Genomic DNA, 57445 nt, shown 5'->3' on the forward strand with positions numbered 1-57445 from the left:
ACGAGCGCGTCGCGCAGCATCGCGGTGATCGAGGCACCCGCCCGCCGCACGACCGCCTCGTCCTCGTCCGGGCGGGCCTGACTCGTGGCCACCAGCCCCAGCCCCAGGTCGGCGGTGCCGGACACGTGCAGCGCCCGGCCGTCCAGGTGCGCACCGCCGCCGACGCGCGCCGTGCAGGTCCGGCCGGTCAGCGGCAGGTGCACCGCGGTGAGCACCGGCCGGTTGTCGCGCACCAGCGTCGCGGTCACCGCCCACTCCGGCAGAGCGTGCAGGTGGTTGACGTTGCCCTCGACCGGATCCACCACCCACCACTCCCCCGGCGGCAACTCCCCGCCCTCCAGCTCCTCCCGCACCCAGCCCGCGCCCGGACGCACACCCGTGAGGCCGGGGCGCAGCACCGCCAGGGCCGCGTCGTCGTTGACCGCCAGCGCGCTCATCAGCTCCTCGCGGGTCTCGTGGCGCACCACCTCGCCGAAGCGCTCGCGCAGCACCGCACCGGCCGCGCGCACCACGACCGCGGTGCGCGCCAGCAGGTCGGCATCGGAGACGACGGTGTTCTGAGCGGTTCCGGACATGGCGGCACTCCATCTGAACAGGGGGAACGAGGTCTTGCGGGCTTCTGTCTCGTGCTCGCGTCTCGACGGTATTTCCACCGTGGATTAACTGCAAGTGCATGTGAAGCACGGTTAGAATTACTGTCATGCAATTGGATTTGAACCTGCTCGCCGCCCTCGACGCCCTGCTCGAAGAGGGCAGCGTGACCGCGGCGGCCGACCGGCTGCACGTCACCGCCCCGGCGATGAGCCGCAGCCTCGGCCGGATCCGGCGCACCACCGGAGATCAGATCCTGGTGCGCACCGGGCGCACGATGACACCGACGCCGTACGCGATCGCCGTCCGGGAACAGGTGCACGAACTGCTGCATCAGGTGCAGGGCGTGCTGGCGCCGAGTCGTGAGCTCGACCTCACCACGCTCGAACGCACCTTCACGTTGCGCTGGCACGACTCGCTCCTCGCCCTCGCGGGCCCCGCACTGCTGACGGCCGTGCGCGAGCAGGCGCCGGGCGTGCGGTTGCGCTTCGTCGCCGAGTCGAGCGTCGACACGCCGGAACTGCGCCGCGGCCAGGTCGACCTGGAGGCGAACGCGAGCCGCCCGACCGCACCCGACGTCCGCACCGAGCAGGTCGCCCAGACGCGTCTCGTCGCCGTCGTGCGGCGGGAGCACCCGCTCGCCCGCGGCGAGACCGTCACCGCCGAGCGGTACGCCGCGGCCGAGCACATCACCGTCTCGCGGCGCGGAAAGCTCGACAACGCCCTGGACGAGGTTCTCGCACGGCTGGGACTCGCCCGGCGCGTGGTGGCGACCGTGCCCACCGAAGCAGCCGCGTTCGCGTTCGCGCGCGACGCCGACCTCCTCCTCACGGCGCCGGAGGTCACCGCGCGCTCAGCTGCCGCGGACCTCGGCCTGACGCTGCTCCCGCTGCCCCTCGACCTGCCCCCCGCTCCGGTCCTCCTGTCGTGGCACCAGCGCTACGACACCGATCGCGCCCACGTCTGGTTGCGCGATCTCGCACGGGCCGCGCTGGTCGACTCGGCCGCAGATAACTCGATTGTCTAATTACTAGACGACGAGATAGATTTGTCGGGTCGGGCACTCCAGCGGGTGCGTCCACTCGCGGTGGCCGGTCGGAGCAACCACGTCTCGGAGGACCTCGCCCGTGTCCGCACCCAGCGTCCTGATCTCCGGGGCCAGCATCTCCGGTCCCGCTCTCGCCCACTGGCTCAACGCCGCCGGCTGGGACACCACCGTGGTCGAACGCTTCGACGGACTGCGCGAGGCGGGTCAGAACGTCGACGTGCGCGGGGCGGCGCGCGAGGTCGTGCGCCGCATGGGCCTGCGGGACGCCGTCCTGGCCGCGCGGACCGGGGAGAGGGGCACCGCGCTCGTCGACGGCAGCGGTCGGACCGTCGCGGCCTTCCCCGGCGACGCCACGGCCGTCGACGGCGCCACGGCGGAGCTGGAGATCCTGCGCGGCGAGCTCTCGCGGGTGATCGTCGACAGCACCCGGCCGGACACGGAGTACGTCTTCGGCGACCAGATCACCGGCCTGAACGACACGGGCGACCGGGTCGAGGTGTCCTTCCTGCACTCGGCGCCCCGCTCGTTCGACGTGGTCGTGATCGCGGAGGGGCTCACCTCCCGCACCCGGTCGCTGGTCCTGCCGCAGGCCCGCATCCACCACCTCGGCCTGTACATGGCCTACCTGACCGTTCCCCGGACGGCCGAGGACGACGACTGGTGGCGCTGGTACCACGCACCGGACCAGCGCCAGGTGACCCTGCGCCCGGACAACCTGGGGACCGTCCGGGCGACCCTGGCGTTCATGACCAACGTCCGCGGGCTGGAGAACCTCGACCAGCGCGACCAGACCGCGCTGCTGCGCGAGACGTTCGCCGACGCCGGCTGGGTCACCCCGCGCGTCCTCGACGCTCTGGACGCCGCCCCCTACTACTTCGACGCGATCGGTCAGGTCCGCCTGCCCTCCTGGAGCCGGGGGCGGGTCGGGCTGGTCGGCGACGCCGCGTACTGCGCGGCACCGCTCAGCGGCACGGGAACCAGCCTCGCCCTGGTCGGCGCCTACGTGCTGGCCTCGGAGCTGGCCACCCGCCCCGATCACGCCGACGCCTTCGCCGCCTTCGAACGGAAGATGCGGCCCTACGTGGCCGGTGCGCAGGCCCTCCCGCCGGGAGCACCGGGCTTCGCCTACCCCAGGACCCGCGCCGGGATCACCGCCCTGCGCACCGCCGGACGGCTTCTGGGCAGCAGGCCCGCACAGCGTCTGGCCCTGGCCGACCGGCTCGCGAAGACCTCGGCCGACGACGTCGACCTGCCCGACTTCTTCCCGCGCGGCGGGAGCACGGGGGTCGACACCCGGCAGGAGGGGGCATGACCCGCGCGACCGCCATCGCCCGAGACCCGAGGTGGACGCCCACCTCGGTCAGCAACGCCCACCTGTGGCGCGACGACCTCGGAGTCGTGGTCGTGGACCCCGGACTGCCCGGTGACGAGATCGCGGTGCTGGAGGCGCTCGACCAGATCGGCGCCTCGGCCCGTGACGTCCGCACCATCGTGCTCACGCACTTCCGCAGCGACCACTCCGGTGCCGCCGCGGCCCTGGCCGACCTGACGGGAGCCGCGTCGCGACCGGCGACCGCGACGCGGCCGTGCTGCGCGGCGAGGAGCCCGCGCCCGACCCCGTGCTCACCGCGCTGGAGCGGCCGATCCACGAGGAGATCGCGCGGGCGCACCCGGAGAACCTCGCCCCGCCCCGCTGCCCCGTCGACCTGGACCTGAACGACGGCGACCACGTCGGCGGGCACGAGGCGCTGGTCGTGCACGCCGTCTCGGGCCACACGCCGGGCAGCACCGCCCTGCACCTGCCCGCACGGGCCGCGGTGCTGACCGGTGACCTCGCTGTCAGGACGCCTCGCGGAGACACGTCGCTCGGGCCGTTCGACGTCGACCGCCAGCAGGCCGGGGCAGCGCTGCGCCGCCTGGCCGCGCTCCGTCCCGGGGTCGCCGGTCTCGGGCACGGCACGCCACTGCTCGGCGACGCCACCGCCGCTCTGGCCGGGACACTCGACGCCGTCGCCGACGAACCCTGACCGGGGTGCCGACGAACGCGGCGGTCACCCCTCCGGTCGGGACGGGTCGCGCGTGCTCATGGTGCGGGTCACCGCGTCCAGGAACCGCCGCACCACCTGCTGGTCGTGTTCGTCGAGCCCGCGACTGATCTCGTCGATCGCCCGGATCGTGGGGACCACGGCGCCGAGAGTGGCCCGGTGGGCCGACGGGGTCGTCATCACCGCGACACGGCGGCGGTCGCTGCTGCTGCGGACCCGCTCGACGTGCCCGGCCTGTTCCAGGCGGTCGATCAGCACGGTCACCGACGCGGAACGGATGCCCAGCGACGCCGCCAGCTCGGACGGTCCCATCGGACCGTGCTGCTCCAGCAGGGACAGCGCGGCCATGTCCGTGCCGTTGACCCCCAGTTCCCGCGACAGACGCGCCGAGAGCTCCCGCGACGCGTTGATCAGGTGACGCACCGCCACCGTCAGCTCCGTGAGCTCGGGCAGCTCCAGCTGGTCCGTCACGCCGTGATCACCCCTCGTCGACAGCCGGTCGACGAATGATACGACCGGGTCCGCGCTCCTCCCGCCGATGCGCTGTCGGCCTCCGGGGCGGCGCGGTCACCCCGGCGTCCGGCGTGATCCGCGGAGGGCACGGCCGAACGGCGCCCCGCCGGGCGGTCGGGAGCGGTTCGACGGCCCGGCGCGGCGAGCCGGGATCGGCCGTCGGACGCGGACTCAGCCGCGGATCTCCCGGCGGATCCAGTCGGCGATCACGTCGACGCGCGCGGTGGTCTCCTCCTCGGCGTGCGGGCACGCCGGGCCGTCGCTCTCCACGGACACGATCGTGGCGCGGCCGTGCGCGCCCGGCCGGACGTACGGAGCGCCGGAGTCGTACGGGCAGGCGCTGGTGTCGGGCCGCGGCCACACGCCGTGCACGCCCGCCGTGGTGTCGTCGACGCTGCTGACCTCGACCTCGCCGAAGTGCAGGATCTTCGAGGGGCCGGTGGTGGTCTCGGTGGCGCCCCAGCCGGCGAGCGTCAGCTCCTCGCCCGCGACCGGTGGCCGGCTCGGCAGCGCGACGGGCCGCACGCCGGTCACCGGGGTGGCCAGCTTCGCGATCGAGACGTCGTTGACCGGCGACTGCCGCACCTCGACGACCTCGACCCTCGTGCCCCGGCCGTCGTCCAGGTCGACCGTGCCGATCGTCGCGGTCACCGGGTAGGGCACGGGGCCGCTCACCGGGACGCCGTCGACGTCGCGGAAGCAGTGACCGGCGGTGACCACCCACCGCGGAGCGATCAGCGAGGCCGAGCAGGCGCTGCCGCGCGTCGTGCCGTCCGGGTTCGGGACGGCCGGTGCGGTTAGCTGCACGGCGTACGGGAACTGGCCCGCCGCCGCCGGGACGCCGTGGGCGACCGCCTCGGCGGTGCCGGCTCCGAGCGTCGTCGCGGTGGTCACCAGTGCAGCGCTCATCAGGGCAGCGCTCATCGGGCTCGCCGTCGTGGACCTGCGCACCGAGGCTCGTCCTTCCCCGGCGGGCGTTCGAGACCGGCCCGCCACCAGTGGGGACGGCGGCAGTGGTCCTCCGCGCGTCCGCCGGATCGGATCACGGCCAGTAGACCGACGCGCCGCGTCGTCCGTCAACACCGGAAGGGGTGAAGGGACGACCTCGTGCCCGAACGGCCGAACGGCCGGGACCTCGCGCGGTGCCGGGGAGAGGAGCGCCGGGCCGGGCGCCGCTTTCGCGCCTTTCCCGGGAAAGGCGGACGGAGACGTACGTCACGGACGTCCCTACTGCGGTCGGAGCAATCGGGCTGCCGATGTCACGAATGTGTCACCCCCCCCGCCCGAATGTTCACCATTTCGTTGTCCGCGCGACCGGCTCGCGGTTTCCGGACACGCGAAAGCCCCCGGCCCGCAGGGGGCCGGGGGCTCGTCGAGTCGGTCAGTGGTGGGCGTGAGCCCGCTTGCCGGTGACGAGACGGTAGACGCCGAGCACGATCAGGGCGCCGAGGATGGCCAGCAGCCAGGTGCTCAGGTCGAAGAAGGTGCCCAGGTCGGTGCCGAAGATGGCACGCCCGACGAAACCGCCGATCACGGCGCCGACGATGCCCAGGAGCATCGTGACGATGATGCCGCCGGGGTCCTTGCCGGGCATGACGGCCTTCGCGATGGCACCGGCGATGAGACCCAGGACAATCCAACCCAGAATGCCCATCAGGGCGCTCCCTCCTCTGTGTCGAACCTCTTTCGGTTCAACTCGTTTCCTGCTCGGTGGGGGGATGCCCAGGGCCACTCGTTTTTACACACCCAATTTTTCGAGCATTGTTCCGAGCGGCGCTCGCATCGGCGTTCCAGCAGGTGACGGGAGGGTTCTCCGCTGGCCGGGACAGCTCAGAAGGCGGTGTCCCGGAGCACGTGGTCGTCGAGCAGGTCGAGCAGCGCCGCGACGGCACGGCTCGGTCGGCGACCCGCGAGGGTGGCGGCGTGCAGCGTCCAGACCAGCGGGGAACCCGCCAGCGGACGGCTGACCAGCCCCCGCTCCTGCGACGCGGCGATCCTCGGGACGACCGCCACCCCCAGCCCCGCCCGCACGTGGCCGGGGACGGTGGTCAGGTCGGACACCTCCACGACCACCCGGCGCGGCGCGGCGAGCGCTTCGAACACCCGGTCCACGGCGAGCCGGTTGCCGAAGCCGCGCAGGGTGTCCACGAAGCGCTCCCCCACGAGGTCGGCCGGGTCGATCTCGGCCCTCTCGGCGAGCGGGTGCGACTCGGGCAGCAGCGCGACGAACGGGATGCGCACGACCGGCCGGACGTCGAGCCCGGCCAGCTCGGAGTCCGGCAGGCCGATCAGCGCCACGTCGAGCCGGCTGCGCCGCAGGTCCCGCGCGAGACCCGTCGACCCCTCCGGCGACGCCGTCACGTGCAGGTCCACAAGCGGGTGCCGCTGGTGGAACGCGCCGAGCAGTGCGGGCAGGTCGATGACGGCGATGCTGGTCAGCGACCCGATGCGGACGCTGCCGCGCAGCCCGGTCGTCGTCTCCTGCACGGCCGCACGGGCGCGGTCGAGCGTCTCCAGCACCGTCTTCGCCTCGGGCAGCAGCGCGGCGCCGGCCGGGGACAGCGCGACGCTGCGGGTGGAGCGCTCGAACAGCACGGCGCCGAGATCGGCCTCCAGGGCGCGGATCGCGGCGGACACCGTGGACTGCACGGCGAACACCCGCTGCGCGGCGCGGGTGAAGTTCAGCTCCTCGGCGACGGCGACGAAGTACTCCAGTTGTCGGATGTCCACGGGGGAATCATCGCCTGTCCCGATGACTGGTACCAGTGCTGTTCGTTGGACTCGATGGACCGGGCGGACGAGGGTGAAACCGTGAGCACATCGAGAAGCGGGATCGGGCACGGCGGCGGGTTCTGGGTCGTCGCGGCCGCGTTCCTCACGACCATGGCGTTCTCCACCCTCCCGACCCCGCTGTACGCGCTGTACCAGCAGCGCGACGGGTTCAGCACGGTCACGGTCACGGTCGTCTTCGCCGCCTACGCCGTCGGCGTGATGGCGAGCCTGTACCTCGCCGGGCACGTCAGCGACGGGCTCGGCCGCCGCCGGGTCGTGCTCGCGGCCGTCGCGCTGGAGCTGCTGTCGGCCGGGATCTTCCTGCTCTGGCCGGAGGTGCCGGGCCTCCTCGCCGCCCGGCTCGTCTCCGGGCTCGGCGTCGGCGCGATCACCGCGACCGCCACCGCGCACCTGGCCGAACTGCGCGGCGCGGCCCGCCCGCAGGAGCACCCCGGCCGGGCCGCGCTCGTCTCCACCGCCGTGAACACGGGCGGTCTCGCGCTCGGCCCGCTGGTCGCCGGCGCGCTGGCCGAGTGGGGCTCGTCGCCGCTGACCACGCCGTACGCGATCTTCGTCGTGCTGCTCGCGGTGAGCGCGGTCGCCGTGGCGCTCGTGCCGGAGACCGTGGACCGCGGTGCCGAGCGGTACGTCTACCGGCCGCAGCGGGTGTCGCTGCCGGGAGAGGCGCGCAGCACGTTCGCCGCCGCGGCGGCCGGGGCCGCGGCGGCGTTCGCGATCTTCGGCCTGTTCACCTCGCTCGCGCCCACGTTCCTCTCCGGCACCCTGCACGAGACCTCGCGGCTGCTCGCGGGGGCGGTGACGTTCGCCGTGTTCGCCGCCAGCGCGGTCAGCCAGATCGCGCTGGCCGGTCTCGCGGCCCGGACGCAGCTCCTGCTGGGCCTGGCACTGGTGTCGGCCGGACTGATCGGCGTCGGGACCGCCGTGCCGCTGTCGAGCCTCGCGCTGTTCGTCGCGGGCGGCACCGCCGCGGGCGCGGGCGGCGGGCTGGTGTTCCGCCGCTCGGTGGCCACGGCCAGCGCGCTCGCCGCGCCGGGGTCCCGCGGCGAGGTCCTGGCGGCGATCTTCCTCATCGCCTACGTCGGGCTGGCCCTGCCTGCGCTCGCGCTGGGCGCGGCTCTGACGGTCGCGCCGAGCACGCTCGTGCTGCCGGTGTTCGCGCTGGCGGTGCTGGTCGTGTCGCTGTGGTCCGGGGCGAGGATGCTCACCGCCCCGCCGGCGGAACGAACGCCGGTGGTCACCGCAGCGGCGCGCTGAGCCCCCGGTCACCGCGCCGGGGAGCCGGGCGGCACCCGCTCCGCGACGTCCGGGACGGTCCACCGATCACCGATCACCGATCACCGGTCGCCCGCTCGGCCCCCGGCCTGCTTGGCCCGCCTCCTGCGGTCGCGCTCCGCGGCTCCGCGCGACGCGGCCAGCGGACCGTGGACGGCCTCGCTGATGTCCCGGAGCTGCACCACCTGCTCGGGGGTGAGCCGGTCGAACAGGTGTCGCCGGACGGACTCCACGTGCCGGGGAGCCGTCGCGCGCAGCGTGCTGAGCCCGGCCTCGGTGAGCACGGCGAGCTGTCCGCGCTGGTCGGTGGAGCACGCGGTGCGCCGCACCCAGCCGCGCTCCTCCAGCCGGCTCACCGCGTGGGAGAGGCGGCTGCGGGAGGAGAAGATCCGCTCGGCGAGGTCGGTCATGCGCATCGACCCCTCCGGCGCCTCGGACAGCATCGCGAGGACGAGGTAGTAGGTGTGCGGGATGCCCGCGTCGCGCTGGAGGTCCTCGTCGAGCTGGTCGAACAGCAGCGCCATGGAACCCACGTGAGCCCGCCACGCCCGCTGCTCGTCGTCGTCGAGCCACCTGGTGTCCGCCATCCCGCCATGGTACGTCCTGCTTGAACGCTCAGGCAGTGTGCGCGCCTGCACCCCTGCCCGAACGGGCGGCGGCGGTGCCCCGCTGGGCCGTTCGCCCGCCGCCGCTCGGCGGGACGGACGCATCTCGATCGGCCTCTTGGTCACGACCGCCCGCACCTATACCCTCCGCTTCGAGCGACCGGGCCGACGGTCGCGGGGAGCGTTGATGACCAGGTCGTGGTGGGGTTGGGGACAGGCGGAGAACGCCGTGCCCGACGACCAGTGCGTGCAGCTCGCGTCGCTGCTGCCGGGCCTGCCCGAGCGCCCGGTCCCCGTGCCCGGCGCGTACCTGCCCCCGGTGCGGGTCGTGCCCCCCGACGCGCTGGCGCCGATCTGCACGAGCCTGCCGGGGGAGCGCGCCTCCCACACCTACGGCAAGGCGTACCGGGACGTCGTGCGCGCGCTGCGCGGCGACCTGCAGAACGCGCCGGACATCGTGGCCTACCCGCGCAGCGAGGCCGACGTCGTCGACGTGCTCGACTGGGCCGGGTACGCGAACGTCGCGGTGATCCCCTACGGCGGCGGCACGTCCGTCGTCGGCGGGGTCGAGCACCGCGGGGAGAACCCGTCGCTCTCGCTCGACCTGTCCAACCTGGACAACGTGCTCGACATCGACCCCATCAGCCGCTCGGCTCGCATCCAGGCGGGGGTGCTCGGCCCGGACCTGGAGGACCAGCTCCGGCCGCACGGCTACACGCTGCGGCACTTCCCGCAGAGCTTCGAGTTCTCCACGCTGGGCGGCTGGCTCGCGACCCGCTCCTCCGGTCACTACGCCACGATGCACACGCACATCGACGACTTCGTGGAGTCCATGCGGGTCGTCACGCCCATCGGCATCAACGAGTCGTGGCGGCTGCCGGGTTCCGGCGCGGGTCCGTCTCCCGACCGGTTGTTCCTCGGCTCGGAGGGCACGCTCGGCGTGATCACCGAGGCGTGGATGCGGGTGCAGGAGCGGCCGAACTACCGCGCGTCCACCGCGATCATGTTCCACTCCTTCCGCGACGGCGTGCGCGCCACGAGGGCGATCGTGCAGTCCGGCCTCACCCCGGCGAACCTGCGGCTGCTCGACGCGGGGGAGGCCCGGTTCAGCGGCACGGCCCAGAACGGCGAGACGGTGCTGGTGCTCGGGTTCGAGTCGGCGCACATCCCGGTGGAGGTGGAGCTGGCCGACGCGGTGGAGATCGCGCGCTCGCACGGCGGCCGGGAACAGGACCGCGACCGCGGCGACTCGGTCGAGCGGTGGCGCACCACGTTCCTGCGGATGCCGTACCTGCGCGACGCCCTGGCCAGGATGAGCGTGATCATCGAGACCTTCGAGACGGCGACGACCTGGGACCGGGTCGACGACCTCGTGGCGACGCTGCACGAGGAGCTGAACAAGGCGGTGCGCGAGGTGTGCGACTCCCCCGGCATCGTCAACTGCCGCTTCACCCACGTCTACCCCGACGGCGCGGCCCCCTACTTCACGGTGATCGCGCCCGGCAGGCGCGGCTCCGAGGTCGAGATGTGGGACGAGATCAAGGCCGCGGCCGCAGAGGTGCTGCACCGCCACCGGGCGACGATCACCCACCACCACGCCGTCGGCCGCGACCACATGCCCTGGTACGACGAGCAGCGTCCCGAGCCGTTCGCCGCCGCCCTCGTCGCGACCAAGCGGGCGCTCGACCCCTACGGCATCCTCAACCCCGGCGTCCTGCTCTGGGACTGACCACCCGAACGCCCCGCTCAGCAGCCCTTTTTGTCGGTGGTCGCCGATAAAATGGGCGAAGGACGCGAGCGCGGAGACGGGGGCAGCATGTCGGACCGGATCAACGTCACGGCGATGTCTTTCACGGAATACGTGATGAGCGGTCAGCGGGGCCGCATCACGATCGTCGGCGAGCAGCGCGGAATGTACCTCTCGGAAGATCGGCGGATGTGCGGCTTCTACAACCCGGTGCGCGGCGCGATGCGCCGGGCGGTCAACTCGCCGACGCCGGAGCGCGAGTTCGAGCGGGCGTTCGACGCCGTCGACCGCACCGGCCAGGCCAGGGCGTTCCAGGAGGTGGCGGACGGTTTCCTGCCCTGGTTGCAGCACACCGGGGCGACCGGGGTTCCGGTGGAGAAGGTGCACTGGTCGGCGGGTGATCTCACCCTGCGGGTGTCACCGCACCTCGGCCTGCGCCGTCCGGACGGATCTGTCGCGGCGGTTCTGGTGCACCTGAAGGAAGTACCGCTCACCCGTGAGGCGGCGACCATCGCGCTGCGCATTCTCCAGCGCACCCACCCGGAATTCACGCCGATGGTCCTCGACGCGCGCAGGGGCCGTTCTTTCGAGGTGTGGAAGCGCACGAACACCACGAAGCTCGACGCCCTCATCGCCGCCGAGGCGGCGGGCTACGTCGTGCACTGGCGGATGAGCGCCTGACGGCGCGGGGTGGCGGGCACGCGGTCCGCCACCCCGCGGTTAGGGAAGCCTCTCCTCACCGGGTTGCTGTTAGGTTAGCCTCGCTTGGCCGACAGTCGTCGTTCCTGGGAGGAGACCCATGCGGGTCGTCATGTTCGGTTATCAGACGTGGGGCCACCGCACGCTCCAGGCGCTGCTCGACTCCGAGCACGAGGTCGCGCTGGTGGTCACGCACCCGAAGAGCGACCACCCGTACGAGAAGATCTGGAGCGACTCCGTCGAGGACCTCGCCACCGAGCACGGCGTCGAGGTGCTGATCCGCAACCGCCCCGACGACGACGAGCTGCTCCAGCGGCTCCGGGAGGTCGACCCCGACGTCATCGTGGCGACCAACTGGCGCACGTGGATCCCGCCGACGATCTTCTCGCTGCCGAAGCACGGCACGCTGAACGTGCACGACTCCCTGCTGCCCGCCTACGCGGGCTTCTCGCCGCTGATCTGGGCCCTGATCAACGACGAGAAGGAGGTCGGCGTCACCGCGCACGTGATGGACGACACGCTCGACGCGGGAGACGTCGTGCTCCAGCGGTCCGTGCCGGTCGGCCCGCGCGACACGACCGCGGACCTGTTCCGCAAGACCGTGGAGCTGTTCGGGCCGATCACCGTGGACGGGCTGGCCGAGATCGCCTCGGGCCGCACCGACTTCACCAAGCAGGACCGGTCGAAGGCGAGCTTCTTCCACAAGCGCGCCGAGGAGGACCTGCGGATCGACTGGACGTGGTCGGCCGAGGAGCTCGACCGGCTCGTCCGCGCGCAGTGCCCGCCCTACCCCAGCGCCTTCGCGTTCCACCGCGGCGAGCGGCTGGAGATCGTCGAGGCCGAGGTCTCGCAGGCCCGCTACGGCGGCACGCCGGGCCGCGTGTTCTACCGCGAGGGCGACGCCGTGGTGATCGTCGCGGGCGCCGACGCGCGCCGCGGGCGCAACCGCGGGCTCGCCGTCCGGCGGGTCCGCACCGCGGACGGCACCGAACTGCCCGCCGCCGAGTACTTCACGCACATGGGCGGCTACCTCACCAGCCGTCCCTGACCACGCTGCGAAGGCCCCCGGTTGCGACGACCGGGGGTCTTCCGCACGTCCGGGGGACCCGGTGACCCGTCCGTGACCAGCATCGCTGATCATTGCCCCCTGGGCGGACCGACGAGTCGAGGAGACCAGCTGTGAAGTACGAGCGGATCGCGGCGTTCGCGAGTGCGGTCGCCGTCCTGTCGGCGGTGGTGTCCTGCTCCGAGCTGGGCGGCGCGCCGCCCAGCGGCTCCGCGCCCGCGCCGGGTGTTCCGGCCGGGGACGCGGTGGCCCAGCTCGCGGCGCTCCCCGTGGCCGCGGAGGGCAAGATGACCGGCTACAGCCGCGACCGGTTCCCGCACTGGAGCAGCCGGGGCGAGGGGTGCGACACCCGCGAGGTCGTGCTCCAGCAGCAGGGCCGCGACGTGGTGCGGGGCGAGGGCTGCAAGGCCACCTCCGGCGAGTGGACCAGCCCGTACGACGGGGTGGTCGTCACCGACGCCGGTGACGTCGACATCGACCACGTGGTGCCGCTGGCCGAGGCGTGGCGCTCGGGCGCGGCCGACTGGACCGACGAGCGGCGCGAGCAGTTCGCCAACGACCTCGACGGCCCGCAGCTCGTCGCGGCCACCGCCAAGTCCAACCGCACCAAGGGCGACCAGGACCCGGCGAAGTGGAAGCCGCCGGTCCAGGAGTACTGGTGCACCTACGCGGTGAACTGGGTGCAGGTGAAGTCCACCTACGGCCTGAGCGTCGACCAGGCCGAGAAGGACGCGCTCGCGGGCGTTCTGAAAGGCTGCTGACCGCTCCCCTCAGGGGCGCAGGGCGGTGAACTGGGCGGAGATGTCCTTGAAGGACGCCATCTGCCGCTGCCAGGCGATCGAACCGGGCCGGTCGGCCGGGGGCGGGCCGAGCGGGCTGACGGCGGAGCCGACGTTGTACTCCAGCCGGTAGGCCACCATCGCCGCGGCGGCGCGCAGCCAGTTCGTCGGGTCGGGCGTCGCGATCTCGCCGACGCCGACCCGGAACCACGTCGGCAGTTCCGCGCCGCGCCGCAGCGCCTCCTCCACGCGGACCCGCGCGATCTGCTGGACCTGCTCGCGCGCCTCGTCGCCGTCGTGCACGGCCTGGACGCGCCACATCTCGCCCGCGGCCTGCTCGTCGTCCTCCAGCAGCGACCGCGCCTCGGTCGCGCTGGACCGCAGCGCGCCCAGCCGCCACTCCACCTTGCCCAGCTGGGACTTGGTCTGCTCCCGGTCGAAGCGGCCCAGGCGGCGGCTGTCGAGCTTGCCCGCCAGGTCGACCCGCATCGCCTCCAGCCGGTCGAACTCGGCGACCAGCTCGCGCTTCTCCGTGCGCACCTCGTCGCCGAGCACCTCGTCCTCGGCGTCCCACGCGGTCCGCAGGGCGGCGATCACCGGCGCGACGACCTCGTCGACGGCGTCGAAGTCCGCCGGTTCACCCGCTCCGGCGCCGGAGAGCCTGCTCTCCAGCACGCGGAGTCTCCCGCTGACCCGGCCCAGCTCCGCGTTCAGCGCGGCGATGGCGCTGACGGCTTCGGCGACCACCGGCTCCAGTGCGTCGAGGCGTTCCTTCTCCGTGGGCACGGGACAAGAGAACCCACCGGAGATGATCAACGGGGAGTCGCGGGCCGAAGACCACGCGGACGGACGGACGACTCCCCCTGTCCGGGGCAACGTCACGCGACTCGCCGTCACCTCGCTCGCCCGTCCTGATGACGGAAGACGCGTGAAGTGCGGGTTCGCGGTGTACTCCTGAGCCATGACGACGTCGATGCGCGAGACAGAGCGGAAGTACGAGGCCCCGGCGGGCAGCGGGGTCCCGTCGCTGACCGGGCTGCCCGGTGTGACGGCGGTGGCCGGCCCGGAGGAGTTCGAACTGGAGGCCGTGTACCACGACACCGAGGACCTCAGGCTGGCCCGCGGTCACGTGACGCTGCGCAGGCGCAGCGGGGGCGAGGACGAGGGCTGGCACCTGAAGCTGCCGATCGGCGCGGACACCCGCGAGGAGGTCCGGCTGCCGCTGGACCGCGGATCGGAGCACCCGCCCGCGGAGCTGACCGATCTCGTGCGGGCGCACCTGAGGGGAGCGGCACCGGCTCCGGTGGCGCACCTGCTCACCACGCGGCACCGCTGGCAGCTCGTCGACGGCCGCGGTGAGCTGCTCGCCGAGGTCGTCGAGGACGTGGTGACCGGGCAGACGACCGGTGAGGGCGCCACGGTCGAGGCGTGGCGCGAGATCGAGGTCGAACTGGGCCCCGCCGGTGACCACCGGCTGCTCGACGCCGTGGAGGAGCGCCTCGCGGACTCCGGCATCGTCCGCTCGTCGTCGCCGTCGAAGCTGTCGCGGCTGCTGGCCGACCGGCTCGGCCCGGACGACCCGGCGCCGCGGATCACCCGCAGGTCCTCGGCCGGCGACGTGGCGCTGGCGTACCTGCGCGAGCAGGTGACCGCGCTGAAGCGGCACGATCCCGGGGTGCGCCGCGACGAGCACGACGCCGTGCACCAGATGCGCGTGGCGACCCGACGGCTGCGCAGCGCGCTCCAGACGTACGGGAAGGTCGTGGACCGGGAGCGCACGCGGGCGCTGACCGACGAGCTGAAGTGGCTCGCGGGCGTGCTGGGCGGGGCGCGGGACCTGGAGGTGATGCGCGACCGGTTCGAGCGCGCCGTCCGAGGACTGGCCCCGGAGCTGCTGCCCGGCCCGGTCTCCGCGCGCCTCACCCGGTACTTCGCGCCGCAGGAGGCCGCCGCGCGCGAGGCGGTGCTGACGGCACTCGACGGGGAGCGCCACGCCGCCCTGCTCGACGCGCTGGACGCGCTGCTCGCCGATCCGCCGCTGACCGACCTGGCCGCCGAGCGCGCCGCCGTCGTGCTGCCGAAGCTGGTCCGCCGCGCGCACCGGCAGCTGGCCGCCCGCGCGGACGAGGCGATCGGCGCCGAGCCCGGCGACGTCCGGGACACCGCGCTGCACGAGTCGCGCAAGGCCGCCAAGCGCGTGCGCTACGCGCTGGAGGTGGGCGCTCCGGTGCTGGACAAGCGGGCGAAGCGGTTCCGCAAGGGCATCAAGGAGCTCCAGACGGTCCTGGGCGAGCACCAGGACGGCGTCGTGGCGCGGCCGGTGCTGCTGGAGATCGCAACGCGGGCGCACGCCGACGGGGAGAACACGTTCGCGTTCGGTGTGCTGCACGGCCGGGAGAGCGCACTGGCCGAGCGGGCGGAGGCGGGGTTCGCCCGCGCCTGGCGGGAGGTTCGTACCGCCGGGGTGTGAATTGGTCTGGACCTTGACAGCCCTCCTGCCCGGCTGTAACGGTGAGGAGCCCGCCGCCGCACGCCGTCGTCCTGCCAGGAGGAGATGTCCGTGCCCTCGCAGCTGAGGTCCGCACCGCCGAGGTCGTCGTCACCCGCGGGGCGCAGTCGCGGGGCCGGGGTGCGCAGCGCCCTGGCCGCGGCCGTGCTCGTCGCCGCGACGGGGGTCGTCACGTCGGCCACCCCGGCCGCCGCAACTCCGGAGTCGTCGTTGCAGCAGATCGTCCCCGCCCCCGTCGAGGTGACGACGAGGCCGGGCACGGCCTTCGCCCTCACCGCCGCCACCGAGATCCGGACCCAGCCGGGTTCCGCCGAAGCGCGCCGGGTGGGCGAGTACCTCGCCGGTCTGCTGCGCCCGTCCACCGGCTACCGGCTCCCCGTCCAGCCGGCGCGCTCCCCGCGGGGCATCACGCTGCTGCTCACCGGCGCCGATCCGCGCGTCGGTGAGCAGGGCTACCAGCTCGACGTGACCCCGGCGGCCGTGGTGCTGCGGGCCAGGACGGCCGACGGGCTGTTCTCCGGCGTGCAGACGCTGCGCCAGCTCCTGCCCGCGAAGGTGGAGAGCCCCACCCGGCAGCGCGGACCGTGGACGGTTCCGGGCGGCAGCGTGCTGGACCACCCGCGCTTCGGCCACCGCGGCGCGATGCTCGACGTGGCGCGGCACTTCTTCTCCGTCGACGAGGTCAAGCGGTACGTCGACCAGATCGCCGCCTACAAGATCAACCGCCTGCACCTGCACCTGGCCGACGACCAGGGCTGGCGCATCGAGATCAAGAGCTGGCCGAACCTCGCCGTCCACGGCGGCAGCACCGAGGTCGGCGGCGGCCCCGGCGGCTACTACACGCAGGAGCAGTACCGGGAGCTGGTGGCGTACGCCGCCTCGCGGCACATCACGGTCGTCCCGGAGATCGACCTGCCGGGGCACACCAACGCCGCACTGTCCTCCTACCCCGAGCTGAACTGCGACGGGGTCGCGCCGCCGCTCTACACGGGCACCGAGGTGGGCTTCAGCTCGCTGTGCATCGGCAAGGAGATCACCTACACCTTCGTCGACGACGTGCTGCGCGAGCTGGCCGCCCTGACGCCCGGCGAGTACCTGCACATCGGCGGCGACGAGGCGCACGCGACGACCGAGCCGGACTACCTGACGTTCATGAACCGGGTGCTGCCGCTGGTGGCGAAGCACGGCAAGAAGGCCACGGGCTGGCACGAGTTCCTGAAGGCCGAGCCGGGCGCCGGCGCGGTGGCGCAGTACTGGGGCACCACCGGCGCGGCGCCCGAGCTGGCCGCGGCGGCCGCGCGGGGCACCACGATCGTGCTGTCGCCCGCGAACCGCGCGTACCTGGACATGAAGTACGACGAGAACACGGAGCTCGGGCTCTCCTGGGCCGGGTACGTCGAGGTGCGCGACGCCTACGACTGGAACCCCGGCGCGTACCTGGAGGGCGTGCCGGAGTCGGCGATCCGCGGCGTGGAGGCTCCGCTGTGGACCGAGACGCTGACGAACTCCGACGAGATCGAGCAGATGGCGTTCCCGCGACTGCTCGCCGTGGCCGAGCTCGGCTGGTCGCCCGCGAGCACGCACGACTGGACCGGCTTCGCCACGCGGCTCGCCGCGCAGGGGCCGCGCCTGGCGGCGAGGGGCGTCGACTACTACGCCTCGCCGCAGGTCCCCTGGCGGAACTGACGCGTCCGACGGCCGCCACCCGCGCGGTGGCGGCCGTCGCGCGTCGGGGGTCAGAGGAGGCCGGCGGCGTGCGGGGAGTGGCTGACCAGCAGGCTCTTCGTCTGCTGGTACTGACCGAGCGCCGTGCGCCGGTTCTCCCGGCCGAAGCCGGACTGCTCGTGGCCGCCGAACGCGGCGTGCCCCGGGTGGGCCTGGTAGTCGTTCACCCAGACCCGGCCGGCCTGGATCTCGCGCCCGGCGCGGTGGGCGGTGCGACCGTCGCGGGACCAGACGCCGGCTCCGACGAGGTGGGGCACGCCGTTGGCGGTCTTGATCGCGTCGGCGAAGTCCTCGAAGGTCGTCACGGTCAGCACCGGACCGAGGACCTCGTCCTGGAAGATCCCCGTCGCGGTGTCGCCCTCCAGGACCGTCGGCGCGACGTAGCACCCGCCGGAGAGCTCGCCGCCGAGGTCGGCGCGCTCACCGCCGGTCAGCAGGCGCGCGCCCTCCCGGCGGCCCGTCTCGACGTGGGCGAGGACCCGCGCCACCCGGTCGTGGTCCACCAGCGCGCCGATCGTCGTCGCGGTGTCGAGCGGGTGCCCCTGCACGACCGCCTCGACGCGCTCGACCACGGCGCCGAGGAACTCGGTCCGCGCGCCGCTCCGGACCAGCGCGCGCGACGGGCTCGTGGACATCTGGCCCTGGTTGAGGACGAACGTCGCGCACCCCTCCACCGCCTTGTCGAAGAAGGCGTCGCGGGCGGCGGTCACGTCGTCGAAGACCACGGAGACGCTCGTGCCGCCGAGTTCCAGCGTCACCGGGACGGCGTTCTCCCCCGCGTACTGGGCGACCAGCAGCCCGGCGGCCCTCTCGCCGGTGAAGGCGATCCGCGCGACGCGGCGGCTGGTGACGAGCGACCTGCCCGCCTCGGCGCCGAAGCCGTTGACGACGTTGAGCACGCCCGGCGGCAGCAGGTCGGCGAGGACGTCCACCAGCACGTGGACGGACGCCGGGGTCTGCTCGGCCGGCTTGAGCACGACCGCGTTGCCGGCCGCGAGCGCCGGTGCGAGCTTCCAGGCCGCCGCGAGCAGCGGGAAGTTCCACGGGACGAGCTGGCCGACGACGCCCAGCGGCTCCGGGAAGTGGTGGGCCACCAGCTCGTCGGCGATCCGGGAGAGGCCGCCCTCCTGGGCGCGGACCAGTCCGGCGAAGCAGCGGAAGTGGTCGACGGCCAGGGGCAGGTCGGCCCCGAGGGTCTCCCGGACCGGCTTGCCGTTGTCCCAGGACTCCGCGACGGCGAGGGCTTCGAGGTTGTCCTCGACGCGGTCGGCGATCTCGTCGAGGACCGTCGCGCGCTCGGCGGCGGACGTGCGGCCCCACGCCCGCGACGCGCCGTGCGCGGCGTCCAGCGCCCGGTCCACGTCCTCCGCGGTCCCCCGCGCGACCTCGGTGAACGTCTCACCGGTGACCGGCGTGGAGTTGGCGAAGTAGTGCCCCTTGGCCGGGGCCACGTACTCACCGCCGATGAAGTGGTCGTACCGCTCCCGGTACGCCACGACGCTGCCCGGCCGGCCGGGTGCCGCGTACCTCGTCATGTGCCGCCTCCCGCGTCGTCACCTCGGTGGGAGGACGGTAGGCGGGACAACGTTGCAGTCGCGTTGCACTCCCGGTGGAGCCGCGGCGGTTGCTCGGTCCGCAGGAGGGGATCATCCTTGGTCGCACGTGCGAGAGGGGTCGAACACCGGTGGTGACCGCGGCGGAGGCGGACTCGGCGGATCTGGCACGGACGCTGCGCCGACTGCACGAACGCGTTCTGAGCGGCGATCCGGGCCGCGCGCCGCGCTCGGTGATCTCGGAGTCGTGGCGGCGTTCGCTGGCCGCGCGCGTCGATCCGGACCGGCACGAGGCCCCCCTGGTCTACGGCAGGTCCGAGCTGGTCGAGGTGCGCCGGGCGCACCCGCTCGCGGCGGTCCTGCCGGTGCTGCGCGAGACGCTGGTCAGCGTCGCGGACGACGCGCAGCACCTCATGCTCGTGACCGACGCCGAGGGCAGCGTCCTGTGGTGCGAGGGCGCGTCGGCGGTGCGCAGCAGCGCCGAGCGGGTCCAGCTCGCCGAGGGCGCCGGGTGGAGCGAGGAGGCCATCGGCACCAACGCGATGGGCACCGCGCTCGCGGTGGGCAGGTCGGTGACCGTGCACTCCGCCGAGCACCTCGTGCGGACCTACCACGGCTGGACGTGCGCGGCGAGTCCCGTGCGCGACCCCGACACGGGGACGGTCCTGGGCGTGGTCGACGTCAGCGGCCCGCTGGCCACCGCGCACCCGACGATCGCGGCGCTGGTGTCCGCGGCGGCCCGGCTGGCCGAGGGGCAGCTCCAGGTCCGCGCCGCCGCGCGCGACGAGCAGCTGCGCTCGCGCAACATGCGGCACCTGCTGGGGCTGCGGGGCGAGCCGGGAGCACTGCTCAGCCCGACCGGCCGGGTGCTGGCCGCCGATCCGCACGGGGTGCTCGGCGCGCGGGTGGACCTGGAGGGCGCGACGGACCGGGTGCTGCTGGACGACGGTCGCGAGGCGCTGCTCGAACCGCTCGCCGAGGGCTACCTGCTGCGGATGCCGAAGTCGTGCGCGGCGCCGCGCACGCCGGTGCTGTCGCTGTCCTTCCTCGGCGGCTCCTCTCCGACGGCCGTGCTGAACGGCCGGGACGTGCCGCTGACGCTGCGGCACGCCGAGCTGCTCACGGCGCTGGTGCTGCGGCCCAGCGGCTTGACGGCCGAGCAGCTGGCGCTCCAGCTCTACGGCGAGCGCGGCAACCCCACGACCGTGCGCGCCGAGCTGCACCGGTTGCGCGCCCAGCTCGGCGCGGGGGTGCTGCACACCAGGCCGTACCGGTTGCAGGCCGACGTGCAGGCCGACTTCCTGACGGTGCGGCGTGCCCTGCGCCGCGGTGAGGCGCGCGCGGCGGCGACGGCGTACCGGGGCGCGCTGCTGCCGCGGTCGGAGGCGCCGGTCGTGCGGGCCGAGCGGGAGGACCTGGTGGGCGCGGTGCGCCGCGCGGTGCTGGCGCGGGCCGACGCGGAGGCGGTGTGGGCGTTCGCGCAGACCGACCAGTGCGCCGACGACGTGGAGGTCCTGGACCGGCTGGTGGAGCTGGTTCCCCGCGCGGACCCCCGGCACGGGATCGCGACGGCCAGGCTGCTGCGCGCGCTGGAGGACGACTGAGCCGTGCCGGTCGGGGCCACCGCCGCCGGGCTCGGCCGGGCGGCGGCGGTCCCGACCGCGGTTCGCGCGGTGCTGCCGGGCAGGGGTGCGGCGTCGCCGCGCGGTCCGCGCGGCGGTCTAGCGGACGTGCGTTCCGCGTGCTCTCACGGGCCTCTCCTCCGGTGCCGGGCGGCGGCCTCGTCCTCGCGGGAGAACGGTCTCCAGTCTGATAGGTCCAGACCTCTCGCACCAGGGCCGTAGTGGTGAGAGCGCGATCTAAGCTGACGGCATGGGGTACTTCTCACCGGGCGACGTCGTCCTGCGGCGCGAGGTCCTGCACGGCGAGCCGTGGGCGGTCCTGCCGACGAGGGTGATCGTCGACGAGCCGGGACTGCTCGCCGTGTTCGTGGTGCCGGACACGCCGCTCGGGCTGCCCGACCACCACTGGCCGCACGGCTGGCGGAGGTCGGGGGCGACGCGGTGGCGCGGTCACGGCAAGCTCCTGCTGCACCGGCCGGACGACGCCTACTCGGTGGACCTGTACTGGCGCGGCGAGGACCGGACGTTCCACGGCTGGTACCTGAACCTCCAGGACCCGTACCGGCGCACGCCGCTGGGCTTCGACACCCTCGACCACGAGCTGGACTACTGGATACCCGCGGACGGCAGTCCGTGGGAGGACCGGGACCGCGAGGAGTTCGAGGAGCAGGTGCTCCTGGGCAAGTACTCGCCGGAGCTGGCCGAGCGCGTCCGCCGGCAGGGCGAGGACATCGAGAAGATGATCGTCTCCGGCTCGACGTGGTGGGACCCGGCGTGGGCGGACTGGGCGCCGGACCCGGCCTGGGAGGTCCCGGCGCTGCCCGACGGCTGGGAGGACTACCCGCTGCCGTGAGGGTCCGTCCCGTCTCCCCCGAGGTCCTCGTCGCCGAGCTGGTCGAGCGCGTCGACGCGCTGCCGCGCACCGCCCGTGCGCGGGTGCTCCTCGACGGCGCCCCCGCGGCACGCCCCGGCGAGCTGGCCGACGCGCTCGTGGAACCGCTGCGCGCGCGGGGCAGGCCGGTGCGGCGGGTGTCCGCGCGGGACTTCCTGCGCCCCGCGTCGGTGCGGCTGGAGCACGGCCGCACCGATCCGGACTCCTACCGCGACGAGTGGCTCGACACCGGCGGTCTCCTGCGCGAGGTGCTGGAGCCGCTGGAACCCGGCGGCACGGGCCGCGTGCTGCCGTCGCTGTGGAACGCCGCAGCCGACCGGGCGAGCCGCGCCGAGTACGTGCGGCTGCCGGAGGGCGGCGTGCTGCTGCTCGACGGCGACCTGCTGCTCGGCCGGGGACTCCCGGCCGAGCTGACCGTGCACCTGCGGCTGTCCCCCGCGGCGCTGGAGCGCAAGACCGATCCCGAGCTGCGCTGGACGCTGCCCGCGTACGCGGGCTACGACCCGGAGCCGGACGTGCTGGTGCGCTACGACCACCCGGACCGGCCAGCCCTGGTGGTCTGAGGCGTCAGACGGCTTCGCACGGCACCGCGCCGAAGCGCCGCCACGCCAGGGCCACCAGCGCGGTCGTCACGCCGAACGCCAGCCAGATCGGCGCCGTGATGCCGAACTGCTTCGCGACGACGCCGCCGAGGAGCGCGCCGACGGCGTCGCCTCCGACGATCAGCAGCAGGAACGCGCTGTTGACCCGGCCGCGCAGCCGGTCGGGCACCACGCGGTGCCGCAACGGCGAGATGATCACGCTCCACACCGCGTCGTGCGCGCCGAACAGCACCAGCGTCGCCCCTGCTGCCCAGGGCGCGGTGACCAGCGCGAGCGACAGGTGCGTGCAGGTCTCCACGACCAGCCCGAACCGCAGGAGGACGGGTGCGCCGAAGCGGGCGATCAGGCGCGGCGCGACGAACGCGCCGGGAATCCCGCCGAGGGCCATCGCGGTGAGCAGGACGCCGTACCCGGCCTCGCCGAGGTCGAGCCGGTCCCGGGAGTAGAGCACGAACGTCGCCAGGACACCGCTGAGCGCGACGTTCATCAGGCACAGCACCAGTGCCAGCAGGCGCAGGAGTTCGTGGTTCCACAGCCAGCGCAGCCCCTCGGCGATCTCCGCGCGCAACCGGCCGCGCGGTTGCGTCCGCGGCTGCGCCGCCGGGACGCGCACGAAGAAGATCAGCAGCGCGGCGACCGCGAAGCTGGCCGCGTCGATCCCGTAGGGCAGCGCGGCGGCCACGACGAACAGCGCGGCCCCGAGCGGCGGCGCCGCGAGCCGGTTGCCGACGAGCTGCACGTACTGCAACCGGGCCAGCGCCCGCGGGAGCTGGTCGTCGGCGACCACGCCCGGCACCGTGCTGGAGGCCGCGTTGTCGGCCAGCGTCTCGCCCGTGCCGAGCAGGAACAGCGCCGCGTAGACCACCGGGACGGACGCGACGTCCGCCCACACCGCCACCGCGAGACCGCCCACCACGAGCGCGCGCAGCAGGTTCACCACGACCACGAGCAGCCGCCGGTCGAGCCGGTCGACGAGGGCGCCGCTGACGAGGGAGAACAGCAGCCACGGCAGCTGCTGCACGAACACCGCGCCTCCCACGAGCACCGGGTCGTCGGTGAGGGAGACCAGCAGCAGCGGTCCGGCGGCGAGGATCAGGCCGTCACCGGTGTTGGAGACCGCGTTGGCCGTCCACAGCTTGGCGAAGTCGGGACCGAGACGGGTGCGCGCGGCGGACGTGGACACCCGGCGAACCCATCGATCTCGTCCGGTGCCGCGAACCGGGTCTCCCGTCCCCGTACAGTGGTCGGCGTGGAGCACGGCGGTGTCGTCGGGGTGCGGTGGCGGTTGCTGCTCGCCCTGTTCCTGCCGGGCCTGTTCACCACGACCCTCGTGCACACGCCCGCCGAGGCGCTGGCCGCGGTGACCGCGCTCGCGGCGCTGACCGCCGCGCTCGTCGCGGTCCTGGTCGTGCGCAACCCGCCCGCCCGGCAGGCCGTCCCGGCGTGGAGCCTGTCGCTGCGCGAGCGCTCCGCCCGCACGGCGTTCCTGCGCCTGCGCGATCCCGACGCCGCAGGGCGTCCCCGTCCCCGAGCACCCGGACTCCGCGGCCCCGCCGCCTGAGTCCACCCTCCCGCTCGACCCGTGACGGAGTCCTGCCGTGCTCGCGTTCCTCGACGTGCCCGTGTCCGCTGTCCACGACCTCGTGTCCGGCCTCGCCGGACTGACCACCACCGCCGCCGCGATCGTGCTGTGCACGGCGCTCGTGCGGCTGCTGATGCACCCGCTCACCCGTGCCGCCGTGCGCGGCGAACGCGCCCGCGCCGCGCTCGCGCCGCAGATGGCGCGTCTGCGCGCCCGGCACGGCAAGGACCCGGCCCGGTTGCGGGAGGAGACGCTGGCGCTCCACCGGGACAACCGGACCTCGCTGTTCGCCGGTTTCCTGCCGCTGCTGGTCCAGGCTCCGTTCTTCACGCTGATGTACCGGCTGTTCTCCACCCCGGAGATCGCCGGTGAGCCCAACGCCCTGCTGCACGACACGCTGTGGGGCACGCCGCTGGGCGCGCACTGGTTCGGCGGCTTCGCGCCGGTGTTCCCGGTGCTGTTCGCCGGGCTCGCCGTCGTGGCGTGGCTGACCGTGCGATCGCAGACGGCCCGCACGCGCGAGAACGGCGGCGACGTGGACCTCCCGCTGGCGCGCGTGCTGCGCCTGCTGCCGTTCGGCACGGTCCTCGTCGCCGCCGTCCTGCCGCTCGCGGCGGGGATCTACCTGCTGACGAGCACTACGTGGACGTGGGCCGAGCGAGCGCTGCTGCACCGCGCAGCGGCGCGCTCGCCTCGTGCAGGTACTCCAGTACGTGGCCGTAGGAGCGGAGCAGGCCGCACTGGGCGTAGCTGATGGAGTTCTCCCGGCAGAACTCGTGCACCAGCACCTGCGCGCGCCGCAGGTTGGGACGCGGCATGCTCGGGAACAGGTGGTGCTCGATCTGGTAGTTCAGGCCGCCGAGCAGCAGGTCGGTGAACCAGTTCCCGTGCACGTTGCGGGAGGTGAGGACCTGCTTGCGCAGGAAGTCGAACTGGTGCTCGGCGGTCAGGACCGGCATCCCCTTGTGGTTGGGCGCGAACGAGCAGCCCATGTAGAGGCCGAACACGGCCTGGTGCACGACGACGAACAGCACGCCCCTGGCGGGCGACATCGTGAGGAGCACCAGGGCGGAGTACGCCGCGAAGTGCGCGAGGAGCAGTGCCAGTTCGAGCCGCCACGCCTTGACGTCGCGGCGCAGCACGGCGGCCACGCTGATCACGTGGAGGCTGAAGCCCTCCAGGAGCAGCAGGGGGAAGAAGAAGAACGCCTGGTGCTTGGCGATGAAGCGGAAGACGCCGCGCTTGGTGAGCGACTGCTCGGTGGTGAAGGCCAGGACGGAGATGTCGACGTCCGGGTCCTCGTCCTCGTGGTTGGGGTTGGCGTGGTGCCGGTTGTGCTTGCCCATCCACCAGCCGTAGCTGATGCCCACGAACAGGTTGCCGTGCAGGTAGCCGAGCACCTCGTTGCCGCGGCCTCCGGCGAAGATCTGCCGGTGGCCCGCGTCGTGCCCGAGGAAGGCGAGCTGGGTGAACACGACGCCCAGGGCGACCGCGGCGAGGAGCTGCCACCAGGAGTCGCCGAGCCACACCACCGCGGCGATCACCGCGACCAGTGCGAGCGCGTTGCCCGCGAGCCTGAATCCGTAGTAACCGGGCCGGCGGTCGAGGAGACCCGCCTGCTTGATGGTCTTGGAGAGTTCGGCGAAATCACTTCCGCGCCTGCCCGCCGCGTCGATCGTCAACTGCACGGTCCTTTCGAGGTTCCCCTAGCCCACAAGGGTACGGGGACCGCTCCGTGATCGGTGACGGCGAACACCCCCTCACCTCATGCGGAGCTGGAGCTGCGCGAACAGCCTGACCAGCGGATCGCCGAGGTCGATCCCGGCGACCTCGGCGGCCCGCCTGATGCGGTACCGCAGGGTGTTGGGGTGCACGTGCAGGCGTTCCGCGGCGGTGCGGACGTCGCCGAGGGCGTCGAGGTGGGCCAGCAGCGAGCGGGCCAGTTCACCGCCGTGCTCGGCGTCGTGCGCGACCAGCGCGTCCAGCCGCGGATCGCGCACCCGCGGGTGCTCCGCGAGCAGCGCGAGGGTCTCCCCCACCAGGACCCTGGAGCGCACGTCGGCGAGCGTGGCCACCCGCACCCCGGAGTCGTGCCCCAGGGCGTCGAGGACGCGGTCGGCCTCCTGCCGGGAGAGCAGCGCCTCGTCGAGCGTCGCGACGGTGCGTCCGACGGCGGCCCGCACGTCCGTGCCGAGGTGCCGCACTGCCGCGGCGACGACCTCGCGGGTCAGGCCGAGCACGGCCGGCCCGGCTCCCGCACCCAGGTCGGGCAGCAGCACGTAGACGCGGTCGCCGACGGCGGTGACGAGCGCGCCGCGCCGGTACGCGGCGGCGTGCACGGAGATCAGGCCGGTCACCTCGGCCCGGCGCAGCTCGATCTCGGTGCGGTCGCCCGCGCCGCCGTGCAGCGCGAAGACGACGACGGCGGCGGGCTTCGCGGGGTCGGCGCCGATCTGCCCGGCCACCGACCGCGCGTCGACCCGGCCGTCGAGCAGCCCGGCCAGCAGGTTCTCCCGGAACCGCAGGCTCGCCCCGGCCTCGTTGCGCTGCTGGATCAGGTGCAGGGCGGTGATGCGCGCGGCGCCGATCAGCGCGCGCTCGGCCTGCTCGGCCAGCGGCGCGGCCCCCTCCTGCACCCAGATCGAGCCGAGCGGCTGGGACCCGGCGTGCACGCCGACCGCGAGCCTGCGCCGGATGCCCAGTTCCGGCCGCTCGTCGATCCGCACGACCTCCTCGCCGGAGCGCAACCGCTGGTAGACGCCCCACTCGCGGAGCAGGACCAGGAACGGCTCAGGCCCCTGCCGCCCGAGGATCGAGAGCCTGCGCAGCTCGTCGACCTCGTCGGTGGAGCGGGAGTAGGCCAGCACGCGGCTCGCCGTGTCCTCGATGCTGACGACGCCGCCGGTCAGCGTGGCGATCGTCTGGGCCAGCGCGAACAGGTCGCCGAGCACCTCCCCGGCGTCCGCCGTGAGCCGCGCGCTGCTCACCACCTGCCGGGCCAGCGCCTCCAGGTGCTCCCAGCGGACCTCGGGGCGCACGGCGAGCAGCGCCACCCCCGCGTCGACGGCGGCCTGGCGCAGCAGCGGCGCGGAGGAGCGGTCGTCGCCCTTCACCGCCACGGCCGCCGCGCCGCGGCTCCCCGCCGCGCGGATCAGCGGCAGGGCCGCTCGACCGCGCGCGCCGATGACCAGCACCAGGTCACCCGGCCGGACGTCGGGGGCGTCGTCCGGGTCCAGGATCACGACGTCGCGCACGTCCGGGTCCAGCCCGTGCGGCGCGACCTGCACCTCGACCAGTGGATCACCGAGGGCGATCAGCACCTGCTGGAGACTCATCCTCATCCAATCGGACAACGGCGGGCGGGCAAGCTTAGCCGTCCTCACAAAGGTCAGCGCAGCGCGGAGACCTAGCGTTGCGGGTGACACCCCCGCGTCGAAGGAGCAGCCCGTGGATGCCGTGACCAGGGTCCCGTCCCCGGAGAACGAGCCCGTCCTGCAGTACGCCCCCGGCTCGCCGGAGCGCGCTGACCTGGAGCGCGCGCTCGTGGAGCTGGCCGGACAGCCGCTCGACCTGACCCTGACCATCGGCGGCGAGCAGCGCACCGGCGGCGGCGAGCCGTTCGACGTCGTGCAGCCCCACAACCACCGCGCCGTCCTGGGCACCCTCCGCGGCGCCACCCGGCAGGACACCCGCGACGCCCTCGCCGCGGCCCGCGAGGCCGCCCCGGCGTGGCGCGCCCTGTCCTACGACGACCGCGCCGCGATCCTGCTGCGCGCGGCCGACCTGCTGACCGGCCCGTGGCGCTCCACGCTCAACGCGGCCACCATGCTCGGCCAGTCGAAGACCGCGATCCAGGCGGAGATCGACTCGGCGTGCGAGCTGGCCGACTTCTGGCGCTTCAACGTCGCCTTCGGGCGGCAGCTCCTGCAGGAGCAGCCCGCGTCCTCGCCCGGTGTGTGGAACCGCACGGACCACCGCCCGCTGGAGGGCTTCGTCTACGCGATCACGCCGTTCAACTTCACGGCCATCGCGGGCAACCTGCCGACCGCGCCCGCGCTGATGGGCAACGTGGTGCTGTGGAAGCCCTCGCCCACGCAGTCCTTCGCCGCGCACCTGACGATGCGGCTGCTGGAGGAGGCGGGGATGCCTCCGGGCGTGATCAACCTGCTGCCCGGTGACGGCCTGGCCGTCTCCGAGGTCGCGCTGGCCTCCCCCGACCTGGCCGGCATCCACTTCACCGGCTCCACCGCGACGTTCCAGCACCTGTGGGGGCAGGTGGGCGCGAACATCGCGAACTACCGCTCCTACCCGCGCGTCGTGGGCGAGACCGGCGGCAAGGACTTCGTGCTGGCCCACCCGTCGGCCGACCCCGACGTGCTGCGCACCGCGCTCGTCCGCGGCGCGTTCGAGTACCAGGGCCAGAAGTGCTCGGCGGCGTCCCGCGCCTACGTGCCGCGCTCGGTGTGGAACCGCATCCGCGACCAGTTCGTCGCGGACGTCGAGTCGATCACCGTCGGCGACGTCACCGACCTGTCCAACTTCGCCGGCGCCGTGATCGACCGCCGGGCGTTCGACAAGCTCTCCGGCGTGCTGGACCGCGCCCGCTCGGACGACGCGCTGGAGATCGCCGCCGGTGGCACCGCCGACGACAGCGACGGCTTCTTCGTGCGCCCGACCGTGCTGCTCGGCACGAACCCGGCGCACGAGGTGTTCACCACCGAGTACTTCGGCCCGGTGCTCGCGGTGCACGTCTTCGACGACGCCGACTACGACACCGTGCTGCGACAGCTGGAGGGCGTGAGCGCGTACGCGCTCACCGGCTCGATCATCGCCCGCGACCGCGCGGCCGTCGCGCACGCGCAGGAGGAGCTGCGGTTCGCCGCGGGCAACTTCTACGTCAACGACAAGCCCACCGGCGCGGTCGTCGGCCAGCAGCCGTTCGGCGGTGGCCGCGCGTCGGGCACCAACGACAAGGCCGGGTCGATCCACAACCTGCTGCGCTGGGTGAGCCCTCGCTCGATCAAGGAGACGTTCGCGGCTCCGACGTCCTACCGGCACCCCCACCAGGGCTGACCCCGCCCCACCCCTCGTGAAGGAGATGCCCCGTGCTCCGCTCCACCCTCCTCGCCGCGGCGCGCTCCACCGGCGCGCGCAAGTTCGTCGAGAGCACCCCGCTGACCCGTCCCGTCGTCGACCGCTTCGTCGCGGGTGACGACGTGGAGGCGGCGATCCGCACCACGGCGGAGGTCGTCGCCGACGGCCGTCTGGTGACCCTCGACCACCTGGGCGAGGACACCGGGGACGTCGCGCAGGCCGGTGCCACCGTCGACGCCTACCTGGACCTGCTGGCCAGGCTGGGCGCCGAGGGCCTGGCCGACCGGGCCGAGGTGTCGGTGAAGCTGTCCGCCGTGGGGCAGTCACTGCCGCGCGACGGCGAGCGGATCGCGCTGGAGAACGCGCGGCGCATCTGCTCGGCCGCCGATGCCGCGGGCACGACCGTGACCCTCGACATGGAGGACCACACCACGACGGACTCGACGCTGGGCATCCTGCGGGAGCTGCGCGCGGACTTCCCGTGGGTCGGCGCGGTGCTCCAGGCGTACCTGCACCGCACCGAGCAGGACTGCCGGGACCTCGCGCACGCCGGATCGCGGGTGCGGCTGTGCAAGGGCGCCTACGCCGAGCCCGCCTCGGTCGCGTTCCAGGACAGGGCCGAGGTCGACCTGTCCTACGTGCGGTGCCTGAAGGTGCTGATGGCCGGGGAGGGCTACCCGATGGTCGCCTCGCACGACCCGCGGCTCGTCTCCATCGCCACCGACCTCGCCGCGCACCGCGGTCCGGGCACCTGCGAGTTCCAGATGCTCTACGGCGTCCGGACCGACGAGCAGCGCCGGATCGCGGCACGCGGTGATCGGATGCGGGTGTACGTGCCCTACGGCGGCGAGTGGTACGGCTACTTCATGCGCCGCCTGGCCGAGCGCCCGGCGAACGTCGGCTTCTTCCTGCGTTCGCTGGTCACCACCGGCTGACGTCGTCCGCGTTCCCGTCGGGGTGGGCGCGCACACTGGGGCCGTGCTCGCAGCTCTCGATCCGCACACCGGGAACACCGGTGCCCTGCGGCGGCTCCACGACGACGGCACACCGGACGGGCCGGCGGTGGTCTCCACCGACCTGGCCCGCGCGGTGGCCGAGCTGGAGCGCGCTCACCGGCCGCGTTGGCTGCTGGCCGCCGCGGCCGAGGCGTACCCGCCGCTGCTGGCGGCCGGTGTGCGGCTGGAGCGGTGCCACGACCTCGCACTGACCGAGGCGATCCTGCTCGGCCACCTCGGGCGGCACGGCGAGCCCCGCGGGCTGGCCGCCGCCGTCGCCCGGCTGCGCGGCCTGCCCGTCCCGGACGACACCGCGCCCCGCAAGCGCGACACGCAGCCCACGCTGTTCGAGCCGGAGCACGAGCGGCTGCCCGGCGGCGTCGACCCGCTCGACGCGGTCGTGCAGGTGCACGCCGAGCAGCAGCGCGTGCTGGCCGGGCTGCCGGGGGCCGACCGGCTGCGGCTGCTCGTGGCCGCCGAGTCGGCGAGCGCGCTGGCCGCCGCCGAGATGTCGCACCACGGGCTGCCGTGGCGGGTCGACGTGCACGAGGCGCTGCTCGCGGAGCTGCTGGGCCCCCGCACACCGGTCGGGGTGCGCCCGCGCGCGCTGGCCGAGCTGGCGGACCGGATCACCGAGGCGTTCGGCGGCCGGGCGGTCAACCCCGACCACCCGCCGAACGTCGTGCGGGCGTTCGCGCGGGAGGGCGTCGACCTGCCGTCCGCGCGGGCGTGGGTGCTCAAGGACGTCGACCACCCCGCCGTGGCACCGCTGCTGGAGTACAAGGAGCTGTCGCGGCTGTGGGTCGCGCACGGCTGGTCGTGGCTCGACCAGTGGGTCCGCGACGGGCGGTTCCGCACCGAGTACGTGGTGGCGGGCGTCGTGTCGGGCCGGTGGGCCACCCGCGGCGGCGCGGGGTTGCAGCTGCCCCGCACGCTGCGCCGCGCGGTCGTGGCCGATCCGGGCTGGACGCTGGTCGTCGCGGACGCGGCGCAGCTGGAGCCGCGCGTGCTGGCCGCGCTGTCCGGCGACCACCGGCTCGCGGAGGTGTCGCGGGACACCGACCTCTACACCACCCTCGCGGCCGACGCGTTCCACGGCGACCGCGCGCGGGCCAAGGTGGCGATGCTGTCGGCGATGTACGGCGGCACGGGCGGTGAGGCCGGTCCGCTGATGGCCGTGCTGCGGCGGCGCTTCCCCGAGGCCGTCGACTACGTCGAGGCGGCGGCGCGGGCGGGTGAGCAGGGCCGGATGGTGCGCTCGCGGCTGGGCCGGACGAGTCCGGCGCCCTCCGAGGCGTGGCGCGAGCTGACCGGGAGCGCCGACGACGACGAGGACTCGGCCCGCCGCTCGCGGCGCGCGGCGCGGGACTGGGGCCGCTTCACCCGCAACTTCGTGGTGCAGGCGAGCGCGGCGGACTGGACCGCGGCGCTGCTCGGCGTGCTGCGGCGCGGGCTCGCGGAATCGGCCCCGCGAGCGCAACTGGTGTTCTTCCAGCACGACGAGGTGATGGTGCACTGCCCCCGCGAGGACGCCGACGCGGTGCGCGCGCGGGTGGACGCGGCGGGCGAGGAGGCCAGTCGCCTGGTGTTCGGCGGGACGCCCGTGCGCTTCCCCCTCCAGACGGCCGCGGTCACCTGCTACGGCGACGCCAAGTAGTCCCACCGAACGGCCTATTGATGGATCATGTATGAGAGCGCTCTCATAGGGGTCCCTGTTGTGCCCGTGACAAGGAGGTCACCCGCGCATGGAGAACTCCTCAGCACGGCGTCGGCGCGTGCTCGCCGTCGCCTCGGCCCTGCTCGTGGCGATACCGGTCGCGGCGTCCGCGACGACGTCCGCCAACGCCTCCGTGCCCCCGACGCCCGCGGGCTGGACCCGCGTCTGGAGCGACGACTTCACCGGCAGCGCCGGCTCGCTGCCGTCGTCGGCCGACTGGATCGTCGACACCGGGCACAGCTACCCCGGTGGACCCGCCAACTGGGGCACCGGCGAGATCCAGAACTACACCAGCAACCCGAACAACCTGAGCGTCGACGGAGCGGGCAACCTGCGGATCACCCCGCTCAGGGACGCCGCGGGCAACTGGACCTCCGGCCGCATCGAGACGCGCCGGTCCGACTTCCGCCCACCGGCGGGCGGCAAGGTCGCCATCGAGGGCCGCATCCAGATGCCGAACGTCACCGGTGACGCGGCGCTGGGCTACTGGCCCGCCTTCTGGACGCTCGGCTCGCCCTACCGGGGCAACTACTGGAACTGGCCCGGCATCGGCGAGTTCGACATCATGGAGAACGTCAACGGCATCAACAGCGTGTGGGGCGTGCTGCACTGCGGCGTCGCCCCCGGCGGCCCGTGCAACGAGAGCACCGGCATCGGCAACAGCCGCGCGTGCCCCGGCGCCAGCTGCCAGTCCGCGTTCCACACCTACCGCTTCGAGTGGGACGAGAGCAGCAACCCCAAGGCGCTGCGCTGGTACGTCGACGGGCAGCAGTTCCACAGCGTCACCGCCGCCCAGCTGGACGCGACGACGTGGAACAACATGACGAGCCACGCCGGTCACTTCATCCTGCTCAACGTCGCGATGGGCGGCGCGTTCCCCAACGCCCTGGCAGGCTCCACGCCGACCGCGGCCACGGTCCCCGGCCGGTCCATGCTGGTCGACTACGTGGCCGTGTACACCGCGGGTGGCGGCACGACGCAGCCTCCCGGCGACGGCGGCAGCGCGTACTCCTCCCTCCAGGCCGAGTCGGCGGCCGAGCGCTCCGGCGGCACCGTCGAGACCGCGTCGGAGGGCGGGCAGGCCGTCGGGCAGATCGGCAACGGCGGATACCTCAAGTTCTCCGGCGTGAACTTCGGCAGCGGCACGGCACGGCAGTTCGTCGGCCGGGTCGCCTCCGGCGCGGGCAGCGGCGTCAGCGGACTGGTCGAGGTCAGGCTGGGCAGCAGGACCGCGGCCCCGATCGGGAGCTTCGCCGTCGGCAACACCGGCGGCTGGCAGAGCTGGCGGTCGGTTCCGGCGAACACCAGCGGCGTGACCGGCACCCACGACGTGTACGTCACCTTCACCAGCGGGCAGCCCAGCCCGTTCGTGAGCGTGAACTGGGTGACGTTCGCGCAGTAGTGCGGCGAGAATGCCGGGGTGTACCGCGAGTGGGAGGCGCCCGACGGCCTGGCGTGCGCGTGGACGCGGGCGTCCTCCCCCGAGATCGCCCGCGTCGTGCCGGACGGCTGCACCGACCTGATCTTCTTCGAGGCGACGGGCGAGCTGTACGTCGCCGGGCCCGACACCGCGGCGCAGACGACCGCCGTGCCGGAGGGCCGGGCGTTCGGCGTCCGCTTCCCGCCCGGTGTCGGCCCCGCCGCGTTCGGCGTGCCGGGGCACGCGCTGCGGGACCTGCGCGTGCCCGCGACCGAGCTGTGGCACGACGCGCGCCGCCTGGCCGACGAGCTGTCGTCGGCCGAGGACACGGCGCGCACCCTGACGTCGATCGCGGTGACCCGCCTGCGCGCCGCGTCCCCCGACCCGCTGGCCGCGCTGGCGCGGACCGCGTTCGACGTGCCGTCGCTCGCCCGGTCCATCGGCGTGACCGACCGCCAGCTGCGCCGCCGCTGCCTGGACGCGTTCGGCTACGGACCCAAGGTGCTCCAGCGCGTCCTGCGCTTCGACCGCGCGGTCGCGCTGGCCAGGACGGGCCTGCCGTTCGCCGACGTCGCCGCGCGGTGCGGCTACGCCGACCAGGCCCACCTGTCCCGCGAGGTGAAGGCGCTGGGCGGCGTTCCGCTGGGAGTGCTGCTCAGCTGAGCCTGCCGTGCGCGCGCAGCACCGTCAGCGCGCCGATCGTCACCACCGCGCCCCACTCGTGCTCGGTGACCGGCGTCCACGACGGCCAGGCGAACCGCCACCCGCCGTCGTCCTGCTGGGCCGCCTCGAGCACGTCGAGCGCGCGGTCGAACTCGGCGTCGGAGAACCACCGCCGAGCCAGGCCGTCCGGCGAGGCCGCGTAGTCCTGCGGCTTGTGCGTCTCCCCCGCCGCGTACCCCTCCGGAGCCGCCGCGTCCGGCTCCCCCAGGTCGACGAGCCGCTGCTCCCGCACCAGACCCCCGAGCCGCTCGGCGTGCGCCTCGGCCCGCGCCCGGTCCGGCACGTGGTCGAGGAAGCGCACGAGAGCCGCGACCTCGTAGGGGTGCGTGGTACCGACCTGCTCGACGTGCTCCCAGGTGAGCGCGGTGGCGACGTCGAGCCAGGGGTGCTGGACCTCCAGCCGGTGCAGCACACCGGCGAGCAGCGCCGTGACGAGGATCGAGGGCTCCCCGCCCGTCTCCCACCACGGCGAGTGCGGATGCGCCTCCGCGGCGGGAACGCCGACGTGCAACCGCGCGTCGGGCGCGAGCGAGGCGAGGTGCTCGACGGCGGAGGCGACGTGCGAGGTGTCCCCGATCTCGGCGAACAGGTCCAGCGCCGTGCAGACGTGCAGCGGCTGGCTCACGGGCCCTCGCCCGTCCGGCTCCAGCGCGTGCCCGTACCCGCCGTCACCGTTGCGGTGCGCCAGCACGGCGTGCAGGACGGGCTCGGCGGCCCCACCGTCGAAGAGGAACTCGAAGCGCCGCTGCTCCAGCACCCGCCCGTGGTGCCAGACGTAGGACCGTGCTCGTTCGATCATGCTGCGACCCTAGGAGGCCGGTCCGTCCCGGTCTTGAACGAATCGGACACCGTCAGTCGGTGACGACTCGTGACCTGCTGTAATTCTTCCCGTTCGAAGGGGCAGGGGGAGACAAGACCGTGAATCATCCGAACGGGCAGTGGCACCACCCGCAGCAACCACAGCCGTACCCGCAACAACACTCCCAGTACCCGCAGCACCAGTACCCGCAGCATCCGTACCCGCAGCAGTACGGACCGCCACCGCGCAGAAAGCGCACCGGACTGGTCGTCGGACTGTCGTTGGGACTGGTCGGCGTGATCGCGGCAGCCGTCACCACGGGGATCGTGCTGAACTCGGAGCAGGACACGCCCCGGACCGCCACCGGGTCCACCCAGCCGAAGAAGAGCGCCGCACCTCTGTGGACGGCGGAGTTCACCAGCGAGATCCAGCACGAGACCGAACTGCTGGGCGGTTGGGCGGACGACGAGGTCGTGGTGAGGGGGCAGGAGAACGCCATCACCGGCTACTCGCTCCACGACGGCGAGGTGATCTGGGAACTGCCCGCGAACGGGATCAAGCTGTGCGGGATGAGCACGACCGCCGTGGACGGCTTCGGCGCGATCAGCTTCGGCAAGCCGGTAGCGGGCAAGACCGACTCGTTCCTGTGCAACGAGGTGCAGCTCGTCGACATCACGACCGGCACACCGAAGTGGTCGGTCGAAGCGGTGCCGTCGACGGACAGGTTCCCGCCCGACGACATCAGCGGCATGGAACGCACCGAGATCGTCGGTGACGTCGTCGTGTTCGACGACGGCGGCGATCTGATCGGGCTGGACCTCGCCACCGGCGCGCGGCGCTGGTACTTCGACAGCATCGACAACAACCCCGTCGGACGCGGTGAGCGCCCCGGCCCGTGCGCGATCGGCTCCAAGGTGGTCAGCGACACCCGCATCACCCTGGAGCAGGCGTGCTCGGAGGAGGCGTTCGTCATCGGCGGGGACATCACCGTCGTGACGACGGTCGACGCGCGCACGGGCCAGAAGGTGTGGAGCACGCCCGTCCCCACCTCGATCGTCGCCGCCGGTCAGGGACCCGAAACCCCTGTCCCGGTCATCGTCGGCGCCGACCCGCCCGCGCTGTTCCTGGACAGAAGCGTCGTGGGCGGCGCTCACACCCTCCTGCCGTTCGACTCCGCGACCGGAGCGATCGGCCGTGAGATCGAGCTACCCGGTCAGCTCGCGCTCACCGGCGGAGGTGACCTCGACCGCGCCCCCCGCACGACGACCGTCGACGGCCTGCTGTCCGCGGTGGTGATCGGCAAGCCCGACGGCGACTGCGCAGGGGTCGAGGGGCTGTTGACCGTGGACCTGAGGGCGGGCAAGCCGATCTCACCGGAACCGCACCCCATCTCGTGCGTGCTGTCACCCGTCGGCGTGCAGGACGGCGCGGTGGTCGTGCTGAGCTCGGGCACCGACGAGGAGCGGCCGTCGATCCACCGGGTCGACCCGAAGACGGGCGAGAGCGAATCGAGCGGACCGCTGCCGGAGGACGACAGCTCAGGAGGACTCGCAGGCGTCGTCCACGTCGTCGGAGACCGTGTCGTCGTACTGCCCGTCAGCGCCAAGCAGAGTTCCCACGCGGTACTGGTGGTGCCACTTCCGAAGTCCTGACGACCATCACGTCACCCGGAGGGAGCAACCTCGGCCCCGGACGTCCACGACAAGCCCGTGACCAGCACGTGAGGTCGGGAATCCGAGGACGTGGAACCGACGCTGTGACAGCATCGTCCGGGAGATGAACGCAGAGGGGAGCGATCTCGTGCTTGACGCAGGTGGTGGCGGAGGCATCAGCTTCATGGCTTCGACGCCCGTGGTGGGCGCCGCGGCAGGCGGAGCTGCTGGCAGCACGTCGACCGGATCGTCGCAGACCAGGTTCACCGTCGACCCGGACCAGGCGCAGAAACTGATCGACGGCTTGAACAGGGCGATCGATGAACTGAACAACCTCCGCAGCAGGTCTGACGCATTGGGCTCTGCTCACCCCCCGGTAAGGACCCCTACAGCGGTTACGCCACAGTCGCCATCAGAAACGCCGCCGGCGAATCAGCTGGTGGGTACGGTTGGGCGAACCAAAAGGCCATTGAGGCCCTCGAGACCACCAGGAACAATGTCCAGACGGCACTGGACACATATCGAGGTCTTGACAACAGTGGCCGCAGCACACTGAGCAGTTAGGGATGATCTCTTGAAGCGCCGAGTCCTCGCAGTCCTCACCATCGGGATCGCAATCAGCTCCGTCACAGCCTGTTCCGAGGACAGCACAGGACGAGCGACCCCGGAGAACAACACCCCACCCAGCAGGTCGAGCACGAGCACTGTGACGAGCAGTGCCTCGGGATCTCCCCAACTCAGCTTCGACGAGTTCCTCAGCAAGCCCTGCGACATCCTCACCACGGAGCAGGTGGCCTCGTTGGGATCGTTCAAGGCACCGAAGCCGGAGGACGACTCCACCGGACCCAGTTGCAGGCTGTCCGGCGCGGACACCGCGGTGGACCCGTCCTACGAGGTGACCTTCATGACCGAGGGCAACACGATCGAATCGGTCAGGGAGAACACCGGCAGCTACGCCATATCCGAGGAGAAGGAAATCGATTCCTACCCTGCGGTGAGCTTCGACTCGACCGACGGACTGCGCAACTGCTCGACCGCTGTGGGCATCTCCGACGACCAGGTCTTCCTCGCGCAGACCAACATCAACAAGAGTGACCCCAACTACGGCAAGGCCTGCGTCTCGTCCGAAAAACTGGCCTCCCTGGTCCTCGAATCTCTGAACAGTCGCTGAGCAGCACCTTTGCAACTTCACAGGAACGAGAACACCGTTACCGAGGGAGGACCAGTGCCGAGGAGTCACACGCTCGCCATCGCCGCACCCGGACTGGTCGTCAGCACGCTGACGGGATCTTGAATCGAGCCGGGAACTCCCTCGTCTGCCGGCACGACGAGCAGTCCGACTCCGCAGCCCGTGACGACCTGTCGTTCGAGAAGCACACGAACGCCACGTACAGCATCCTCGTGTCCGAGCAAGCCACAGCACCGAGGAGTTTCCGCGCCCGGGTGCAGGAACTGCACCCGGGCAGATGACGACGTCCCGACGCCCCCACCTGCGAAATCGTCCTGACGACCGATGGCAGCACCGTCGATTCGATCAAGAATGCCGCACAGAGCGTGGCCGTGGTCGAAGAGACGACTCGACGGACGCCGCTCGCGGTTGCACCAGGATCATCAGCGCCTCGTCCGACGCGGCCGTCATCGTCCACGTCGGTGGTGCGAAGACCGACACGGGCGACCGGGGGAAGGCGTGTGCGGTCACGAAGCGCCTCGCGGCCACGGTGATCGGGAACCTCGGGGTGCAGAAGACCGCGTCCGAGATCACGGCGACTCCACCGTCACCCAGAAGCAGCAACACGGGTGGACAGGGGCGCTCGGTACCGCAGGTCGCATCCTCGACGAGTCTGTGACCAGCACGTGAGGTCGGGAATCCGAGGACGTGGAACCAGCGCTGTGACATCATCGTCCGAGAGATGAGCGCACTGAGGGGAGCGATCTCATGCTTGACGCGGGTGGTGGCGGAGGCATCAGCTTCATGGCTTCGACGCCTGTGGTGGGCGCCGCGGCAGGTGGAGCTGCTGGCAGCACGTTGACCGGATCGTCGCAGACCAGGTTCACCGTCGACCCGGACCAGGCGCAGAAGCTGATCGACGGCTTGAACGATGCGATCAAGGAACTCAACGATCTTCGCAGCAAGTCCGATGCACTCGGAGTCACGCAGCCTCCGGGCAAGGACCCCTACAGCGGTTACGCCACCGTCGCCATCAGGAATGCCGCTGGCCAGTCCCCCGGCGGATACGGTTGGGCGAACCAAGAGGCCATAAAGGCCCTCAAGACCACCAGAGACAACGTGCAGGCGGCGTTGAACACGTACCGCGGTCTTGACAGCAGTGGCCGCAACACACTGAGCAGCGGGGGATGATCTCTTGAAACGCCGAGTGCTGGCGATCCTCATCATCGGGATCGCAATCAGCTCCGTCACAGCCTGCTCCGAGGACAGCACGGGCCGTGCTACACCGGGAAACAGCACGCGTCCCAGCAGCTCCAGCACGAACACCGTGGAGAGCAGCACCTCGATCTCCTCGCAGCTCAGTTTCGACGCGTTCAAGAGCAAGCCCTGTGACATCCTCACCGCACAGCAGGTGGCGTCACTCGGCACGTTCGATCCGCCCGAGGCCGAGAACGATGCCCTCGGCCCCAGTTGTCGGCTTGACGGCAAGGACATCTCGGTGGACCCGTCCTACGAGGTGACCTTCCTGACCGATGGCAGCACGATCGAGTCCATCCGTGAGAACGCTGGCAGTTACGCCGTCTCCCGTGAGACTGAAATCGATTCCTACCCCGCTGTCATCTTCGACTCCACCGATGGATTGCTCAACTGCTCCACCGCTGTCGGCATTGCCACCGATCAGGTATTTTTGGCCCAGACCAACATCACCGAGAAAGACCCCGACTACAGCGGCAACGCCTGCGCCGCAGCAGAGAACCTGGCGTCCCTGGTCCTCGAATCCCTGAAGGGGTAGGAAGCCGTGTCATCACCCAACAACCTGGAAGTCATCGCAGACTCCACCGTGGGCATGGCGCTGTTGACGATCGGCGTCGGTACCGGCAACATCTACAGCTGGTTCCACGACGGCAACGGTCCCGAGAAGACCACGGACAACGGTTACGAAGCGTGGGGTGAAATCGCCTCGGGCCACACGAGCGTCAGCGAGATCATCAACAACGCCGTCAAGGAGTCGAACGCCTCCTGGGAAGGCTCCGCTGGCGACGCCGCTCGGGCGGGGACCTCACCTCTCGCCACGTGGTCGGACATGGCCGGGTCGAGCGCGCAGAGCGCTTCCTACGACGTGGCGAGCCTGAGCGGAGCTTTCCGCACGGCCCAGAACTCGGTGCAGAAGCCGGTCGACGTTCCCGACAAGCCGTGGCTCAACGACATGGCGTGGTGGGAGACCGACTACGACGAGGCGATGGAGAAGAGCCAGGCCGTCGACGAGGCGAACGTGCAGGCGCTCAAAGCCTACGGGTCGACGGCGAACAGCGTCAGTTCGAGCATGCCCGCCTTCGAGGCGCCCAACTCGTCCAACGCCGATCTGGACTCCGACTCCCTCGGCACCGGTGAGGGCGAGGGGAACGGCAACGGCAGGGGAAGCATCGATCCCAACACCGGCAGGTCGGGGATCGACACGGGAACCGGTAGCAACACCGGCAGAGGCACCGGTACGGCCGACATCAACCTTCCCGGCACCGGGACGGGTACCGGGACCGGAATGGGCACGGGAACCGGCACGGGCAACGGGAACGGGAACGTCAGCGACGGCTCGCTCGACCCGTCCTGGACCGGTGGAGGCGGTGGTGGCGGGACCACCAATCCCGGCCAGAACCCGCCCAACGTGCCGCTTCCCGGCATCGGCAACCCGAACCCCACCAACAACCCCAACCTCACCGGCATCCTGCCGGGGCTCGGTGGACCCCGCGGCGGTGGCGGTGGCAACACGCGAGTGCCCGGGACGGGTGGACCCGGTGGACTCGGTGGACCCGGTGGCGGGCGCGGTGGCGGTGGTGCTGGTGGCAACGTCAAGCTGCCCGGCGTGGGCGGTCCCGGTGCGGGTGCTGCGGGCGCTGCGGGCGCGGGTGGTTTCGGGCCGCGCGGCGGTCCCGGTGCCACGGCCGGTGTCATGGCCGGCGACGACGGCGTCCACGGGCGCGGTGCGGGCGGGATCGGCGCGGCCGGTGCCGCCGGGCGCGCGGGTGGTGCCTCGGGCGCCGCTGGCGCCATGGGTGCCGGTGGCATGGGCGCCGGCGCCGGGCGCGGGCAGGGCGACGAGGACAAGGAGCACAAGTCCGCGGCGTACCTCGTCGAGACCGAGGACGTGTTCGGCGACGGTCAGCTGGTCGCTCCGCCGGTCATCGGCGACATCCGCTGACCGCAACTCCGACGTACACCTGGGGGAACAGTGCTGCACAGCAGGGTCGCGATCCCTGTCGTGGCGCTCTACAACGCCTGGCAGGCGATCGGTCTGCCGGTGCTGCACCGCGCGCTGATCGCGGAGATCGACTTCGACGAGAGCCGGGTCGAGGAGGGCGACCTCAGCGGTCTGGCGAACCTCGCCAGGGACGGCTGGGGCGCGCTGGAGCGCGTCGGACTGGCTCGGGGACGTGACGTGCACCCCGATCTGGCCCGCTCGCTCCAGCTCATCGCCCGCGCGGGCACGGAGTACTACGCGTTCTTCAACCACGAGGACGAGAAGACCCGGTCCGCGCTCGTGGTGAAGTCCGGGGACGACGCGCTGCGCGTCGTTCTGACGGCGGACGAGAAGTTCGTGCTCGAACCGGTGCGCGCCGAGGACGCGGCGCAGGCGCTGATCGCGGTGCTGCCCGAGGTGCCGCCCGGCCGGGGCGCGGCGATCTCGCTGCCCGCGGACGCGATGAACGCGCGGGCGAAGCAGCGCCGGGACGACGACGAGGGCGGTGGTTCGTTCCTCCAGCCGAGCAGGCCGACCGGGACGAACAGCACGCAGGTGGAGCAGCTCAGGAAGCTGATGCAGGAGAAGCGGCTCGGCGGCGGGCAGCTCTACGCCGCCGGGCGCGACCGCTTCGGCAAGAAGGTCAGGTGCCCCGCGCCGATGACCTACGTCGACACCGTCACCGGCCGGTACGCGACGCTGAAGCTGCCCGGTCGCGACGGCGCCACGTGGATCACGGTGCAGCCGGCCGACTTCCGCACGATGAGCGGCCGGCTGCAACAGCTCTCCGCGACGCTCACCTGACCGGACGCCGCCGCAGCACCTCCGGGTTCAGCTCGGAGGGGCTGCGATGGCCGGACAGGCCGAGCGTGAGGTCGAAGTCGGCGAGCAGGCCCCGCAGGACGTGCCGCACGCCGACCTGGCCGCCGTGGGCGAGTCCCTGCACGTAGGGGCGACCGACGAGCACGGCCCGCGCGCCCAGGGCGAGGGCCTTGACGACGTCGGCTCCGGTGCGGACGCCGGAGTCGAACAGCACCTCGATCTGCTCGCCGACGGCCTCGGCGATCTCGGGCAGCACCTCCAGCGACCCGACGGCGCCGTCGACCTGCCGCCCGCCGTGGTTGGACACCACGACGCCCTGCACACCGGCGTCGACGGCCTTGCGGGCGTCGTCGACGTGCTGGATCCCCTTGAGCACGATCGGCCCGTCCCAGTGCTGCCGGATGAACGCGAGCTGCTCCCAGGTCTTGTCGGTGCCGGTGAACATGGGCACCCAGCGCAGGACCGCCATCGGCAGGTCCTCCTCCGGCGACTTCTCCAGGCCCGCGCGGAACGCCGGGTCGGAGAACGGGATGGCGGTGCCGGTGCCGCGGATGAACGGCAGGTAGGACTGGTCGAGGTCGTGCGGGCGCCACGCGAGGGTCCACGTGTCGAGCGTGACGACGAGGACGTCGAAGCCGGAGCGCTTGGCGCGGTCGAGGATGCTGACGCACACCTCGGGTTCGTTGGGCCAGTAGAGCTGGAACCAGCGGGGACCGTCACCGCTCGCCTCGGCGACGGCTTCGAGGGTGTGGGACGAGGCGGTGGACAGCACCATCGGCACGCCCAGCTCGGCGGCGGCGCGCGCGGTGGCCAGCTCGCCGTCGGGGTGCACGATGGACTGCACGCCGATCGGCGCGAGCAGGACCGGCGCGGGCACGGCGGTGCCGAGCACGGTCGTGCCCAGGTGCCGGGTCGTGGCGCCGGTCAGCATCCGGGGCACGATGCGCCACTCGTCGAACGCCTCCCGGTTGGCGCGCACGGTGGCGCCGGAACCCGCGCCGCCCGCGACGTACCAGTAGGGGCCGGGCCCGAGTCGCTCGCGGGTGGAGGCGTCGAGCGCCTCGGGGTCGGTGGTGAACGGCGGCAGCTGGCCGCCGAGGCCCTGGAGGTAGATCTCGTTCTGGTAGGCCGCGAACGGCATGCCCGTGCCAGTCATGGCAGCAGTCTGCTGGCGGTCGGCAGAAGCGTCCAGCGAAGATCGTCGGACGACGGCACCGCTGCCCGCTCGTACCGTCGACGGCTGCACGGCAGGACTCCGGAGAGGGGGCGGCCACCTCCTCCAGCACGATCGCGACGGGCGCGGCGGCGAGGATCGTGGACGCCGTCCGAGGCTCCCGGCGAGCGCGCCAGCGCGAGCACGTCCACCGTGGACGGTCAGCGGCGCACGTCGCCCGCGAGCACCAGCACGCCACCGGCGGCGAGCGCGCACAGCCAGGCGAGCACCAGCGGTTGCGTCGTGGTGGCGCCCAGTGCGAGGGCGGCGGTCCACCCGGCGAGCAGCAGCGCGGACGCGGCCAGCGCGGACGCCACGACCGGCAGGCGGCCGGGCCGGCGCAGGAGCCGGGCGACGACGTCGCGCACCGCGGGGCGGCGCAGGCGCAGCACCACGACCGCGCACGCGGCGAGGAGCAGGCCGGAGAGCCAGGCGAGCTGCGGCGTCGGACGGGGCAGCGCGGCGATCAGGAGCAGTCCGTCACCGGCGGCGAGCAGCGCGGCCACCCGCACGAGCGCCGTCCGGAGCAGGGCGCGCGCGGTCGCGACCGCTTCCGGCGGGGGCGCGGGCGTGGCGGCCGGGGCGGCGCTGCCGGTCCGGTCGCGGTCGCGGGCGCGGAGCAGTGCGGCCAGGTCCGCCCGCACGTCCGCGTCGGACGGGTCGAGCTCCAGGGCGGTGCGGTAGGCGTGCTCGGCGGCGCCGGGGTCGCCGCGGCGCACGGCCACGTCGCCGAGCACCTGGAACGCGCGGGCCTGGCCGGGCGCGAGCCGGGCCGCCTCGCGCGCCGCCTCCAGCGCCTCGGCGCGGCCGTCCGGGTCGACCTGGAGCACCTCGGCGAGGACCACCAGGCCGCGCCAGTCGTCCGGGCCGTGACGCACGGCCTCGCGCGCGGCGACGGCGGCCTCGCGGTGCCGGTCCAGCTCGCTCAGCGCGAGGGCGGCGAGCCGCTGCGCCCACGCCCGGTCGCCGCCGAGCACGAGCGCCTGCTTCGCCGCGGTCAGGGCCGCGTCGGCGTCACCGGCGTCGAGCTGCGCGGCGGCCAGCCGGCACCACGCCTCGGTGTGCAGGGGGTGCGCGGCGAGCACGGGGCGGAGCAGGTCGACGGCCTCGCGCGGCCTGCCGGACGCGGTGAGCTCCGCGGCGCGCACGAGCGCCGCGACGATCGCTTCGGCCACGTCACCTCCCCCGGATCGCGACCAGTGTGCCAGCGGGGAGAGCGTTGCAGGAACGTCCTACGCTGGGAGCGTGGTGCGCCTGTGGGACGGGAGCGGCGTCGAGCGGATCGCCGAGGTGTCGGCCGCCGCCGGGGAGCTGTTCGCGGAGTTCGGCGTGGCGCTGCCCCCGGACGACGCCGTGTCGACGCTGCTCGCCGCGCGGGCCGTGCTCGTCGAGGGCGAGCCGGTCCACGGGTTCGCGGCGCTCGGCGTGGTCGACGGGCACGCCCACCTGGAGGAGCTGGGCGTGCACCCGGACCACGGCCGGCGCGGTGTCGGCGCTCTGCTGCTGCGCGCCTCGCTGGAGTGGGCCGCGCGGCGGGGCTTCACCGCGCTGACCCTCACCACGTTCCGCGATCTGCCGTTCAACGGCCCCTGGTACGCCCGGCACGGCTTCACCGAACTGCCGCGCGAGCGGTGGGGCGAGGAGCTGCGCGCGCTGTGGGCCGCCGAGGAGCCGATCAGGACGGCTCCGCGAACGGTGCTCGTGCGGTCGTGGGAGCCCTCACCGGAAGCGAACGGGATCACACCTCGCCTTCCCTGATCATGCCGTGACCTCACGAGACAGGGTCGCGTGATCACCCTCCGCTGTAAATTTCAACCATTTCACCCGTTGGGGCGACCTATTGGGACACCGCGTGCGACGCTGGAACGCGCTCGGCGCGGTGGTCAGGCGGAAAGACGCGTGTCTTCCCCGTCACGCCGCCAACCCGCGTGCGTCTCGTCCTCGACCAGCGCCCGGACTGGTCCGAGCACTCGTGTCGATTCGGCTGGAGGTAGGGGGACGTGGTCGCCAACAAGAGGGAGTGGCAGGTCAGCTGTCGGGACATCGCGTCGCGCCGTCGGGAGATGACGGTGTTCGTGAGCCAGGGGCACGTCGTGATCACCGTGCCACCGGGCGAGGCGGCCGTGCTCACCCCGCTGGAGGTCGGTCGCCTGCGCGCCGCGCTGCGCGACGCCGTGGTCGACGCCTCGGGAGCCGCCGAGGAGTGACCGTCGTGCGCGCACCCCGCTGACGCCGCGCCGCACCGGGTCGGTCGTCCACCGGTCGAATTGTCCTCGAACTCTTCCTACTCACGGGTAGGTAGTGTCAGTATCGAGGCGTCCGACGAGTGGATTGCGAGGTGGAGCGGTGCTCGACGCGGTGCGCACGCTGTTCGACGGAATCGCCCTCCCGGCCTGGTCCCTGGCCACGCTGGTGCGCGCCGGAGTGGTCCGGCCGATGCGACCGGACCGGCTCGCCGGTGTCCTCGCCGGGTACTGGCGGTGGGACGTCACGGTGGCCTGGGGGTACGCGACGGGCGCGGCCCGCCACCCGGAGCGGCTCGCCCTGGTCGACGACCTCGGCCCGCTCACCTACGCCGAGGTGGACGAGCGCACCACCCGCCTCGCGCACGGCCTCGCCGGGCTGGGCGTCGGCGCCGGGACGAGGGTGGCCGTGCTGTGCCGCAACCACCGCGGGTTCGTCGAGACCGTCACCGCCTGCGTGAAGATCGGCGCGCACAGCGTCCTGCTCAACACCGGCCTCAGCGCGACGCAGATCGCCACCGTGCTGCGCGAGCAGGAGGTCGTGGTCCTCGTCGCCGACGACGAGTTCCAGCCGCTGCTGACGGCCGTGGACGGCGCCGTCCACCGGATCACCGCCTGGGCCGACGGGCCGACCGACGCCACCACGCTGGAACGGCTGATCGACCGCTCCCCCGCCACGGCGCTGCCGCGCCGCCCGCCGCGCGGTCGGATGGTCGTGCTGACCTCCGGCACCACCGGCGCTCCGAAGGGCGCGCGACGGCCGGAGCCCGCCGGACTCGGACCGGCCGCCTCCCTGCTGTCCCGCATCCCGCTGCGCGCGGGCGAGGTCGCCGCCGTGCCCGCACCGCTGTTCCACACCTGGGGCCTGGCCGCGTTCCAGATCTGCCTGGTGCTCGGCGCGACCCTGGTGCTGCGGCGGCGCTTCGACCCCGAGCAGACCCTCGCCGACGTCCGCGAGCACCGCTGCGGCGCGCTGTTCGTCGTTCCCGTGATGCTGCAACGCCTCCTGGAGGAGGCCGACCGGCCCGCGCTGCCGTCGCTGCGCGTCGTCGCGTCGAGCGGGTCGGCGCTGTCCCCGCCGGTCGCGCGCCGCTGCCTGGACGAGCTGGGACCGGTGCTCTACAACCTCTACGGCTCGACCGAGGTGTCGTGGGTGAGCATCGCCAGGCCCGGCGAGCTGCGCTCCTTCCCCGGCACGGCGGGCGTCCCGCCGCGCGGCACCAGGCTGGAGATCCTGGACGAGAACGGCGAGCGGGTGCCGCCCGGCGACACCGGGCGGATCTTCGTCGCCAACGAGATGCTGTTCGACGGCTACACCGACGGCAGCGCCAAGGAGGTGCGCGACGGCCTCGTGGCGACCGGGGATCTGGGGTACCGCAACGCCTCCGGGCTGCTGTTCGTCGCGGGCCGCGACGACGAGATGATCGTCTCGGGCGGTGAGAACGTGCACCCCGGCGAGGTGGAGGACCTGCTCGCGGGCCTGCCCGGCGTGCGGGAGGTCGCCGTGGTGGGCGTGCCGGACGAGCAGTTCGGCCACCGGCTCGCCGCCTACGTCGTGCGGGAGCCCGGTGCGGAGCTGGACGGCGAGGCGGTCCGGGAGCACGTGCGGGAGCACCTGGCGCGGTTCTCCGTGCCGCGCGAGGTCGCGTTCCTCGACGCGCTTCCCCGCAACGCCACCGGAAAGGTGCTCAAGCGCGAACTGGCGGCGTCCTGAACAGGACAGCCGCGCGACAGGTTCTTCCGCGTACCCTGGCCTCGACCGCTGGTGTTCGTCCGGGTGCGCGGACGACGATCCCGCGCCGGTGCGGCGTTGTGCCATGCTCGGCGCGGGTGCTGTCCCCCACGCTGCCGACCGAACGGAGCACGACGATGGTTTCCCGAGGTTTCCGCAGGTTGTTCGCCGCCGTGGCCCTCTGCCTCGGCATCGCGGTGGTCGCAGCCGCGCCCGCCCCGGCGGTCGACGATGTCGTCGACACGGGGTTCAACCCGCCGTTCTCGGCCCCGTAGGGCTCGAACTCCGCGCAGGGGTACCCGAATCCGGGTCCGCGGTCCACCCGCGGACCCGATCTGGGGCAGAGTTGGGGGCGTGACCGACGCCGGGCAGCTGAGACTGCGCACTCCTCACCACAGGGTCAGCCGCAGGGCCGTCACGTGGTGGACCCTGCACGCCGTCATCGGCTGGGCCGTGGTCCTCGCGCCGCAGGGGATCGCTCTGCTGTTCGTCGACGACGCGTCCGCGTGGCAGCTCGCGGCTCTGGGCGTCACGGCGGTGCTGGCGGTCGCGCACGTGCTCGTCATGCCGCGGTGGCGCTACCGCGTGCACCGCTGGGAGACCACGCCCGAGGCCGTCTACACGCTGGCCGGGTGGTTCGACCAGGAGTGGCGCGTCGCCCCGGTGTCGCGCATCCAGACCGTCGACACCCGGCGCGGCCCGCTCCAGCAGCTGCTCGGGCTCACCACCGTCACCGTGACCACCGCCTCCGCCGCGGGGCCCGTGCTGATCGAGGGGCTCGACCACGAGGTCGCCGTCCGCCTCGTCGACGAGCTGACCAGCACCACCCAGGCCACGCCGGGCGACGCGACGTGACGCCGCAGGAGACGCCACCCCAGCAGACGGCGCAGCAGGAGACGGCGCAGCAGGAGACGGCGCAGCAGCAGATGCCCCCGCAGCAGACGGCGCAGCAACAGACAGCTCCGGGGGAGTTCGACGGCTTCCCCAGGGCTCCCGAGCTGGTGGAGCCGGAACCGGTGCCGGACTGGCGCCGGCTGGACCTGCGGATGCTCGTGGTGCGCCCGCTGAACGAGCTCGTGGGCCTCGTCCCGGTGGTCGTCGGGCTGCTGGTGTTCGGCAGCGGCGACCGCTGGCGCTTCCTCAGCGGCGTCGGCGTCGTGGTCGTGGTCGTCGGCGTGGGTCTGCTGAGCTGGCTGACCACCCGCTACCGGATCACCGCGGAGCAGGTGGAGCTGCGCAAGGGACTGCTGGTGCGCAAGCGCCTGGCCGTGCCGCGCGACCGCATCCGCACGGTCGACCTCACCGCGAAGCTGGGGCACCGGCTGTTCGGGCTGTCCGCGATCCGCGTGGGCACCGGCCAGCACGAGAAGGCTGGCGAGGACGGGCTGACCCTGGACGCCGTCTCCTCGCAGGAGGCGGAGCGGCTGCGGCAGGTGCTGCTCGACCGCGCCCCGGCGGCCTCCCCGGCGGCAGGGGCCGTGCCGGACACCGCCGACGCGCCGCCGGGCGAGGAGCTGGCGCGGCTGGACCCGCGCTGGCTGCGCTTCGCGCCGCTGACGCTGTCGGGGCTCGTCGCGGTCGGCACGACGTTCGGCGTGCTGATGAACTACGCGCAGGAGCTGGACCTGCACCCGTCCTCGTCCACGATCGACTGGCTGACCGGCTCGCCGATCGCCGTGACCGTCGCGGTGGCCGCGGCCGTGGTGCTGGTGCTCGCCGTGATCGGTTCGCTGCTGATCTACGTGCTCCAGTTCTGGAACTTCCGGCTCACCAGGGAGGCCGACGGCACCGTGCGCGTGCGCCGCGGGCTGCTCACGACGCGCTCGGTGTCGGTGGAGGAGCAGCGGTTGCGCGGTGTGGAGGTGCAGCAGCCGCTGCTGCTGCGGGCCGGGCGCGGGGCGCGGGCCGCCGCCGTCACCACGGGACTGGGCAGCAAGGGCGAGTCGAGCGTGCTGCTGCCGCCCGCTCCGGCGTCCGAGGCGCACCGGGTCGCCGCGGCCGTGCTGGGCGTCGCGGAGTCGCCGACCCGCGCGCCGCTCGCGGCGCACCCCGTCGCGGCGCTGCGCCGCAGGCTCGTGCGCGCGGTCGTGCCGGTGCTCGTGCTCGCCGGAGTGCTGGCCGTCGTCGCGCCGGACTGGACGTGGCGGGCGGCGCTCGCGCTGGTGCCGTTCGCGGCGCTGCTGGGGTGGGACCGCTACCGCGCGCTGGGGCACGCGCTGACCGAGCGCTACCTGGTGACGCGCAGCGGTTCGGCGGTGCGGGAGACCGTCGCGCTGCAACGCGGCGGCGTCATCGGCTGGCGGCTGCACCGGTCGTTCTTCCAGCGCAGGGCCGGGCTGATCACGGTGACCGCCACGACGGCGGCGGGCGACGGCTCGTACGCGGTGATCGACGTGGGCGAGGCGGAGGGACTGGCGCTCGCCGACGCCGCCGTGCCGGACCTGCTGCGCCCGTTCCTCACGACGGAGCCCGCGCCCGCGAAGCCCTAGCTGGACCAGCGATGCGCGGGCCGGTGGGCGCGCGGGACCGGGGTGGTACCGGCCTCGCGGGGCGCGCCGATGCGGTCGAAGCGGGGCGTGCCGAGCGGTGAACGGCGTCACACGTGCCCCGCCGACCTACTTTTTGCGACAAAGTGTCGTAACCTTTACGACAAGTAGTCGTATAAAGGAGTGCGGAGTCGTGACGGAGCACACCCAGAAGCTGATCGTCGTAACCGGAGCCTCCACGGGCCTGGGGGCGTCGACCGCCCGCGAACTGGCTCGCCGGGGATTCCACGTCCTGGCCGGCGTGCGACGCGACAGCGACGCCGACGCCGTCCGATCGACCGGCGTCGAACCGGTCATCCTCGACATCACCAGGCCCGAGCAGGTGGAAGCACTCGCCGCGCGGGTCGCCGACGACCCGCGCGAACTGCACGCGCTCGTCAACAACGCCGGAATCCAGGTGAACGGCCCGGTCGAAGCCCTGCCGATGTCGCAGTGGCGGTGGGTGTTCGAGGTCAACCTGTTCGGCCACGTCGCCGTCACCCGGGCACTCCTGCCCGCGCTGCTGCGCAGCAGGGGGCGCGTGATCAACATCAGCTCGATCGGCGGCAGGGTCGCCATGGCCACCTACGGCGCGTACGCCGGCGCGAAGTTCGCCCTGGAGGCGGTCAGCGACTCGCTCCGCCGGGAGGTCGCGCCGCTGGGCGTGCAGGTGGTCGTGGTCGAGCCCGGCGGCGTCCGCACGGAGATGGCCACCCGCGGGATCGCGACGGCGAACGAACTGGCCGCCCTGATGACGCCGGAGCAGGACGAGCGCTACGGCGACCTGGTCCGGGCGACCAACGCGCTGATGGCCTCGGGCACCGCGTCGGGCCTGACCGCCGACGCCGCCGCCCTGGTCGTCGCGAAGGCCGCGACGACCCGCAGACCGCGCACCCGCTACACCGTCGGCCGGGATGCCGCCCTGATCATCCGCCTGGCTCGGATGCTGTCCGACCGCACGCTCGACCGCATCGTCACCGCCAACCTGCGCCGCCACTACCCGCGGGCGACCACGGCATGACCCCGACCTCCGCACCGCACCGGATCACCGGCGCGGGTGCCGGGCCGCCCGGCTCCCGCGCCGAGCGGGAGGTGACGCGGAGGCGCGGGGCGAGAGGTGGTCGCGCGCGAGGCGGGAGCCGCGGTGGGAGAGGATGATCGGGTGCCGCGGATCCGGGGAGCCAGCATCGAGGAGCACCACGAGATGGTGTGGGCCGACCTCGCCGAGGCGATGCGGCAGCTGCTGCTCGAACGCGACTACGACTCGATCACCGTGGGCCACATCGCGGCCAGGGCCGGGCTCGCGCGCAACACGCTGTACAACTACGCCCCGGACAAGAGCGCGCTGGTCCTGGCGCTGACCCGACGGGCGGGCCGGCCCGCGGTCGAGCGCGTGGCCGCGATCGCCGCGCGGTCCGCGGAACCGGCCGCGGAGCGGATGCGGGAGATCGTCGAGGCGGTCCTGGAGGCGTTCACGGACCAGACCGTGCAGCTGATGTTCCGGCCGGGCTCCGGCCCGCCCGCCGCCGAGGCGCCGGACAAGCCGTTCCACGCGATCGTGGTCGAGGTGGAGAACGTCGTCCGGGACGGCATCGCGCGCGGAGAGTTCCGCGACGTCGGCGACGTGCACCTCGCGGTGGAGCTGCTGTCCGGTGTCATGCGCGCGGGCGCCGAACGCATCGGCCGGGACCCCTCCGCCCTCGCGGCCACGGTCCGCGCGGCGCGGGAGATCGTCCTCGCGTCTCTGGCCCGCCCCGGGGGGCGGGGTCCGTCGACCGGCCCTCAGCACGCGCGGCACACCGCCGCGGAGTGAGATCGCGAGCGCGGAACGCCCGATCGCCTACGGCCGCCGACCGAGTCGCGCGTCGCCCGTCCGGGTCCCGGCGCGGAAGGTGTGCCGGTAGGCCGACGGCGGCACGCCCAGCGTCGCGGCCATCTGCTGGCGCAGGGCGGCGCCCGTGCCGAACCCGGAGAGCCGGGCCACCCGGTCGACGGGCAGGTCCGTGGTCTCCAGCAGGTGCCGGGCCCGCTCGACGCGCTGCCGGGTGATCCACCTGCCCGGACTCGTCCCGGTCTCCTCGCGGAAGCGCCGGGTGAACGTGCGCACGCTCATCCGCGCCCGCTGCGCGAGCGTGCGCAGGTCGAGGGGCTCGTCCAGGTGGTCCAGCGCCCACGCCCGCGCGTCGGCCGTGGAGGTGTCCGGCGCGTGCGGCACGGGCCGCTCGACGAACTGCGACTGCCCGCCGGAGCGCCAGGGCGGGACCACGCTGCGCCGAGCGGCCCGGTTGGCGACCTCGCTGCCCAGGTCCGCCCGCACGACGTGCAGGCACAGGTCGATGCCCGCGCCGACCCCGGCGGAGGTGAGCACGTCGCCGTCGTCCACGAACAGCACGTCCGGGTCGAGCCGCACCAGGGGGAACAGCTCCCGGAACCGCGCCGCGCTCACCCAGTGCGTGGTCGCGGGCCTGCCGTCGAGCAGTCCGGCCGCCGCGAGGACGAACGCGCCGGTGCAGATCGACATGATCCGGGCGCGGCCCGCGGCGGCGCGCAGCGCGTCCGCCACCTCGCCGGGGACGTGCCCCTCCCGCGTCACGGCGGAGTCGTGCACCCCGGCGACGACCACCGAGTCCACGTCCCGCAGCACCTCCAGCCCGTGGTCGGCCACGATCCCGAACCCCGCGGAGGAGCGCACCGGCTCGCCTCCCGGCGTGCAGACCACGACGTCGTAGCACCGCTCACCGGCCGCGTCGCGCGCGGCGCCGAAGATCTGCGACGGGGTGCCGAGGTCGAAGGCGACGACGTCGGGCAGGGCGAGCACGGCGACGCGGTGACGGCGCATGGCCGGATGCTTTCACAGGTTGGCTCCCCGGCCACTGGTGACGGCGTGCCCCTCTGCCGGACGCTTCCCCGGTGACGCAGACGCGGACGAGGCCCGGCGTGCACCGGGCGTGGGTGGTGGCGGCGGTGTCGTTCGTCGCGCTGGTGGGGGCCGCCGGTTTCCGGTCGGCTCCCGGCGCGCTGATCGCACCGCTGCAGGAGGAGTTCGGCTGGACCAGGGGCACGATCTCGCTGGCCGTGTCGGTGAACCTGCTGCTGTTCGGGCTCACCGCGCCGTTCGCCGCCGCGCTGATGGAGCGCTTCGGCGTGCGGCGGGTGATCGCGAGCGCGCTGGGTCTCGTGGCGCTGGGCAGCGGGCTGACCGTGTTCATGACGACGAGCTGGCAGCTCGTGGCGCTGTGGGGCGTGCTGGTGGGCGTCGGCACCGGCTCGATGGCGCTGGCGTTCGTCGCCACCGTCACCGGCCGCTGGTTCGTGAAGCACCGCGGGCTGGTCACGGGCGTGCTCACGGCGGGCAGTGCCACCGGACAGCTGGTGTTCCTGCCCGTCATCGCGTGGCTCGCGGAGAACAGCGGCTGGCGCTCGGCCTCGCTGCTGATCGCCGCCGGCGCGCTCGTCGTGGTTCCGCTGGTGCTGCTCCTGATGCGCGAGCACCCGGCCGACCTCGGTCTCGCGCCCTACGGCGGCGAGCCCGTGCCGCGCCCGGCCCAGCCCACCACGAGTGCCGCGCGGCGTGCGCTGGGCGCGCTCGTCACGGCGTCGCGCACCGGCTCGTTCTGGTTGCTCGCGGGCGGTTTCGCCATCTGCGGCGCCACGACCAACGGCCTGGTCGGCACGCACTTCATCCCGGCGGCGCACGACCACGGGATGCCCTCGACCACGGCGGCCGGGCTGCTCGCGCTGGTCGGCGTGTTCGACATCGTCGGCACGATCTTCTCCGGCTGGCTCACCGACCGCGTCGACCCGCGCCTGCTGCTCGGCGCGTACTACGCTCTGCGCGGCGTCTCGCTGCTCCTCCTGCCGGAGCTGTTCGCCGGGGCGGCGCACCCGTCGATGCTGGTCTTCATCGTCTTCTACGGCCTGGACTGGGTGGCGACCGTGCCGCCCACGGTCGCGCTGTGCCGCGAGGTGTTCGGCGAGTCCGGGCCGGTGGTGTTCGGCTGGGTGTTCGCCTCGCACCAGATCGGCGCGGCCGTGGCGGCCACGGCGGCCGGACTGGCCCGCGACCACTTCGGGAACTACACGAGCGCCTGGTGGACCGCCGGTCTGCTGTGCGTCGGGGCGGCCGCGCTGTCGCTGGGCGTCCGGCGGCCGGCGGCCGATCCCGTCACCGCGCACGACGACGTCCCGGCCGAGGCGGCGCCGCGCTGATCGGGCGCGGACTCCGCGCCGCTGTGGCGTCCACGAAGGACCGTTGCGACTAGGCTCACCCCGGTGATGGATCGTGTGGTGTGGATCGACTGCGAGATGACGGGGCTCGATCTCGGCAAGGACGCTCTGATCGAGATCGCGGCGCTGGTGACCGACGGCGAGCTGAACGTGCTCGGCGAGGGCGTGGACGTGGTCATCCACGCCGACGACGCGGCGCTCGCCGCGATGCCCGACGTCGTGACGGAGATGCACGCGAAGTCGGGGCTCACCGAGGAGGTGCGCCGGTCGGAGGTCACCCTGGAGGAGGCCGAGGCCCTGGTCCTGGCCTACGTCAAGGAGTGGGTGCCCGATGCGCGCACCGCACCGCTGGCGGGCAACTCCATCGCCACCGACCGCGGGTTCATCTCGCGCGACATGCGGGCGCTCGACGCCCACCTGCACTACCGGATGATCGACGTGTCGTCGGTCAAGGAGCTGTGCCGGCGCTGGTACCCGCGGATCTACTACGCGCAGCCGGAGAAGGGCCTCGCGCACCGGGCGCTCGCCGACGTCCGCGAGTCGATCCGGGAGCTGGCCTACTACCGGCGGACCGCGTTCGTGGCGCCGCCCGGCCCGACCTCGGAGCAGGCTCAGGCCGTGGCCGCGGAACTGCTCCGCGCGGACGGCCTCGGCTGACCCGATTTCGTCGCGCAAGGCTCTGTGCGCTATGGTTCTGCCGCCGGGTCACCCGGTCTTGGTGGGTGTAGCTCAGCTGGCAGAGCACTGGGTTGTGATCCCAGGTGTCGCGGGTTCAAGTCCCGTCACTCACCCCAAGCGACGCCCCCTGATCCTCGGATCAGGGGGCGTTCTCCACGTCTGGGGGGTATTCAGACCATGAGCGCCACGCTCGTCGCGAAGGACCTGGCGGCCGGTCACGGTGACCGGGTGCTGTTCTCCGGCCTGGAACTGGTCGTCGCTCCCGGCGACGTCGTCGGCCTCGTCGGGGTGAACGGCGCCGGCAAGTCCACGCTGCTGCGCACGCTGGCCGGGCTCGTGCCCGCCGAGCAGGGCGTCGTGCGGCTCAGCCCGCCCACCGCCACCGTCGGCCACCTGCCCCAGGAGCCCGAGCGCAGGCCGGGCGAGGCCGTGCGGGACTTCCTGGCGCGGCGCACCGGCGTGAGCAGGGCGCAGGTCGAACTGGACGCCGCCACCGAGGCCCTCACCGCGGGTGAGCCCGGCTCGGACGACGCCTACGCCGACGCCCTGGAGCGGTGGCTGGCCCTCGGCGGCGCCGACCTCGACGAGCGTTCCGAGGCGGTCGTCGCGGACCTCGGCCTGACCGTGAGCCTCGACGCGGCGATGACCTCGCTGTCCGGCGGCCAGGCCGCGCGCGCCGGGATGGCGTCGCTGCTGCTCAGCCGCTACGACGTGTTCCTGCTCGACGAGCCGACCAACGACCTGGACCTGGACGGCCTGGAACGGCTGGAGCGGTTCGTCACCGAACTGCGCGCCGGGACGGTGCTGGTGAGCCACGACCGCGAGTTCCTCGCGCGGACCGTGACCAGGGTCGTGGAGCTGGACCTCGCCCAGCAGCAGGTCCGCACCTACGGCGGCGGCTACGAGTCGTACCTGGAGGAGCGCGAGGTCGCCCGCAGGCACGCCCGCGAGGAGTACGACGAGTACGCCGACACCCGCGCCGGCTTGGAAGCCCGCGCCCACACCCAGCGGTCGTGGATGGAGAAGGGCATCAAGAACGCCCGCCGCAAGGCTCCGGACAACGACAAGATCGGCCGCAAGTTCCGCACCGAGGCGACCGAGAAGCAGGCCTCGAAGGCCAGGCAGACCGATCGGCTGATCGAGCGCCTGGAGGTGGTGGAGGAGCCGCGCAAGGAGTGGGAGCTGCGCATGGAGATCGCCGCCGCGCCCCGCTCGGGCGCCGTCGTGGCGACCCTGCGCGCGGCCGTCGTGGAGCGCGGTTCGTTCACCCTCGGCCCGGTCGACCTCCAGATCGACTGGGCGGACCGGGTGGCGATCACCGGCGCCAACGGGTCGGGCAAGTCGACCCTGCTGGGCGCGCTGCTGGGCCGGGTGCCGCTGACCTCGGGCACGGCGTCCCTCGGGCCGGGCGTGGTCGTGGGCGAGGTGGACCAGGCACGCGGCCTGTTCCTCGGCGAGACGCCCCTGGTGGACGCGTTCGAGGCGGAGGTCCCGCGGACGTCCCCGGCCGACGTGCGCACGCTGCTGGCGAAGTTCGGCCTGCGCGCCGCGCACGTGACGCGTCCGGCGGCGTCGCTGTCGCCGGGCGAGCGGACCCGTGCCGCGCTGGCTCTGCTCCAGGCGCGCGGGGTGAACCTGCTGGTCCTGGACGAGCCGACCAACCACCTCGACCTGCCGGCGATCGAGCAGCTGGAGTCGGCGCTGTCGACCTACCCCGGCACCCTGCTCCTGGTGACGCACGACCGCCGGATGCTGGACGCCGTGGCGACGACCCGCCGCCTGAGGGTGGACGCGGGCCGGGTGACCGACGCCTGACACGGCCGCGGCCCCCGTCCGGTGTCGCCGGACGGGGGCCGCGCACGTGCGCCGGTGGATCAGCGGTTGCCCGCCTTCCACTCCTCCCACGGGACCTGCCAGTCGCCGAAGCCGTCCCAGGACTCCAGTGCCGGGCCGCCGGAGTTGGTGACGATCACCACGTCGCCCGGCTTGGCGTTGTCGAAGAAGAACTTCGCGTTCTCCGGCGACATGTTCAAGCAGCCGTGGCTGACGTTGCGGTGGCCCTGGTCACCGATCGACCACGGCGCCGAGTGGACGAAGATGCCGCTGTTGGACATGCGCGTCGCCCAGTCGACCGGGGTGACGTAACCGCCCGCCTCCAGGGACAGGCCGTACGTGCGCGAGTCCATGACCATGTGGTCGTGCTTCTCGGTGATCACGTAGGTGCCGACCGGGGTCGGGTTCGCGGCGTCGCCCATCGAGGTCGGCACGGTGCGGGTGACCTCGCCGTTGACCTTCGTGACCACCTGGTGCGTCTGGCCGTCGGCCTCGTGGATCACGGAGTCGCCGATCGTCGCGGTGACGTGCCGGTCCTCCTGGCCGTAGATGCCGTTGCCCACGTGCTTGCCGTAGATCTTCGCGTCGATCGTGATCGTGGTGCCGGGCGTCCAGAAGTTCTGCGGCCGCCAGTGCACCTCGTCCTCGTCGTACCAGTAGAACGCGCCCTCGACGGCGGGCGAGGTGGTGATCGAGATCATGGACTCGACCGCGGCCCGGTCGGCGATCGGCTCGTCGAAGTAGAAGGCGAGCGGCTGGCCGACGCCCGCGGTCGCGCCGTCGAGCGGGTTGATCGACAGGTAGGTGTAGGTCCGCGGCGTCGCCGTGGTGAAGCTCGACGTCGTCGTCTCCGCCCTGCCGTCGGCGTTCTTCCCCGTGACGGCCAGCGTGTAGGTCTTGCTGTAGCCCAGCGGTTCCGTGTTCGTCCACGTGAGACCGTCGGCGGCGATCTGGCCCGCCACCACCGTCCCCTCCGGACTCGTCAGCGCCACCTCGGTGATCGTGCCGCCGGCCGCGGTCGCGGTGACCGGCACGCCCGGCGCGACGTCCGCCGCCCGGTCCGCGACGTTCGACGTCAGCGCCACCGGCTCGGCCGGTGCCGTCGTCGTGGCGGAAGCGCCGTCCCGCGCTCCGGCCGCCGTGCTCTCCCCCGTACATCCTGTGACCAACGTCGCGATCATCCCCAGGGCGATCCACCCCGAGACACGTCGCGTCCCCCCGCCGCTTCGCACGTCCATCAGCGTCCATCCGTTCCACACGTGGCCCACGACCTGCACCGGCGCAGTCGCGTTGTCCCCTGATGGGATGACGCCCGGAGGGTTGACGGCGTTGCGGGGGATGCTGGATCGTTACCGGGGCGAAGTTCCCCCGGTCAGGGTGGCGAACCCGTCCTGACCAGGCGATTGGGAACTGCGGAGGAACACGTGCTAGTGTTCTTCACGTCGGACGGAGCAACAAGGTCCGAGCGCCGCTAGCTCAACTGGCAGAGCAGCTGACTCTTAATCAGCGGGTTCGGGGTTCGAGTCCCTGGCGGCGCACAGCACATCCACTGCGGAGATACCCCTCGGGTATCTCCGCAGTGGTGTTTCTGGAGCACGTGCAGCGACCTGACCTGCGGCGCAGCTCGTCGTCCGCTCGCTGTGCGGTGCACCACAACGCGGCGCGGTCATTCTCGACGTGTCCGGATCGCGCATTGTTCGCGCCCGCTCGTGGGCACGGGGAAAGC

At 73.0% G+C, this 57445-nt stretch carries 54 protein-coding genes and 2 tRNA genes (1 of these 56 cut by a window edge); 40 read left to right on the top strand and 16 right to left on the bottom strand.

The window, feature by feature from the left end:
* A protein-coding gene (locus IMZ35_RS18775) for an inositol monophosphatase family protein (RefSeq protein ID WP_199442419.1) crosses the window boundary here: on the bottom strand, window positions 1-575 show its 5' portion. The gene continues 238 nt to the left of window position 1, outside the view; 575 of the gene's 813 nt are visible here — the first part of the coding sequence; it begins with the start codon at window positions 573-575; the stop codon falls past the left edge of the window.
* Window positions 576-700: 125 nt separating this feature from the next.
* On the opposite strand from IMZ35_RS18775, the gene IMZ35_RS18780 reads away from it, so the two are divergent.
* The 4 genes from IMZ35_RS18780 to IMZ35_RS31470 all read left to right on the top strand — a co-directional run bounded on the left by IMZ35_RS18780 (window position 701) and on the right by IMZ35_RS31470 (window position 3666).
* The gene (locus IMZ35_RS18780; RefSeq protein WP_199442420.1) at window positions 701-1618 is read left to right on the top strand and encodes a LysR family transcriptional regulator; all 918 of its coding nucleotides are present in this window, start codon (window positions 701-703) and stop codon (window positions 1616-1618) included.
* A 100-nt stretch (window positions 1619-1718) separates the two neighbouring features.
* On the top strand, window positions 1719-2951 hold the full coding sequence (locus tag IMZ35_RS18785; protein ID WP_199442421.1) for an FAD-dependent monooxygenase: 1233 nt from the start codon (window positions 1719-1721) through the stop codon (window positions 2949-2951).
* The gene (locus tag IMZ35_RS31465) at window positions 2948-3355 is read left to right on the top strand and encodes an MBL fold metallo-hydrolase (RefSeq protein ID WP_267877177.1); all 408 of its coding nucleotides are present in this window, start codon (window positions 2948-2950) and stop codon (window positions 3353-3355) included. The genes IMZ35_RS18785 and IMZ35_RS31465 overlap by 4 nt, the downstream gene beginning before the upstream one ends.
* Window positions 3259-3666, top strand: coding sequence for an MBL fold metallo-hydrolase (locus tag IMZ35_RS31470; protein ID WP_307868428.1), 408 nt, complete (start codon window positions 3259-3261; stop codon window positions 3664-3666). The genes IMZ35_RS31465 and IMZ35_RS31470 overlap by 97 nt, the downstream gene beginning before the upstream one ends.
* Window positions 3667-3690: 24 nt before the next feature.
* Here the strand turns inward: IMZ35_RS31470 and IMZ35_RS18795 are convergent, their stop codons facing one another.
* From IMZ35_RS18795 to IMZ35_RS18810, 4 genes are all read right to left on the bottom strand, one after another.
* The gene (locus IMZ35_RS18795; RefSeq protein ID WP_199442423.1) at window positions 3691-4155 is read right to left on the bottom strand and encodes a MarR family winged helix-turn-helix transcriptional regulator; all 465 of its coding nucleotides are present in this window, start codon (window positions 4153-4155) and stop codon (window positions 3691-3693) included.
* 213 nt (window positions 4156-4368) lie between these two features.
* A complete protein-coding gene (locus tag IMZ35_RS18800) occupies window positions 4369-5106 on the bottom strand; it encodes a S1 family peptidase (protein WP_229372524.1) in 738 nt (245 codons plus the stop codon).
* A 472-nt stretch (window positions 5107-5578) separates the two neighbouring features.
* Entirely contained in the window at window positions 5579-5851 is a 273-nt protein-coding gene (locus IMZ35_RS18805; protein ID WP_199442424.1) for a GlsB/YeaQ/YmgE family stress response membrane protein, read from the bottom strand.
* 176 nt (window positions 5852-6027) lie between these two features.
* Window positions 6028-6927, bottom strand: a complete 900-nt coding sequence (locus IMZ35_RS18810; protein WP_199442425.1) for a LysR family transcriptional regulator — start codon at window positions 6925-6927, stop codon at window positions 6028-6030.
* Window positions 6928-7008: 81 nt separating this feature from the next.
* Here IMZ35_RS18810 and IMZ35_RS18815 point away from each other — a divergent pair, with 81 nt between their 5' ends.
* Window positions 7009-8244: an MFS transporter gene (locus IMZ35_RS18815; RefSeq protein ID WP_307868365.1), complete on the top strand. Its 1236-nt coding sequence runs from the start codon at window positions 7009-7011 to the stop codon at window positions 8242-8244.
* 80 nt (window positions 8245-8324) lie between these two features.
* Here the strand turns inward: IMZ35_RS18815 and IMZ35_RS18820 are convergent, their stop codons facing one another.
* Complete coding sequence (locus IMZ35_RS18820; protein ID WP_199442427.1) at window positions 8325-8849, bottom strand: MarR family winged helix-turn-helix transcriptional regulator; 525 nt, start codon at window positions 8847-8849, stop codon at window positions 8325-8327.
* Window positions 8850-9054: 205 nt separating this feature from the next.
* On the opposite strand from IMZ35_RS18820, the gene IMZ35_RS18825 reads away from it, so the two are divergent.
* The 4 genes from IMZ35_RS18825 to IMZ35_RS18840 all read left to right on the top strand — a co-directional run bounded on the left by IMZ35_RS18825 (window position 9055) and on the right by IMZ35_RS18840 (window position 13140).
* Window positions 9055-10596 carry an FAD-binding oxidoreductase gene (locus tag IMZ35_RS18825; RefSeq protein ID WP_199442428.1) on the top strand — a complete coding sequence of 514 codons (1542 nt, stop codon included), beginning with the start codon at window positions 9055-9057 and terminating at the stop codon, window positions 10594-10596.
* A 114-nt stretch (window positions 10597-10710) separates the two neighbouring features.
* On the top strand, window positions 10711-11295 hold the full coding sequence (locus IMZ35_RS18830) for a hypothetical protein (protein ID WP_229372526.1): 585 nt from the start codon (window positions 10711-10713) through the stop codon (window positions 11293-11295).
* 118 nt (window positions 11296-11413) lie between these two features.
* Window positions 11414-12361 carry a methionyl-tRNA formyltransferase gene (locus tag IMZ35_RS18835; RefSeq protein WP_199442430.1) on the top strand — a complete coding sequence of 316 codons (948 nt, stop codon included), beginning with the start codon at window positions 11414-11416 and terminating at the stop codon, window positions 12359-12361.
* 131 nt (window positions 12362-12492) lie between these two features.
* Window positions 12493-13140: an HNH endonuclease family protein gene (locus IMZ35_RS18840; RefSeq protein ID WP_307868366.1), complete on the top strand. Its 648-nt coding sequence runs from the start codon at window positions 12493-12495 to the stop codon at window positions 13138-13140.
* A 9-nt stretch (window positions 13141-13149) separates the two neighbouring features.
* Here the strand turns inward: IMZ35_RS18840 and IMZ35_RS18845 are convergent, their stop codons facing one another.
* Window positions 13150-13944: a hypothetical protein gene (locus tag IMZ35_RS18845; protein WP_199442431.1), complete on the bottom strand. Its 795-nt coding sequence runs from the start codon at window positions 13942-13944 to the stop codon at window positions 13150-13152.
* Between the two features lie 175 nt (window positions 13945-14119).
* Between IMZ35_RS18845 and IMZ35_RS18850 the strand changes: the two genes are divergently transcribed.
* Window positions 14120-15628, top strand: a complete 1509-nt coding sequence (locus tag IMZ35_RS18850; protein ID WP_199442432.1) for a CYTH and CHAD domain-containing protein — start codon at window positions 14120-14122, stop codon at window positions 15626-15628.
* A gap of 159 nt (window positions 15629-15787) precedes the next feature.
* Window positions 15788-17353, top strand: coding sequence for a beta-N-acetylhexosaminidase (locus IMZ35_RS18855; RefSeq protein WP_307868430.1), 1566 nt, complete (start codon window positions 15788-15790; stop codon window positions 17351-17353).
* A 50-nt stretch (window positions 17354-17403) separates the two neighbouring features.
* On the opposite strand, the gene IMZ35_RS18860 is transcribed toward IMZ35_RS18855, so the two are convergent.
* The gene (locus IMZ35_RS18860) at window positions 17404-18927 is read right to left on the bottom strand and encodes an aldehyde dehydrogenase family protein (protein ID WP_199442434.1); all 1524 of its coding nucleotides are present in this window, start codon (window positions 18925-18927) and stop codon (window positions 17404-17406) included.
* Between the two features lie 152 nt (window positions 18928-19079).
* Here IMZ35_RS18860 and IMZ35_RS18865 point away from each other — a divergent pair, with 152 nt between their 5' ends.
* The 3 genes from IMZ35_RS18865 to IMZ35_RS18875 all read left to right on the top strand — a co-directional run bounded on the left by IMZ35_RS18865 (window position 19080) and on the right by IMZ35_RS18875 (window position 22022).
* On the top strand, window positions 19080-20549 hold the full coding sequence (locus IMZ35_RS18865; protein WP_307868368.1) for a GAF domain-containing protein: 1470 nt from the start codon (window positions 19080-19082) through the stop codon (window positions 20547-20549).
* Window positions 20550-20817: 268 nt separating this feature from the next.
* Window positions 20818-21420, top strand: coding sequence for a ribonuclease FAU-1 family protein (locus tag IMZ35_RS18870; RefSeq protein ID WP_199442436.1), 603 nt, complete (start codon window positions 20818-20820; stop codon window positions 21418-21420).
* Entirely contained in the window at window positions 21417-22022 is a 606-nt protein-coding gene (locus tag IMZ35_RS18875; RefSeq protein ID WP_199442437.1) for a nucleoside/nucleotide kinase family protein, read from the top strand. Before IMZ35_RS18870 ends, IMZ35_RS18875 begins: the two co-directional genes overlap by 4 nt.
* Before the next feature lie 4 nt (window positions 22023-22026).
* Here IMZ35_RS18875 and IMZ35_RS18880 read toward each other — a convergent pair whose 3' ends face one another.
* The gene (locus IMZ35_RS18880; RefSeq protein ID WP_199442438.1) at window positions 22027-23244 is read right to left on the bottom strand and encodes an MFS transporter; all 1218 of its coding nucleotides are present in this window, start codon (window positions 23242-23244) and stop codon (window positions 22027-22029) included.
* A 66-nt stretch (window positions 23245-23310) separates the two neighbouring features.
* Between IMZ35_RS18880 and IMZ35_RS18885 the strand changes: the two genes are divergently transcribed.
* Both IMZ35_RS18885 and IMZ35_RS18890 read left to right on the top strand, forming a co-directional pair.
* Window positions 23311-23622: a DUF6412 domain-containing protein gene (locus IMZ35_RS18885; RefSeq protein WP_199442439.1), complete on the top strand. Its 312-nt coding sequence runs from the start codon at window positions 23311-23313 to the stop codon at window positions 23620-23622.
* Between the two features lie 37 nt (window positions 23623-23659).
* On the top strand, window positions 23660-24397 hold the full coding sequence (locus IMZ35_RS18890) for a YidC/Oxa1 family membrane protein insertase (protein ID WP_199442440.1): 738 nt from the start codon (window positions 23660-23662) through the stop codon (window positions 24395-24397).
* On the opposite strand, the gene IMZ35_RS18895 is transcribed toward IMZ35_RS18890, so the two are convergent.
* Entirely contained in the window at window positions 24282-25325 is a 1044-nt protein-coding gene (locus IMZ35_RS18895; RefSeq protein ID WP_229372528.1) for a fatty acid desaturase family protein, read from the bottom strand. The genes IMZ35_RS18890 and IMZ35_RS18895 overlap by 116 nt on opposite strands.
* A gap of 78 nt (window positions 25326-25403) precedes the next feature.
* Window positions 25404-26978, bottom strand: coding sequence for a PucR family transcriptional regulator (locus IMZ35_RS18900; protein ID WP_199442442.1), 1575 nt, complete (start codon window positions 26976-26978; stop codon window positions 25404-25406).
* A 112-nt stretch (window positions 26979-27090) separates the two neighbouring features.
* On the opposite strand from IMZ35_RS18900, the gene pruA reads away from it, so the two are divergent.
* From pruA to IMZ35_RS18925, 5 genes are all read left to right on the top strand, one after another.
* Window positions 27091-28716, top strand: coding sequence for an L-glutamate gamma-semialdehyde dehydrogenase (pruA, locus tag IMZ35_RS18905; RefSeq protein WP_199442443.1), 1626 nt, complete (start codon window positions 27091-27093; stop codon window positions 28714-28716).
* 32 nt (window positions 28717-28748) lie between these two features.
* On the top strand, window positions 28749-29672 hold the full coding sequence (locus IMZ35_RS18910) for a proline dehydrogenase family protein (protein ID WP_199442444.1): 924 nt from the start codon (window positions 28749-28751) through the stop codon (window positions 29670-29672).
* A gap of 43 nt (window positions 29673-29715) precedes the next feature.
* Window positions 29716-31389 (top strand): bifunctional 3'-5' exonuclease/DNA polymerase, encoded by a 1674-nt coding sequence (locus IMZ35_RS18915; protein ID WP_199442445.1) that lies wholly within the window; start codon window positions 29716-29718, stop codon window positions 31387-31389.
* 88 nt (window positions 31390-31477) lie between these two features.
* Window positions 31478-32851 carry a carbohydrate-binding protein gene (locus IMZ35_RS18920; protein ID WP_199442446.1) on the top strand — a complete coding sequence of 458 codons (1374 nt, stop codon included), beginning with the start codon at window positions 31478-31480 and terminating at the stop codon, window positions 32849-32851.
* Between the two features lie 18 nt (window positions 32852-32869).
* The gene (locus tag IMZ35_RS18925; RefSeq protein ID WP_199442447.1) at window positions 32870-33532 is read left to right on the top strand and encodes a helix-turn-helix domain-containing protein; all 663 of its coding nucleotides are present in this window, start codon (window positions 32870-32872) and stop codon (window positions 33530-33532) included.
* Here IMZ35_RS18925 and IMZ35_RS18930 read toward each other — a convergent pair.
* Entirely contained in the window at window positions 33525-34391 is an 867-nt protein-coding gene (locus IMZ35_RS18930) for a hypothetical protein (RefSeq protein WP_199442448.1), read from the bottom strand. The genes IMZ35_RS18925 and IMZ35_RS18930 overlap by 8 nt on opposite strands.
* A 119-nt stretch (window positions 34392-34510) precedes the next feature.
* Between IMZ35_RS18930 and IMZ35_RS18935 the strand changes: the two genes are divergently transcribed.
* The 6 genes from IMZ35_RS18935 to IMZ35_RS18960 all read left to right on the top strand — a co-directional run bounded on the left by IMZ35_RS18935 (window position 34511) and on the right by IMZ35_RS18960 (window position 41250).
* Window positions 34511-36043, top strand: a complete 1533-nt coding sequence (locus tag IMZ35_RS18935) for an outer membrane protein assembly factor BamB family protein (protein WP_199442449.1) — start codon at window positions 34511-34513, stop codon at window positions 36041-36043.
* A 574-nt stretch (window positions 36044-36617) separates the two neighbouring features.
* The gene (locus IMZ35_RS18940) at window positions 36618-37214 is read left to right on the top strand and encodes a DUF3558 domain-containing protein (RefSeq protein WP_199442450.1); all 597 of its coding nucleotides are present in this window, start codon (window positions 36618-36620) and stop codon (window positions 37212-37214) included.
* 765 nt (window positions 37215-37979) lie between these two features.
* A complete protein-coding gene (locus IMZ35_RS18945) occupies window positions 37980-38402 on the top strand; it encodes a hypothetical protein (protein WP_199442451.1) in 423 nt (140 codons plus the stop codon).
* Window positions 38403-38418: 16 nt separating this feature from the next.
* The gene (locus IMZ35_RS18950) at window positions 38419-39003 is read left to right on the top strand and encodes a DUF3558 domain-containing protein (protein ID WP_199442452.1); all 585 of its coding nucleotides are present in this window, start codon (window positions 38419-38421) and stop codon (window positions 39001-39003) included.
* A gap of 6 nt (window positions 39004-39009) precedes the next feature.
* Entirely contained in the window at window positions 39010-40407 is a 1398-nt protein-coding gene (locus IMZ35_RS18955) for a hypothetical protein (RefSeq protein WP_199442453.1), read from the top strand.
* Between the two features lie 30 nt (window positions 40408-40437).
* The gene (locus IMZ35_RS18960; RefSeq protein ID WP_199442454.1) at window positions 40438-41250 is read left to right on the top strand and encodes an ESX secretion-associated protein EspG; all 813 of its coding nucleotides are present in this window, start codon (window positions 40438-40440) and stop codon (window positions 41248-41250) included.
* Here the strand turns inward: IMZ35_RS18960 and IMZ35_RS18965 are convergent.
* A complete protein-coding gene (locus IMZ35_RS18965) occupies window positions 41243-42424 on the bottom strand; it encodes a lactate 2-monooxygenase (RefSeq protein ID WP_199442455.1) in 1182 nt (393 codons plus the stop codon). The two genes, IMZ35_RS18960 and IMZ35_RS18965, sit on opposite strands and share 8 nt — an antisense overlap.
* 218 nt (window positions 42425-42642) lie before the next feature.
* Window positions 42643-43656 carry a tetratricopeptide repeat protein gene (locus IMZ35_RS31800; RefSeq protein ID WP_199442456.1) on the bottom strand — a complete coding sequence of 338 codons (1014 nt, stop codon included), beginning with the start codon at window positions 43654-43656 and terminating at the stop codon, window positions 42643-42645.
* Between the two features lie 70 nt (window positions 43657-43726).
* Between IMZ35_RS31800 and IMZ35_RS18975 the strand changes: the two genes are divergently transcribed.
* The 8 genes from IMZ35_RS18975 (at window position 43727) to IMZ35_RS19010 (ending at window position 50794) form a co-directional block, all read left to right on the top strand.
* On the top strand, window positions 43727-44239 hold the full coding sequence (locus IMZ35_RS18975) for a GNAT family N-acetyltransferase (protein ID WP_199442457.1): 513 nt from the start codon (window positions 43727-43729) through the stop codon (window positions 44237-44239).
* A 242-nt stretch (window positions 44240-44481) separates the two neighbouring features.
* Entirely contained in the window at window positions 44482-44688 is a 207-nt protein-coding gene (locus tag IMZ35_RS18980) for a hypothetical protein (protein WP_199442458.1), read from the top strand.
* Window positions 44689-44827: 139 nt separating this feature from the next.
* Window positions 44828-46438 carry an AMP-binding protein gene (locus tag IMZ35_RS18985; protein ID WP_307868374.1) on the top strand — a complete coding sequence of 537 codons (1611 nt, stop codon included), beginning with the start codon at window positions 44828-44830 and terminating at the stop codon, window positions 46436-46438.
* 155 nt (window positions 46439-46593) lie between these two features.
* Window positions 46594-46731 (top strand): hypothetical protein, encoded by a 138-nt coding sequence (locus IMZ35_RS18990; protein ID WP_199442459.1) that lies wholly within the window; start codon window positions 46594-46596, stop codon window positions 46729-46731.
* A gap of 79 nt (window positions 46732-46810) precedes the next feature.
* The gene (locus IMZ35_RS18995; RefSeq protein WP_307868375.1) at window positions 46811-47311 is read left to right on the top strand and encodes a PH domain-containing protein; all 501 of its coding nucleotides are present in this window, start codon (window positions 46811-46813) and stop codon (window positions 47309-47311) included.
* Window positions 47308-48945 carry a PH domain-containing protein gene (locus IMZ35_RS19000; RefSeq protein ID WP_307868376.1) on the top strand — a complete coding sequence of 546 codons (1638 nt, stop codon included), beginning with the start codon at window positions 47308-47310 and terminating at the stop codon, window positions 48943-48945. Before IMZ35_RS18995 ends, IMZ35_RS19000 begins: the two co-directional genes overlap by 4 nt.
* Before the next feature lie 190 nt (window positions 48946-49135).
* Window positions 49136-50002, top strand: coding sequence for an SDR family NAD(P)-dependent oxidoreductase (locus tag IMZ35_RS19005; RefSeq protein WP_199442461.1), 867 nt, complete (start codon window positions 49136-49138; stop codon window positions 50000-50002).
* 141 nt (window positions 50003-50143) lie between these two features.
* Window positions 50144-50794: a TetR/AcrR family transcriptional regulator gene (locus tag IMZ35_RS19010; protein ID WP_199442462.1), complete on the top strand. Its 651-nt coding sequence runs from the start codon at window positions 50144-50146 to the stop codon at window positions 50792-50794.
* 27 nt (window positions 50795-50821) lie between these two features.
* Here IMZ35_RS19010 and IMZ35_RS19015 read toward each other — a convergent pair whose 3' ends face one another.
* A complete protein-coding gene (locus tag IMZ35_RS19015; RefSeq protein WP_199442463.1) occupies window positions 50822-51820 on the bottom strand; it encodes a GlxA family transcriptional regulator in 999 nt (332 codons plus the stop codon).
* 71 nt (window positions 51821-51891) lie between these two features.
* Between IMZ35_RS19015 and IMZ35_RS19020 the strand changes: the two genes are divergently transcribed.
* The 4 genes from IMZ35_RS19020 (at window position 51892) to IMZ35_RS19035 (ending at window position 55701) form a co-directional block, all read left to right on the top strand.
* Complete coding sequence (locus tag IMZ35_RS19020) at window positions 51892-53190, top strand: MFS transporter (RefSeq protein ID WP_307868379.1); 1299 nt, start codon at window positions 51892-51894, stop codon at window positions 53188-53190.
* Window positions 53191-53253: 63 nt separating this feature from the next.
* Window positions 53254-53865 (top strand): oligoribonuclease, encoded by a 612-nt coding sequence (gene orn / locus IMZ35_RS19025; RefSeq protein ID WP_199442464.1) that lies wholly within the window; start codon window positions 53254-53256, stop codon window positions 53863-53865.
* A gap of 61 nt (window positions 53866-53926) precedes the next feature.
* Window positions 53927-54002, top strand: a tRNA-His gene (locus IMZ35_RS19030).
* Between the two features lie 61 nt (window positions 54003-54063).
* Entirely contained in the window at window positions 54064-55701 is a 1638-nt protein-coding gene (locus IMZ35_RS19035) for an ABC-F family ATP-binding cassette domain-containing protein (protein WP_199442465.1), read from the top strand.
* A gap of 59 nt (window positions 55702-55760) precedes the next feature.
* Here the strand turns inward: IMZ35_RS19035 and IMZ35_RS19040 are convergent, their stop codons facing one another.
* Window positions 55761-56900 (bottom strand): L,D-transpeptidase, encoded by a 1140-nt coding sequence (locus tag IMZ35_RS19040; RefSeq protein ID WP_229372530.1) that lies wholly within the window; start codon window positions 56898-56900, stop codon window positions 55761-55763.
* A 284-nt stretch (window positions 56901-57184) separates the two neighbouring features.
* On the opposite strand from IMZ35_RS19040, the gene IMZ35_RS19045 reads away from it, so the two are divergent.
* Window positions 57185-57257: transfer RNA gene (locus IMZ35_RS19045), tRNA-Lys, on the top strand.
* Window positions 57258-57445: the final 188 nt, after the last annotated feature.

The sequence above is a fragment of the Umezawaea beigongshangensis genome (assembly GCF_016464305.1).
Taxonomy (GTDB): domain Bacteria; phylum Actinomycetota; class Actinomycetes; order Mycobacteriales; family Pseudonocardiaceae; genus Umezawaea_A; species Umezawaea_A beigongshangensis.

Bases quoted from the DNA above. Each gene is read 5' to 3' on its own strand.
- IMZ35_RS18820 (WP_199442427.1), bottom strand. From the start codon at position 8,849: ATGGCGGACACCAGGTGGCTCGACGACGACGAGCAGCGGGCGTGGCGG.
- IMZ35_RS18860 (WP_199442434.1), bottom strand. From the start codon at position 18,927: ATGACGAGGTACGCGGCACCCGGCCGGCCGGGCAGCGTCGTGGCGTAC.
- IMZ35_RS18900 (WP_199442442.1), bottom strand. From the start codon at position 26,978: ATGAGTCTCCAGCAGGTGCTGATCGCCCTCGGTGATCCACTGGTCGAG.
- IMZ35_RS18850 (WP_199442432.1), top strand. From the start codon at position 14,120: ATGACGACGTCGATGCGCGAGACAGAGCGGAAGTACGAGGCCCCGGCG.
- IMZ35_RS19035 (WP_199442465.1), top strand. From the start codon at position 54,064: ATGAGCGCCACGCTCGTCGCGAAGGACCTGGCGGCCGGTCACGGTGAC.
- IMZ35_RS18945 (WP_199442451.1), top strand. From the start codon at position 37,980: ATGCTTGACGCGGGTGGTGGCGGAGGCATCAGCTTCATGGCTTCGACG.
- IMZ35_RS18990 (WP_199442459.1), top strand. From the start codon at position 46,594: ATGGTTTCCCGAGGTTTCCGCAGGTTGTTCGCCGCCGTGGCCCTCTGC.
- IMZ35_RS19040 (WP_229372530.1), bottom strand. From the start codon at position 56,900: ATGATCGCGACGTTGGTCACAGGATGTACGGGGGAGAGCACGGCGGCC.
- IMZ35_RS31465 (WP_267877177.1), top strand. From the start codon at position 2,948: ATGACCCGCGCGACCGCCATCGCCCGAGACCCGAGGTGGACGCCCACC.
- IMZ35_RS18780 (WP_199442420.1), top strand. From the start codon at position 701: ATGCAATTGGATTTGAACCTGCTCGCCGCCCTCGACGCCCTGCTCGAA.
- IMZ35_RS18930 (WP_199442448.1), bottom strand. From the start codon at position 34,391: ATGATCGAACGAGCACGGTCCTACGTCTGGCACCACGGGCGGGTGCTG.
- IMZ35_RS18835 (WP_199442430.1), top strand. From the start codon at position 11,414: ATGCGGGTCGTCATGTTCGGTTATCAGACGTGGGGCCACCGCACGCTC.
- IMZ35_RS18965 (WP_199442455.1), bottom strand. From the start codon at position 42,424: ATGACTGGCACGGGCATGCCGTTCGCGGCCTACCAGAACGAGATCTAC.
- IMZ35_RS18920 (WP_199442446.1), top strand. From the start codon at position 31,478: ATGGAGAACTCCTCAGCACGGCGTCGGCGCGTGCTCGCCGTCGCCTCG.
- IMZ35_RS19015 (WP_199442463.1), bottom strand. From the start codon at position 51,820: ATGCGCCGTCACCGCGTCGCCGTGCTCGCCCTGCCCGACGTCGTCGCC.
- IMZ35_RS18825 (WP_199442428.1), top strand. From the start codon at position 9,055: ATGACCAGGTCGTGGTGGGGTTGGGGACAGGCGGAGAACGCCGTGCCC.
- IMZ35_RS18830 (WP_229372526.1), top strand. From the start codon at position 10,711: ATGTCTTTCACGGAATACGTGATGAGCGGTCAGCGGGGCCGCATCACG.
- IMZ35_RS18805 (WP_199442424.1), bottom strand. From the start codon at position 5,851: ATGGGCATTCTGGGTTGGATTGTCCTGGGTCTCATCGCCGGTGCCATC.
- IMZ35_RS18870 (WP_199442436.1), top strand. From the start codon at position 20,818: ATGGGGTACTTCTCACCGGGCGACGTCGTCCTGCGGCGCGAGGTCCTG.
- IMZ35_RS18800 (WP_229372524.1), bottom strand. From the start codon at position 5,106: ATGAGCGCTGCACTGGTGACCACCGCGACGACGCTCGGAGCCGGCACC.